Consider the following 57,671-nt stretch of genomic DNA (forward strand, 5'->3'; position numbering starts at 1 on the left):
AAAGCCCCTGTAGCGGTGGAAGAAGCCTGGAAGGCAGCATGGGCTGGGAAATAACGTGTTGTGACAAAGACTGCTTGGGAGGGAGCACATGAGTAATATGCAGATGGAGAACATTCAGAAGTATTATGGTATCGTATTTCCGCACGAGTATCTGGAGTTTCAACGGGAGGCCGGCGATAAAGCATTTGATGTGATTGAGAATGGTGATGTAATCGATTGGGAAATTCGTTTCTCTGCTCTCGATGATCAGTTCATCGCGAATAATATCAATCTGGTAGACGCTGTGAATCCCGATCCACGTCGGATTATTCCATTTGCCTGGAGTGTCAGCAGCGGCAATAACTACTTATTGGATTATCGAAAGAGTTCGGAATCTCCTGCTGTACTGGTTATGGATCATGAAGAGGCGATGGTGCGTGAAGATGCCGAAAGTGAATCGGAGACGCTGGAGGAAGTCCAGCAACTGCTTGAGGAAAATGTACGAGAGATCGCTGCTAATTTCAATGCATTCATAGCCTGTATGAAAGCCAGATCGAGTAATGAAGTAGAGTGATTCACCTTCACCGCTTAAACAACGGGGGTAAAACGACAAAAGGCACGCGCCATGCGCGGGCCTTTGACTCTTCAAACAAATGTTTACGTACTTTATTGAACGACGTAGCTCACATTCTAACTTGCAGCCTATCTAGTCTCGGACATCGTAACCGTAGAAATCGATCGTGCAGCTTTGTTATGCCAGACGACGATCACAAGCGAGACCAGACAGATCATGAGCAGACATCCATATACAACATGATAGGCATCCTCTACCGGAACGCCCGGAATGCCGTGAAGCAGCAACCCGCAGACAGCCACGGATACCGAACCGCCAAAAAACTGGATCAGCTGTAACAAGCCCATGCCGGAGCCGATGTGCGCTTTGGGCAGCATCCGAGATGCCTCGTTATTCAGCGAAGCAATCGAGGCGGAGAGAGCTGGGGAGAAGAAGAGATAACCTCCGGTGATAATCAAGGCTGACTGATTCAGCCCCAGCATAAACAGAGCAAGCACTGCGGCAAGCAAAATGTGCCCGATCATCAGAAAACGCATATTGCCGTAACGATCGATCCAGCGACCTACGAAACGGGTACAGAATGCCGACACGATGGCTCCAGGAGCAATCAGCAAACCAATAGCTAGCGACGAGCGTCCAAACAGGTCAGCGAGCACTAGCGGCATCAGGAACAGATTACCCAGATTCACGACCAGAACGCAGAAGCCGATGATCAATAGCCGGGTAAACCCGGGTGTTCGGAATACATGTGGATTCACAAAGGGCAGGCTCGCCCTGCGAATATACACGATGTGCACAACAATTGAAAGGACACCGATGGCCAACCATAGCCATGACTGCTGGGTGATGGCAACCAGAAGGGTGGTTGCATTAATCACGGTTAGTGCTGCACCGATCATATCAAATGGATTTTCCGGCTTGGCCGTCTCACGCGGGAGAAAATAGAGCAGTACGGGCAGTGCCAGCAGGACAAGCACCGTAATGGCGAAAAGTCCATTCCAGCCCCAGTACTCACTAATGAGTCCACCCACAATGGGGCCAAGCCCAAATGCCATGGCACTGCCTGAAGATATTAGTGCGATGGCAGCTCCGCGGCGCTCCAGCGGGATGTAACGGCTTGCGATGACAAGCCCAAGCCCAGCCATGACTCCTGCCCCCGCAGATTGCAGAATACGTGTCAGCAGAAGGATGGCAAAGCTATGCGCAAATAATCCGAACAATGAAGATAAGCCCAGGATCAGCAATCCAACCGTCAGCAGTTTTCGTACCGGAATACGGTCAGACAAACGACTGTAAATCACCGTCGATAAGGCATAACCAATGGAGTAGCTTGAGATGACCCAGGACCCCAGGTCAGAAGTAATCTGAAGATCATGAATAATAACGGGTAAAGAGACGTTAAACATGGTGGTATTCATCACAACGATGAACAGGCAGCAAGTCCAGAGAGGCATTACAATTTTATCTTTCACGTGACCATTCCTGTCTATTCATTCGATATTTATTGAAATTCAATATTATATTTTACGCCTAATCAATTCATATGGCAATAATGTCATAAAAATAATATCAGCTTATATTGTACATAACACTAGGATCGTGATATGTGTGAAAATGATTTTAACCCATATATTTCAAGCGATAGCCCAAAAACAGACGCCTTTTCAAGGGACGCCTGTCTTGGTATGCTGAACTATTTTTCTTATGAAGCGGTAGCTTGTTTCCCACGATTGCGAATCCATTTAATAACATCCATCAGAAGCACCGCAGCGAGAGCGAGTCCTCCTGCGACCAGGAACTCATTCCAGCCAAACGCAGTCGGAATGGCAAAGATACCGCGAACACCCGGGATCAGCGTGATTGCGTAAAGGCAGAGACAAACCAGGATGGAACCAAGAACTAATTTATTGGTGGTGAAGCCGACCTGGAAAATCGTCTGTGTGTTGGAGCGGGCTGCAAAAGTTTGCAAACTCCGTGCCAGAATCAAGGTTGTAAAGGCCATGGCCACACTTATTTCCTCCGAGATCCCAAGTCCGATATATTGGGACACGATGACCGCTATCCCGATCAGGACACCGCGAGTAATGACGGCCTGTAACGTTCCGCCAGCAAAAATGCCTTCGTTAATATCCCGCGGTTTACGTCGCATGACATCCGGTTCAGCTTTTTCGGTACCGAGTGCAATGGCAGGCAGGGAGTCATTCACCAGATTGATGAAGAGCAGCTGGAGGGCTGTAAAAGGGTTCACCCAACCGACCACAAGTGCAAACAAAATGGCGATAATCGCTCCGAGGTTTCCCGCAAACAGGTACGCAATGGCTTTTTTGATATTATCAAATACCATACGCCCCACACTGACTGCATTCACGATGGACACAAAGTTATCATCCGTGAGAATCATGGCTGCCGCATCTTTCGCGACATCCGTTCCGCTGCCCATTGCTACGCCGATGTCGGCCTGTTTCAATGCGGGTGCGTCGTTGACACCGTCTCCAGTCATCGCTGCAATCTTGCCCTTGCGCTGCCACGCACGCACGATGCGGATTTTATTTTCAGGAGATACGCGTGCATATACCGAAATATGTTCGAGCTGCTGATCGAGTTCTTCATCCGACAGTTTGTCCAGCTCTGCTCCGGTAAGGGCCAGGTCGTTAGGGCCTGCAAGTCCGATATCCATACCGATCGCTTGGGCTGTTGTTTTATGATCGCCGGTAATCATAATGGTACGAATGCCCGCCTTCTTGGACTCTTCGATGGAACCATATACCGCTTCACGCGGCGGATCAATCATGGCGGTCAGACCAACAAGTGTTAGATCATGTTCGTCCTCTACCGTAACCTGATCTTTGTCATCAAACTTTTTGTAGGCGTAAGCCAGAACACGGAAGGCGCGTTTGGAGAACGCTTCGTTTTTCTCTTCAAATTGCGTGCGAATCTCAGGGGTCAATGGCTGAACTTCTCCGTTTATGAAAACATGACTACAGCGACTGAACAGGACGTCAGGGCCCCCTTTGGTCAGCAAAGCAGTCTGTCCCTCAAACGTGTGCACCGTACTCATCAGTTTTCGATCCGAGTCAAAAGGAAGCTCCGCTTCACGTGGAAACTGGTCACGGATTTCATTGTAATCCTTATTCACCCGGTTACTGAAGGCAATGAGTGCCACCTCGGTTGGGTCACCAAGTTCCTTGCCTTCCTGGTTAATATTCGAATCATTGCAGAGTACTGCAATATGTAACAAGCGTCGTTCCTCTTCAGACCACTGTTTGGGATCATCCGGAAATTCGTCTTTGGTGCCATGGGGAATGTAATAGTCCACCACGGTCATCTTGTTTTGGGTAAGGGTCCCTGTTTTGTCGGTACAGATAATACTGGCAGATCCCAGTGCTTCCACGGCAGGAAGACGTCTGATAATGGCGTGCTGCTTGGCCATTTTATTCGTTCCGAGAGATAATACAATCGTTACAATGGATGAAAGGGCTTCAGGTATAGCTGCCACAGCTACAGCAACAGCAAACATTAACGCATTCACAATGGATGGGCCGATATTTTCCGTACCTTCTGTTAACCAGACACGACCTGCTTCAATAGCAAAAATGATAATCGATAGGCCCAGGATAAAGAATCCAAGTTTCTTGCTGAACGATTCCAATTTGCGTTGTAACGGTGTTTCTTTGGCTTCGGCATTTTCAATTAATTCAGCGATTTTGCCGATTTCCGTTTTCAGTGCGGTGCCTGTAATAACGAGCATGCCACGACCATACACGACCAGTGAACCACTAAATGCCATGTTGCGACGGTCCCCGATCGGTGCTTCTTCGGGAATGGCATGCGCATGTTTTTCCGCTGCTTCGGATTCTCCGGTGAGCATGCCTTCATTGATTCGGAGACTTCCTGATTCCAATATGCGTCCATCTGCAGGGACATAATCCCCTGCATCCAGCAAGACAATATCGCCGGGAACGAGTTCCCGCGCGGGAATCGTTTGTTTCTGCCCGTCACGAATGACTTTGGCTTCGGGTGCAGACATTTGCCGCAGTGCATCAAGCGAGCTTTCGGCTTTTTTGGTCTGTACGACACTAATGACGGCATTTAACAGAATGACGAGAAAGATAATCAGCGATTCAATCAGGTGTCCGAGTACAATCTGGACAGCCGCTGCAATGAGAAGCACGATAACCATGGGATCTTTAAAATTTTCAATAAATAGCTTCCAGATGGGGGTTGCAGCTTTTCCTTTTAACTCGTTATAGCCTTCCGTCTCAAGTCTCTTTGCAGCTTCGGAGGTGGTGAGTCCCTTCGGGGAACTATGTACATCCTGAAGCGTCTCCTCCACACTATGTCTGTAATGTTGCAATGGACCAGCTCCCTTGGATCATAGATTTTATTGTTTATATAACCTTGCTGAAACAATAGAATCAATGTAATTTCATCAACTTTATGAACTCCATAGGTAGAATTTCCGTGTGAGGTGAATCTCATTCGTTTTGCAAGGTAATTCAAAATGGGGTATATCCGATTTGAGATTAGACTCACTAGGGTGAATTGCATTCCATTATACTATGAAGGGAATGGAACGAATCCTATACCCATTAAGAAAGGATTACAATATGTCCAACAACATAGATTGGGTGGCACAATGGAAGTCAACCAAGCCACTGACAGACCAATGGATGACTGCGGGCAAGCTGCATCACTTTTCAACTCATGCCCTGCTGCTCATCCTCGACGGGAAAGCCATCTGGAATATTAATAGTCACAGGGTCCAGGTATCTTATGGAGAGTTAATTGCTGTGGAAGAAAACTCGGTGATTGAAGTGATTGAGGGTGGCAATCTGGATTTAGCCGGATGGCAAATTCAGTTTGATACATACGCGATGTTTCCTGAGCGAGGTGAAGTGGAGAAATATGAATGGCATGTACCGTCAGGAGACACGTATCAAAAAGTACAATTAACCGGTGGTACGCTGGCGATTCTCAGTCAGCAATGGAGTGAACACGGTTCTCCTGATTGGAATGCAATCCGGGTTGGAAATCAGCATCTGGTGTATGAATTGCTGCAACATGTATATCGTGAGCAGTCGGAAGAGGAGTCGACCGTGGAACAAGGTATTCTCCGCTCAGTGGATTACATGCAGCAGCATTATGAACAGGTCATCACACGAAAGCAATTGGCTGAGATCGCAGGCATCAGTCCCTGGCATTATTCCCGCAAATTCAGTGAGCGTTATGGAAAGCCGCCTCTGGATTACCTGGCTCATTACCGGATCTATCGTGCCCAAGAGGAGCTGTTGTTAACAACGGCGACATCTCAGGACATTGCCAAGAAGACCGGATTCGAGGATGCTCATTATTTCAGCCGTCGTTTCAAACAGTTAACAGGCGTTTCCCCGAGAAATTATACACCAACGTTGCCCCGGCGTAACATCGTATGTCTTTCCCCGCTTTGTGCGGAAGTGTTGATTCACTTGGGGATTATTCCACATGCCGTTGTGGTGACTCCCTTGCTTTTGCCTGAACATCAACGTGAACTATTTGAATTGCATCAGGTGAAGATGTTGGAAGTCCCGCAATATGAGCTGGATGTGGAACTAATTCGGCAAGTTCAGCCAGAATGGATTATAGGAAACGTTTGGACAGAAGAGATCAAGCAAAGACTGCGTACAATGGCATCTATCATTACTGGTCTGAATAACGATGTGGAGACACTGCTCCATCAATTGGCCGGGCTGTTTCACCGTGAGGATACAGCTCATAAACTTCATTTGCAGCTGCAATTGGAAGTGAACACAGCACAGCGACAACTGCAACATCTTGTCCAATCTTCCTCCACTGTGATGATGCTGAGGGTAGAACCCTTTGGTTATCGATATTTGGGTGCTCACTCTCATGGGGTATCCCATTTACTGTATAAACAGCTCCAATTAGCTCTGCCACAGCCGCTGCAAGCAGGGGAAGCGTGGTTTAATCCTTGTTCGCTCGACTTGTTGACCAAAGCCAATCCCGATTACCTGTTTCTTGAGAAACGGGTCATGCAGCACTTTAGTGCTGAAGATAATATGAAGAAGTTAGTGGAGAGCTCCCAGTGGAATGACCTGAAGGCTGTAAAAAACAACAGGGTGTATCACATTGATACCTGCCTTTGGGTGGATGGCCGCGGAATGATCGGGCATAAAATGATTTTGAACGAAATGGTGAATAGCCTGGTCACCCATACCTGATAGAGCACAATAATCCAACTGAATACGCACCATCACCTATGGAAGGATCTCTTCCTATTTGCTAGTATTTGATAATAATAATCATTATCAATATTACATAAGGGGCGAGTAGATCATGTCACGAAGGTTTAAGAGTTTTGGAATGGTGCTGTTGGTGCTAAGTTTGGTGCTTTCCGCCTGTTCCGGTACTTCCAATAAGGAAGCAGGAGCTTCAACTGAAGATAGAGGGAATAATGAAACGAAGGTTGTTCGGGATCAGTTCGGTGAAGTGACGATTCCTGCACATCCCCAGAATATGCTTGTCTTCGATTCGATCTATGCCGAGTATCTGATTGAGATGGGTGTAATACCGCAAATGGTTATATTCGTTCCGGAGGTTGAACCGGAATATCGTGCTTCTTATTTTGAAGAACATGGCGTGCAAATGATTGAAGCGGAACAATATCAATATAATTATGAACAATTGCTTGCGTTGTCACCGGATATGATTATTACCGTAGGCGAAGGTATGGATAAGGGAGCATATGACGAATTGACCAAAATTGCTCCAACGGTGGCTCTGGAATCCAACAGTGAAATGAAGCAAGCGATGCCGAAGCTGGCTACCCTATTTGACAAAACAGAGGAATCTGTCAAAGTGCTGGCAGAATTTGATGAGAAGGCGAAGCAGGCACAGGAGAAAATTGCTCAGGCCATCGGCGACAAAACTGTACTGGTCCTTCGAGTGGAGCACAATCGATATCGTTTCATGGGCCCCAAAGGAGGAAGCAGCAGTGTCTTTTTCTATGATATTTTGGGTCTAAACAGTCCAGAAGTAATCAAAGACTCTACAGACTGGTTTAGCCAGTTTTCCCTGGAATTTTTGCCTGAAATGAATCCGGATTATATTTTTCTAGAAGACAGAACACTGAAAGGCTATGATACGAAAGAATCTATGGATAATCTGAAAGAAAGCAAAGTATGGGCAAGTCTGAATGCGGTCAAAGACAATCATGTCTTTCCGCTGAAAACGAGTGATTTTGTAACTGGTGTAGGCCCTATCGGATCGGCCAAGTTATTGGATTATGTCGTTGGAAAGTTGGTGCCCTAGATGAATACTGGAGCGAAGCAGCCATTGGATATTTACGATATAACGATCGTTGGTGGTGGACCTGCGGGAATGTATGCTGCATTTTACAGCGGGATGAGAGCAATGCGTACCAAAATTATTGAAGCCAAAGAGGAATTGGGTGGATTTATGCGTACGTACCCGGAGAAGCTGGTCTGGGATGTGGGCGGGGTTGATCCGGTTCGTTGTGAGAAATTGATTGATTCTCTGGAAAGACAGGCAAGAACCTTCGACCCAACAATTGTGTTCGGCCAGGAAATTGCGCAGTTGGAACGAGGTGAGGACGATATATTCGTGCTTATTTCGAAGACGGGTGAGCGTCATTATACACGGACTATCTTATTATGTGCAGGTAGAGGCATGACGCAGGTTCAAAAGCTGGATATCCAGGGTGCCAATCGGTATGAGCTGACGAATCTTCACTATACCATTACCGATCTGTCGAGATTCAAGGATAAGCGTGTGCTGATCTCTGGAGGCGGGGATTCCGCGATAGATTGGGCGAATGAAATGGAGGGATTGGCGCGGGAAGTCATTGTGGTTCACAGACGACATGAATTTACGGCACATGAGCTGCCGGTTGCCCAGATGAAAGCTTTTGCCCAAGTCTTGACCCCTTACAGCATCTCTCGCTTATATGGTTCAGGAGATAAAATAGGCCGTGTTGACCTCGTACATGTAGACAACGGGGAAATCATGCCAATTGAAGTGGATGAGGTGGTAGTCAGTCATGGATACGATCGTGATTTTGGTAACCTGGTCCACTGGGGACTCGAACGTGAAGATTACGGTATCTCGGTTGATCCGCGAATGTGCACGAGTCAGCCAGGTATATTCGGAGCCGGTGATTTCATCACCTATGGCAGTAAGGTTCGTCTGATCGCGGGTGCCTTCAACGATGCCGTACTCGCGGTAAACAGTGCGAAGTTGTACCTGGAACCTACCGCTTCGGATATGGCAGGGGTATCGTCCCATAATGCAAGGTTCTTTGAGAAAAACAAAGCCATTTCTACCTTGTGAATTAATATGTGTAGAACGTGGAAATAAAGGAAGGAGCCCGGCCCATGTCGAGAATTTCTCGAATATGAGTCGGGCTTTTTTTAGTGAAACTTCCATGCTCAACTAACCATAAGTTACCCCTATGCTTTCTGATATAACTCATAAGTTCCTTCACTCCTGCAAATTGCAAGGCCAGTTGACTGTTAAGCTTCTGTAGGGCGAGCTGGAAGGCTTTATTAATCTGTGTGTAATCCTGCGTGCCGACGGTATTTAATAATTCTTTCATATGCTCAATGTAGTAGACTGATTTTCTTAAGCTGCTAATGACTAATATCTTTCTTAATTCAGCTCGGGCATACATTCGGTATCCGTTGAGAGGATCTCTTTCCGAGTCAATTAAGCCTTCTTTTTCCCAATGTCTGATCGCAGAAGTGTTGACCCCGGCAATATCAGCCGCTTTACCAATCGTTATGGCCTCCGTAGATCTAACCTTTGAATCGTCTGCAAAATCCACTTGTTGTACCATCTTCCATATGTCTTCCATTCGCTGCTTCTCCAGTTGGCTGTTGTATAGCTGGTGGTTCATCAGCCAGAGAGCATCAATTGTATCACCCTGGTTTACTTGTCTCATGACCTCATATACCATAGGAATCTCGTATCCTTTCAATAATGAACGAATGGCAACGAACGCCTGAAGATGAACAGGGGTGTAGTACCTGTGATTGCTTAGGGTTCGTGGAACGTCGGGAATCAGGTTTTCCTTTTCATAGCGTCGAAGTGTTGTCGTACTGACCTCCAGCCTAGTGGAAATTTGCCCAGGTGTATACGTAGGGTTCATCTGCTTCTGCTCCTCATACTTCAAGTAAAACCTTCAAGTGCTACACTAACATACAACGCGCCAAAGTCCATATTTTATGCACATTCTATAATGAAAACCGAAAGATTGCATCCATGTTATACACTGAGGGTATCAACCGTAAAGGACTGGTTCAATTGAAGAAAATAATTACATTGTTAAATGGCTCGCAGCTTGAAGCGGGTCTGACGGGAGCGCAAGATCGTCGCGTCATTATGCTGCCCATAGCCAAAAAGTCCGTGACCGGACAAGAAGCAGAAACCCTGAAGTTATGGGGTGTTGATCCTGAATTGGGTGCAAAGTTTATCGCTGGACTTTCGGATGAATTTCAGATTCTGCATTTTGATTATGAAGGCCACTATATGGCACATCCCCATCCGGAGCATTTTACTGCCGATTATATAGCTCAGGATTTGTTGCAAGTTGCAGATCAGATGAATGTGAATCGATTTAGTTATTATGGATACTCCTGGCTGGCTCTCGTCGGGCTGCAGCTCGCCCTTCGGACCGAGCGGATGGAACGTCTCATTATGGGAGGGTACCCGCCTTACGAGGGGCCATATGAGGAAATGCGAGTAGTTACCACAAAGACATATGAGGAAGCATTGAAGCAGCATGAAGAACCGGGAGATATACACTCAGCAGAAGCTCTAAAGAAAGCAGAAGAATTGAGTCTGGATGAAGTGGATTGGTACAACGTGGAGTTAAAGATCAATCCGGCTCAAACAAAACAATTTGTCACCATGTACCAAAGTTTATTGGATTTTGATGACCAACTCATTCAGGATCAGCTGAGTATCCCGAGATTAACTTTTGCTGGTGAGAAAGATACAATTATATACGGTGAGAAATTCGGCAGTGTGACGGTGGATATCGCTGGACGGCTGCAAAAGAATAAATCCATTCTTGAAAACTTGGGTTGGACCGTCGAGATCATTAAGGGAGCGGATATGGATCACACCAAAGCGATGCAGCCCGGTACCGTTCTCCCTATTATCCATCCCTGGTTAAAAGCTCATTTAAGCTGAGGATCGGCAGGAACAAAGTTGGTAAAGGTGGTATTACTGTGTTACATCGTCCAAAGCTCTTTGTTTGCGCTGCTGATAATCCAGAATGGATTCATATAACAACTCTTCGTTGAAATCCGGCCACATCACATCCGTAAACCAGAGCTCGGAATAAGCGGCTTGCCATAATAAAAAATTGCTTAAGCGTTTCTCCCCACTTGTTCGTATCAGTAAATCGGGGGCAGGATTTAGTCCTGTATACAGAAACCTTTCGAATTCCGCCTCGGAGATTTCCGAGGTTTCGTTGTTTTTTTCTTTGTTTTCCTCAATGTACGTTTTGATGGCTTGCACAATATCGTTCTTTCCTCCATAATTCATTGCAAAATAAACAGCCATCCCGCTGTTGGTTTGAGTTAGTTCTACCACTTTGCGCATCGCTTCCTGGGTTTCTTCTGGGAATTTGGAGATATCACCAATAAAATTAACTTTGATATTATTCTGATTCAGCTCCTGGACCGTTGTATCCTGTACAAATTCGACCACCAGACTAATGATGTAATCGATCTCTTCCTTGGGCCTTTTCCAGTTTTCCGTAGAGAAGGCGTACAGCGTGAGAGAGGCGACTCCGTTTTTGTGGCACATGCTTATCGTTTCCCGCATCGTCTGCATTCCTGCATAGTGTCCGGCACTTCGAGGTAACCCTCTTCTTGTCGCCCACCGGCCATTACCATCCATCATAATTGCGATATGTTTAGGTACAAACCCGTTCCAGTCGATGCAATCTTTAACATTTGGTTTTTCTTTAACTACTCGGTGCCACTTCAATGAATGTTCCTCCCGCTCCTCAAGCTAAAATGGGTAAGACATGTATAATGAATTTTATTTGTTTGGGTTGATTTCCAGAATTTATATATATCATATAGGATTGTATAGGAACAGTCATGACTGGCTTATAAACTCACCAATACCAGAATGAGCCTTTCAATGTTTAAAAAAAACACGCTGCGAAGAAATCATACAAATATGTGAATTTATGGTGAATTCCATGCGCTTTCAGTCCATGATGGTTCGTTCTCCATTATAATAAATCAAAACGGACGAGGAGATGAACTCCAGATGAAAAAACAAATGTGGATCATTGGCGGCTTAGTGATTGTAATTGTGTTGGGAGCTTATCTGATTGCAAGCAATATAGGGAAGGAAGAAGCAGGTAATGCCGAAGCACCCAATATCAAGAAATTGGTAGAAGATATCAGTACACGCAAGGAGACACCGGAATCAGCCTCCATTAATGCCACCCAATTAATTGTCACGGATAAAGGCAACCAAACGACAACTTACGACTTGCCTGAAAATGAATTTTTCCTTTCCATTGCGCCCTACGTTGAGCAGACCCATCCATGCGCAATTCATAGCCTGACCGGTTGTCAGGGGGAAATGGAAAATAAGAAGTTCATAGTGACGATCCATGACTCCGAAGGGAATACGCTCATGAAGGATGCTGAGATAAAGTCCGGCTCCAACGGTTTTATGGATTTCTGGTTACCTAGGGATAAGTCATATCTTATTCGTGTGGTCCATGATGGAAAGGTGGCAGAGACACAGCTATCTACATATGAAGAAGATAATACTTGCATCACAACGATGCAGTTGAGTTAAAATGTGAAAGGCGTATTTATGCAGTTGTTTGATGCAGTGGAAAAATAGGCTACGTGTAGTAGCGAACGTATCCATATTTGGGAACAGGATGTTTCCTTTGTTCTGGATGAAGTGATCCACGGCGATTTTGACGAGGTTTATCATCGTAATCAAACCATTCAGAAACCGGGTGCATATACGGCCACTATTCCCAAAACCAATCACGGAAGCTATACCGATCTGGCTGGCGTATCTCCAATCATTAATGAAGCAGGAGCCGATGTATCAGCCAATTTTCAGCTTATTAATGAATTGTCGCTGAGCTTCTTTGATAAGCATCTCAAAGAAATAACCGACCATACTCTGGATGATATTCGGACCGCGCATCCTGAAATTAACTTAATCAAGTATTAGAGTAATAACAGTTAAGAGAGCCCGTCTTAAATGCGGGTTCTTTCATTTTTCAATTGACAAAATTGCTTTCCTACGGGATAATCCATTAGTGATAATGATAATTGTTATCATATAAATACATATAAATAGGGGAGAATTAGGATATGAAAAAAAGCTTAAACGGATTTTTATTGCTGACGGTTCTGGCACTTGCTCTGACAGGTTGCGGTAAGGCCAACAGCACAACAGATACAAATGAAAATGCTTCTTCTGGTAGCACACCGACTGAAGAGACCGCAGGTCCAGTTACAGTTAAGCATAGTGGTGGTGAGCTCAAGCTGGACAAACCAGCTAAGAGAGTTGTTACGCTGGAATGGACATATACGGAAGATGTAGTTGCACTGGGTGTTCAGCCAGTAGGTAGTGCGGACAACGCCAACTATAAAGTCTATGTGACTCCCGAAGCAGCTCTAGATGACACGGTGACGGATGTTGGAACACGTGACGAGCCAAATTTGGAGGCGATTGCAGCTTTGAAGCCAGATCTGATTATCGCCAATTCCAATTCGAATATCTATGATCAGCTCAATGCCATTGCACCAACGATTGAATATGACCTGTATACAGGTGATGGCTATACTTATGACAAAATGACGGAGACGTTCAACAATATCGCGGTTGCTCTAGGAAAAGAAGATCAAGCGAAGAAGGTACTCGATGAACTCGATCAGCATTATGTAGAAGCCAAAGAAAAGCTGGCTGCTGCGGACAAATCGGAGTTCCATTATGTACTGACACAAGCATTTACGTATCAAAATGCAGCAAGTCTTCGCATGTTTACCGATAACGCTGTCGTCATTGGCACGTTGGCGAAGGTTGGCCTGATTAACGACTGGCAGCCGGACAAGATTGAAGGATATGGTTTCTCATCGGTGGGTATTGAATCCTTGCCTGCTGTTCAAGACAGTAACTTCATCTACATCACACAGCCGGATGATGACGTTTTTGGCACAGCGATGAAAGACAATTCCGTATGGAAAGGACTGAATTTTGTCAAAGATAAACGCACCTATCAACTGGATAGTACAACATGGACCTTCGGTGGACCTATCTCGTCCAAAGCTCTGGTTGACGGGGTTGTCGGGGCGATTACCCAATGAGTTCGGTCCAACATTCCCGACCAGTGTTTAACTGGCGCACGATAAGCATCTATGGGGGCGGTCTAGCCGCTCTCATCGTGCTTTTTTTTGTAAGCCTGTGTTATGGGGAAGCATCAATACCACTCCGTACGGTTGTGGATTCGCTTACAGGCAGGCAGGATACACTGGAACATAATATGATCTGGGATCTGCGCATGCCGCGTACGGTAATCGGTATACTCGCCGGAGGGGCACTTGCTGTTGCCGGTTCGCTGCTACAGACCATTACACGCAATCCGCTGGCGGCATCGGATACACTCGGCATCAATGCGGGGGCCTATTTTGTCGTGGTGTTGGGAACGATTTTTTTCCCAGGCTTGATGCACCAATCGCCGTTCCTTTTCGCCGTACTTGGTGGATTACTGGCAGCTGCCGCAGCGTACTTCATGGGCGGGGGAAGAACGTCGAGTCCGGTACGACTTGCATTGTCCGGCATGATTGTATCGATGGTGCTGGGTTCTTTTACAAGCGCGCTGCATATCTTCTTCTCTCAGGAGACTCAGGCATTATTTCTGTGGGGCTCCGGAACGCTCGTTCAGAATGACTGGAGCGGTGTGATTTACGCATGGCCCTGGGTCATTGGAATTACGATTGTTGCCCTGATTTTATCCCGGCAGTGGGATATGTTGGAACTGGATGAATCGACAGCTTCCTCACTTGGGCAAAAAGTAGGCTTGGCCCGTGCCACCGGGTTAATTATTGCGGTGTTGCTGGCTGCGGTAATTGTCAGTGTGATCGGACCCATTGGCTTCGTGGGATTGGTGGCACCTCATCTGGTTCGATTGAGTGGAATTCGTTCTAACCGATTACTGCTGCCTGGTGTTTTCTTATGGGGTGCCGCACTGCTGGTCGGTGCAGATGTACTTGCCAAGATGGTTCATAACTCCAGTATGGAGTTGCCGACAGGAGCCGTGATGGCGATCATTGGTGCACCATGGCTGATCTGGCTTGTACTTACCCGTATGAAGGCCGCGAATGGGTCAGGCATGTCTACCTCAATGAGCACCGGAGCACGTTCACGTCGCTGGGCATTCGGCCCTATCGCTACTATCTTCACTGTACTAACGTTAGCATTGGTTCTGCTCAGTACGATGTTTGGCGGGATGCGCATTCCGATGGCTGATCTTCTGCCAAGTCTGTTTCAATCGGACGGGCTATTTTCGGCCATTATTCAGCTTCGCATTCCGCGTACGCTTGTCGCCGCAGGTGCAGGTGCTGCGCTGGCGATCAGTGGTGTGCTTATTCAGATGGCCGTTCGCAATCCGCTGGCTGACGCGTCCATCGTGGGCGTGTCGTCTGGCGCAGGACTGGGTGCTATGATGGTCATTATCCTGTGGCCTGGTCTGCCGGTGTTCTTGCTGCCTATAGCGGCCATTGTTGGTGCAGGGATCGCTGCTGCAGTCGTATTCTCCTTGTCCTGGAAGAAGGGGCTTAATCCTTCTGCGGTTGTATTGCTGGGTATCGCCATGTCTGCGATTGCAGGCGCAGGTATTCAGGTGCTCATCGTTCGCGGCGCTGTATACGGCAGTAGCGGCTTTATCTGGCTGACAGGGAGTACCTATGCACGCACGTGGGATCAAGTGAAGATCATTGGGGTATTCCTGTTGATTTTGATTCCGCTTGCGTGGTGGCTGGCGCGAAGATTCGAGCTGTTGGTATTCGACGATAATAGTGCTTCAGGTCTTGGCTTGAGTGTTCGCCGGACGCGTCTGTTGGCTATGACGGTTGGTGTTCTGCTCGCCGCAGGTGCAGTGGCCTGTGTGGGAACGGTTGGTTTTATCGGGTTAATCGCCCCACATATGGTCCGCCTGTTGACGGGAAACAAGTTAAGACGGTCGATGTTTCTGTCGGCTTTGGTCGGGGCAGTGATGCTGGTGCTGGCGGATACGATCGGAAGGACCGTTATGGCACCAACCGAGATTCCATCGGGGCTGCTGATTGCGATCATTGGAACGCCGTATTTCCTCTATCTAATGTACCGCTCCAACTGGCGTAAATCGGCCTGAATATTCGATCCTATATAACAAAGTCCCCTCTGGTTTTCAGTGTGGAGTTCATGTCGTCGACATGTTCTCTTTACTCACTGGTCACCTAGAGGGGTTATTTCTGATGGACAGTTTTTTTAGTGTTATAGGTTCGTGTTATAAGTTAGTTGTTTTTTCTTAGAATTCCACTGTCATCTACCGATAGAATCGCTTGCTGCAACGTCTCTTTATCCTGAACCAAAGCAAATCTCACATATCCTTCACCCGATGGGCCGAAAGCACTCCCTGGCGTTACGATTACCCCAGCTTTTATAACCAGATCCATGGCAAACTGTTCTGAGGTATCATAGTGGTCTGGTATCCGATTCCAAATGAACATGGTGGCTTCGGGTTTGGCGATAGGCCAACCGAGGTTGGTGAATCCTTCACACAAAACGTCTCTACGCTCCTCATAGGTATCTCTGACCTGCTCAACTTCGCTCTGATCCCCTGTGATTGCAGCAATGGCTGCCTTCTGAATCGGCAGAAACATGCCATAATCCATGTTGGACTTCAACTTCTTAAGCATGGATACGATATCGGTGTTCCCTACACAAAAGCCAATTCGTGCTCCAGCCAATCCATAGGTTTTGGATAACGAGTTGAATTCAATGCCAACATCCATCGCGCCGGGATAAGAAAGGAAACTTCCGCATGTTTTCTCATCGAACACCAGCTCGCTGTATGCATTGTCATGGAGTATGATAATGTCATATTTCTTGGCGAACTTAATCAAATCCAGATAAAACTGCTCGGGTGCCATTGCTGTCGTGGGATTGTTGGGATAGGAAACAAGCATAAATTTTGCTTTGCGTGCTATATGCTCCGGTATGTCCTGAAGTTGAATGACATATCCATGTTCCTCTTTTTGCGGCATGTAATACAGCTCGGCTCCTGCGAGAAGAGGTCCATCGGCAAAGACCGGATAACAAGGATCAGGTACAAGGACCAGATCTCCCTCATCAACGATTGCCAAGGAAATGTGGGCAAGACCTTCCTGCGATCCAAGCAAGGAGCAGATTTGGGTTTTCGGGTTCAGTTCAACATGGTAACGGCGCTTGTACCATTCACTGACCGCTTGCAGCAATTCGCTCTGATCATTTACGGCATATGTATAGTTTGAAGCATCTGATGCTGCCTCGCATAAAGCCGTCATAATATGTTGGGCCGGGGGAATATTGGGTGTGCCAACACTTAGATCAATGACAGGTTCTCCGTTCGCCAGTCGTTGCCTCTTGATTTCCAGCAAACGGGTAAATATCCCTTCACTGAAGTGTTCCATACGTTTAGCAAACTTCATGATGATTTATCCTCCATCCTGATGACCCCTTGGGGAATAACACTTGGAGGTATTATAGCAGAGAATTCAGTTGATAAGTAAGCGCGAAATGCACCTTAAAGATGTTTGCATCTGTTGTCCGTACTTAAGCCAAAATTCTAATGTAAACAATACACCAACGCCCGCTTCCGAGCAGGCGTTGGTGTATTTACAATCTTCGGTCTTGCCCGTTCACACTTGTCTAGCCATGGCTGGAGGAGACGAATGGCTCATCACTCGCATGACGCTTGCGATATTCTCCGGGGGTCAGCCCGTACCGACGCTTGAACATGCGGATGAACGAGTTTACATTTTGATAACCGACCTGTGTCGCAATGTCCTGAATTCGCAGATCCACATTCACAAGCAGTTCCTTGGCCCGCTCAACCCGCAGATTGTTCAAATATTCGCTGAAGTTGATGTTGGTTTTCTCCTTGAAAATACTGGAGAGGTACCCCGATGTTAAATTCAACTTGTCGGCGACAATATTCAAATTAATATCTTCCCCATAATGATGATCCAAGTAGTCCAGCACAAAGCTAATAACCGGATCACGCGTTTCCAGCCGGCTGCGTACTGCCTCAAGTACCGGCTGAGCCAACGCCTGAAGCCATTCCCTGTACTGCTGCATGGAATGAAAACCAGCAAATGCTTCTCCCGGAGGAGAAGAGCGAAGCTCGGATTCGATGTGCGTCAGATTCAGCTTCATCATCGTCTTGCCAATTTGTTCTACTGCACCGATTGCAAAGGTGCGGAAGTCTTCTGCGGCTGCATCTTTGTGCTGCAGTTGTTCCAGCTGGCGATCCAGCCAAGCGAATACGGCCTCTTCATTGCCAGATTGCAGCAAGTTGTGCAGCTCCTCCCCATAGGTTACCTTCACATGGAAGGCATTCGAAGAAGACGCACGTGGCTCCACAATGACTTGTGTTTCCCCGTTCAGCCTCCGCTCTTTCAACAGTATGGAGAGATTGCTGTACGCATCAGTAAACGGAATTTCTCCGGAATACACCGGACTTACCGCGATGGTCAGATAAAGGTTTTCCTCGACAGCCAGCAGCTCCTTCAGTGTATCCAGCGCATGCAGAATACCGCTCTGTGGACCAGGATCGAACAGCAGCAGGAGCAGTTGGTCCTGCTCGGGCTGAATGGCAACGTTATTGGTTTTGCTGCTGGAGAACAGGCTCTGGATCAGCTTCCACAATAACAGGGTATGCTGCCCGAATTCATCCGGCTGGGATTTGAAGCCCACCTTAAACAGAATGGAGACATAGGGCTGCTCGGATTGCTGGGCATCCTCAAGCTCCGCCAGATAGGAGCTGAGCGGGATATTCTTTACTTTATGGATATAAGCGTACTGGCGTACGAGAGAGTTCTTCTGTGCAAGGTCACTTTGAATGAAACGGTTATTCTCCAGAATGGAGCTCAGGCGGTCGCCGATCATGGCGAATTCCTTTACACTGCTCCATTTGTCTGGCCCGCTATCCGGATTTCGGTCCAGAGCGGCAATAAGGCGCTGAAGCGGCTGGTTTAATCGCAAACTGAAAAACAGAGAGGAGAGTATGCTAATCAGTACAGCAGCGCCAAGCAGGACAGCCAACAGCATCTGCATACCTCGCATTTCCGCGGCAATCACCGCGGCCTGGGTAACCCGGACATAGGTGAACCCGGTTTGCTTACCTTTTTCATAGAAGTAATACTGATCCCCAAATCGTTCATGTTTGCTTCCATCTGCGGGTAGCCGCGTATTCAGCATCTCCCCCTCCATCGTGGTGAACAGGAGGCGCCCCTCATTGTCCAAAATGTAGAACGGATTATTGCCGGCATCGCCATACGTGTCCTGCATACGCTGCGGGTTCAGCATAACAATGCCGTACACATCCTCGTAAGGAATGGCTTTCATCATAATAGGCATCAGTTGACCGAGGGAGCGGGAGGAATGAAGAGTATTTTCCGTGAAAGCTGCTGCAGGCATCACTTTCAGGAACTGGTTGTTCATCGTTTGAGTTTTCCAATAATCCGGGGGATATTCTTTACTATAATAATATTTCCCGAACATATCACTCGCACTGCTAAGACCTTCCTTTTCCAATACGTAGTCTTCTTGCTTGAAATATAAAATGAAATTGTCGATATGCAAAAAAGGATTGGCATACAGCGTGGAGAGGTCTGACTTGACCTCAGCGGGAATATCGTAACGACGGTTTTCCTTAATGTGACTCAAAATGCCCAGGTTGGCTGTCCAGGTATCCGATTGAGTGAGGGCGAGAATCATATTTTGGGTCAGTCGAAAGTGATTTTCATACCCTTCAACGGTCTGAGCAAGGCCCAGTTCATTTTGTCTGACCATCTCCTGATAGACTTTGTTGCTTAAGTACAGATGGGAGAACAGGTTAAATGAAGCCAAAATCAGGATGACACTGAGGAAGCTCAGCATTAGCTTGACAAACAGTCCATTCAGCGCAAATTTGCTTGTAAGCAGTCCCTTCATTATGACATTCCCCCTTGAGTACAGCCCCGAATCGAGTGATTTAATCCTATCATAGCGGCATAAAGCTGACACAAACAATATACACTTTTACTGAATTATACGCTGATATCTGGAAAAAAGGAGTAAAGGCGAAAAGTTATATAACATGTAGATAGCGCTTTCCTTCTAAAAATGGTATAATATGGAGATGAGTACCGGATTTAGAGGAGAAGTAACCTCACATTCAGTTACAATCATCTGAACAAAGAGGGGAGGAGCACCACTCCAATCGTTTGTTGAGGTGTTGTGCATCAAAGAGGACTTCCCCCTTGTTTAATTTGTGGAGTTGAAGAATATACTCACTGGAGGAAATGCAATGAAACGTGCGTACCTGTTTTTATTGATTTTATTTACCCTTAGTGCATGCGATCAGACTAATACTAGTACCAACGAAGATAACATTTCTGTTGTTGTAGGAGATATGAATGCGAAGGATGTTAATAACACTGAAATATCGCCGAGTACGAAAGGGGATTTATCAAAAGTAGCCTCAGAATTTTTAGCTCAGAACGAAAGTGATCTATCTGCTTGGGATTTTGAAACGGCTTATAAAATGTGTGCAGCAGCTCTGTCTGAATATTACAAAGCGATTTGGAACGGCTCGGACATTGATTTGGATACGTATATTGCTAACGAAAACCTTAAACAATATACGCAAAAAAAAGTGGCATCTCAATATGATTTATTCCTTAAGAACAAGCTCACTTATAATCAGGTGACAAGCGTTGATATTGGTGCTAGTCAAGTAGATTATGTTGGAGGAGATAAGAGTTTTTTCTATTTGAAATTAAATGCACGTGTTCATAAGGATATAGGTAACTTTGCTGAACCTACTGAATTTCTTGTGCAAAGTTCGAATGGGAAATTAGTTATTGTTGATTGGTATACTAGTAGTAAGGATAGCTATGATTCCACTGTACGTGGAGAAATTCAGACTATTAACAATCCAGATATTTGGAATAACGGTGAATGGGTTAAAAAAATCAACTGATTGAATTTTACATACAAGAGACCCTTGTGTCTTCTTTGATTCTGTTTTTTGTAGTGTAAGGAAAAACCATTGAGCCTTTTGAGGCTTATTTAAAGTCAAAAGAGGGCTGTAACAAACCTCGAACCCCTTCCAACACGGCATTATCACTCCAACTATCCCCCTGTAGCAATTGGATTCTTGTCCTCAATGGTTTAAACGGGCCCATATTTTAATATACCTCAACGGGCATTACTCGTTTTACAAGTGGTATCCACTGCCCTATATCCCGTTATTAGTGCGAAACCAACCTCCGGCTCTTTATCCGGTAAAGGTACGGCGGCCTATTTACACCGTTTTTTTAGCGGACAATCCGTCAGACTGAGTACTTGTAGGACAAAGATTAATTGTATGACCGATTTCGGTGGTTTGTTTGCTTTCAAATCGGAACGTTCATGACCTTTCGGGCATTGCCACGTATCGCCACCTTCCTCGCAGGTCCAGGTAATTGTTGTTCTTGCTGATGTCATTCGTCCAATTTCTTTGAATTTTCGTTGTAATGGTACTGTGTATGATCCCGCCTTGATCTTGTTCTCTTCCACATATCTGTAATTCTCTTCACTGCTATGGCCGACGTTAGCGGTTCTGGTGTATTCGATGAAGCGAAGGCCAGAATCATGTTTTGAGACAGTCCCTTCATTATGACATTCCCCCTTGAGTACAGCCCCGGATCGAGTGGTTATTCCTATCATAGCGGCATAAAGCTGACACAAACAATATACACTTTTACTGAATTATACGCGGATATCTGGAAAAAAGGTGTAAAGGCGAAAAGTTATATAACATGTAGATAGCGCTTTCTAAAGAATTATCGCTATAATTCGGAGACCAACCCGGAAATATCAGGGTAAGTTATCTGACATGTGAATCGATTACAATCATTTAAGCAAGAGGGGGCATGCCGATGGCTGATGCTGGCTTAACGCAACGTACACTGCAAAAGAAAGCGCACCGGCCGCCTCGGCGAAAATCGCGTTTGATCAGAACCTGGAACAGGAACAAGGCGCTATGGCTGCTCTTCCTGCCATGCCTCCTGTATTATTTGATCTTCCGCTATGCGCCGATGTTTGGTCTGGTCATCACGTTCAAGGATTACAATCTCTTTAAAGGAATATGGGCCAGTGATTGGGTGGGATTCAAATATTATCGGATGTTTCTGGAGAATCCCGATTTTTGGCCGCTGATGAAGAATACGTTTCTACTGGGACTGTATAAACTGGTGTTTGGCTTCCCGGCCCCAATCCTGCTGGCCATTCTGCTCAATGAGGTACGCAGGGCGGCATTCAAACGTTTTGTACAGACGGTCAGCTATCTGCCGCATTTCATCTCGAATGTAATCGTGGCGAGTATGGTGATTATGTTTCTCTCCCCAACCGGAGGGCTGATTAACAATCTGCTGGCAGGGATCGGCATCGGACCGATCAATTTCATGAATGAGCCCGGGCTGTTCCGAGGCATCTATGTCCTGTCGGAGATCTGGCAGCATATCGGCTGGGAGACCATTATTTATCTAGCTGCGCTGACGGCCATCGATCCTCAGTTGTACGAAGCGGCGGATATGGACGGAGCAAGCCGATTACGCAAAATCTGGCATGTCACGCTGCCCGGTATATCTCCCGCCATCGTCATCACGCTGATACTGAATATCGGCAAAGTGCTGGAGATTGGCTTCGAGAAGGTCTTCCTGATGCAGAATCCGGCGATCTACGATACGGCGGATATTATCAGCACGTATGTTTACAGGGTGGGCATGGTACAGGGGAATTTCAGCTATGGTGCGTCCATTGATTTGTTCATGGGAGTCATCAGTCTGATCTTCATCTACACGGCCAACTGGCTCAGCCGCCGATTAAGTGAGACCAGTCTATGGTAGAAAGAGGTGTGGCGTGAAATCACTCCGATTTTCCTGGTTTAACGTTGTGGCATCCCTGATTCTGCTATTTGTTGTGGTGGTCACACTTTATCCGTTCCTTCATATGCTGGCGGTTTCCCTCAGCAGCAATGTGAATGTCATGCAAAACAATATTTCCTTCTGGCCCAAGGGCTTCAATCTGAGCATGTACAAACTGGTACTGGGCGATCCGCAAATCTGGACGGCTTACCGCAATACAATCATTTACACCGTGCTTGGTACACTAATCTCACTGGTGGTTACCTCGACCGGAGCCTATGCATTGTCCAGAAAAGATATGGCACTGCGCAATAGCTTCACCGTCCTGATTGTCATTACGATGTTCTTCAGCGGCGGGATGATTCCGACCTTCCTGGTGGTCCGTTCCCTGAATCTGGTGGACACCGTATGGGGCATGGTTCTCCCGGGGGCAGTCAGCACCTGGAACCTGATTCTAATGCGTACGTTCTTCTCAGGCATCCCCAAAGAGCTGGAGGAATCGGGTCGCATGGACGGCCTGAACGATATTGGCATCTTCATCCGTATTATCGTGCCGCTGTCCAAAGCTTCCTTTGCCACGATTGCCCTTTTCTATGCCGTGGGTATGTGGAACAACTTTATCTTCCCGCTGCTCTATTTAAGATCTCCCGATTTATATCCGCTCCAGGTGCTGCTGCGTAATCTGGTGCTGGCTGGCAGTGCAAGTTCAGGCGACGTAACATCCATTGGAGGAGATAACCTGGTGGTGGAGGAATCCCTCAAATATGCGACCATCATGGTCTCAACGCTGCCGATTCTGGTCATTTATCCGTTCGTACAGAAGTATTTTGTCAAGGGAGCCATGGTTGGGGCGGTCAAAGGCTGAATTTTATAGGCAAACAAGGAATGCACCGCAAATTCAGATTAAGGGAGAGAAGCTTATGGGCAAATGGAAATCGGTAATACTTCCCCTGCTGATCGCAGTAACGATGGTGGCAGGGTGCAGTGGCGGCAATGGTGCCGACCCGCAAACGAATACCAAGGGGAACCCTACCGGGGGAAGCGATAACTCCGCCGGGGCAGGGAAAACCTTTACGGCGCTGCTGGACAATAATGCCACGTTCCCTTATTCCAAGAGCTGGCCCATCTGGAGCTGGTTAAAAGAAAAGACTGGCGTCACGCTGGAAGTGCAGACACCTTCGGGCAAGCTGGATGAGAGCCTGAACCTGGCGATTGCCTCCAAAACGCTGCCTGATCTGATGTATATGCCCAATCGCAAGGATTCGAATAAGTTCGGTCAGCAGGGCGCGCTGGTGGATTTGATGGAGCATATGGATAGTATGCCGAATCTGAAGGCATGGATGAAGGAATATCCTGAGGAGGCGAAGGCTGCCCTGTCCGCTGACGGCAAAATGTATATGTTCCCCAACCAGGGCTTCGGCGAGACGAATCGTATGATCTGGATGTACCGTAAGGATGTTTTTGACAAGGAAGGCATTCAGACTCCAACAAACTATGAAGAATTACATGCGGCTCTGAAGACGCTGAAGGAGAAATACCCGGACAGTTACCCGCTCTCGATCCGCTACGGACAGATTCCGGATGAGATGAATGCGAATATGACGGTGAACTACGAAACCGGTGAGGGTGCCTACTATGATTTTGACCAAAAGGAATGGCGTTATGGACCGACGGAAGATAACTACAAGAGCATGGTGGGGATGTGGAAAAGTTTTTACGATGAAGGGTTGGTTCCACCCGATTTCTTATCCCTGCAAACCAAGCAGTGGCAGGACATGGTCTCTACTGGCAAATCGTTCGTGACCATTGATTATATCAGCCGGATTGATTTTTTCAATAATGCTATGCAGCAGGAGAATCCAGAGTTCAACATGCAGTTTATGGCCCCTCCGGCAGGTATTTCAGGCGGCAAACAGCTGAATCCGTATTTTCATTATATGGAAGGCGGACTGACGGTGGCTTCCACCTCCAAGAATATTGATGATGTGATGAAGTATATGGACTTTTTCTATTCCGAGGAAGGGCGTACGCTCAGCAGCTGGGGTGTAGAGGGTGAGACCTTTATAAAAGAAGGCGATACGATCAAGTTCAAGCCGGAGTATAACGATGTCATTGAGATGCGCAAGCAGACAGGGCTTCAGACCAGCGGGACCTATACATGGATTGATTTCAACGCGCATTTGTCGCTGTTCTCGGACGATCTGAAGCATGCCTATGAAGAAGCGGTCAAATATGATCCTCCCGCAATGCAGCCAAAACCTGCCTTTACAGAAGTGGAAAATGAAGTCATATCCATTACCGGTCAGGCGATCAAGAAGCACCGGGACGAGAGCTTTGCCAAATTTGTTACGGGTTCCCGGAGTCTGGCGGATTGGGAGAAATATGTGGAGGAGATCAACAATCTCGGGGTAGATAAGCTGCTGAACACTTATAAGGAAGCGTATGATCGTGTTCAGAATGTTCAGCTGAGCGCGAAATGAGCGAATGTACGTAAGGTACGGCACGGGAATCCTAGACCATTACAGAATGGCAAAAGGAGGCTTCGCTTATGAAAAAGCAGCATCTGCGTGTGTACTCCGGATTCAAACTGGGATTGTTTCTGTTGATCTGTATGGTGACGATTGGAATAGCTGTCCCTGGCAAGGCATCAGCGGCGGGTTCAATTTCAATAGATGCGCCTGCGGGTGGTTATGTATCGGATGGAGGGCTGGTGGAAATTGGGGGTAGTTATACCGACCTGTATGACATTCGGCTGTATGTGGACGGAACGGCTCAATTCGAAGTGGTCTTAAATGATCCGGATGGAGATGACAGCGGCACCTGGTCTTACATCCTGGATACCTCAGCCTATAACGGGACTGTGGAACTGGTGGTCCGTGGACTGGATACGTCCACCCGTTACGGGGTATGGGGCGTGCCTGCCACCCTTACCGTTAATAACCCGGCAGGTGCTGTTCCCGAAGTAACTATTATGGGGCCATCTGAAGGTGTGTCTCTTAGCGGTCAGGTGGAGATTTCTGTCGAGACCAGCTCGCCTCTGCCGATCTTACAGGTAGAGGTTCGGGTGAACCGCGGGCCATGGGAAGAGGCTGTTCAGCAAGGCCTTGCATATGTATACACCTGGGACACGGCGGGACTTGGCGATCGCACGGTCAGTCTGGAGGCCAGAGCGGCCAGTGCACCGGAGCGTTACGGTTATAGTCCAACAGTGTATGCTCAGGTTGGAACCGGGACGCATGAGACTGCCGTACCTCTTCCTTTACAGGAGCGGGCCATGTGGATCTGGGAACCGGAGAGTTATAAGCTGCTGCTGAACCCTGGATCGCGCCAGGTGCTGGAGTCATTCATTACTGATACGCAGACATTCGGCCAAACACCTGTCCAGACGCTTTATCTCGCAGTGGGTGGTTATGCCGGATACGATGCACTGGAAGCGCAGGAAGTGGAGTTACGTTCTTTCGTGAGTTGGGCGCACAGCAAAAATTTGCAGGTACATGCGTTAATTGCAGGCGGCACTACGCCGGCCTATATGGGCGCTTACGAGAAATATCACCATCATGCCGTGCAGGAAATGGAGCAGGTGATCAATTACAATCTTGCAGCAGGGGATACGGAGAAATTTGACGGAATCAATGTGGATATTGAGCCGTATATCTCTCCCGACTTTAAAGATCCGAGCCATTTCCTGCAAAAGGAATACCTGGATGGCCTGCAAAAGATGATTGGTCGCCGGGACACCGCAGGCATTCGTCTTCCATTCGGCCCAGCGGTGCCCAAGTGGTATGACACATCGGACCAGGCGGCAAATATTGTGTGGAACGGCTCCAGCAAATGGCTCTCCGAGCATGTTCAGGATATCTCCGACTATATCTCCATTATGGATTACCGGGATACGGCGGATGGCTCCGCTGGCATTATTGCCGGGGCTGCTGGAGAACTGGCCTATGCGGATCAGATTGGCAAGCTGCATTCTGTGGTCATTGGTGTGGAAACGCTGGATATTGCCAATAGCGGCGACCCGGAGACCATTACTTTCTGGGAGGAGGGCCGCATCCACATGGAAGCAGAGCTGGATAAGGTGTATACAGCTTACGGGCAGAGCAGCAGCTTCGGCGGTATTGCTGTCCATCACTATGACTCCTACCGGGCACTTCCTTCTTATTGGGGACCAGGCGGTGTAGTGTGGACAGCGCCGGATGACCAGGAAGCCCCTTCAGCCCTTCCAGGGGTCCCGTCTATTCAGGCCACTGATTATCAGACTGTACATCTGAATTATGGAATGGCTTCGGATAACATGGAAGTGGAACGCTATGTGATATATCGGAGTGCCGTGCAGGGGTTCACGCCTGTCGCTGCGGATATCGTTGGACTCGCCCGCGCCCTGAATTACCAGGACAAGGGACTGCTGCCGGATATGACATATTACTACCGTATTGCGGCCCGCGATCTACGCGGCAATATTGGGCCACTCACCGATGAAGTGTCGGCGACCACCGGTAGTACCACAATGAAGCCTATGATTGTAACGGATATGAATCTGGTCTATAGCGGATCAGGGGTATCCGTCACTCTGAAGGTCAGAGATTATGCTACAGGCGTGGTACTTCCAGGGGCGAAAGTCGAGGGGAGATTTACTTATGCGGCGGGGCGTTACACCAGCGGGACAACCGGAGTGAATGGAAGTGTGACGCTTGTCTCGGAAGCGGTGGGAACGGGCAGACAGGTTGGTTTTGAACCTCGCAGAATCCGTTACAACGGCTATTACTACGCAGTAGGTCATGATTCGCCGCATACAACGCTGCTTATGCTGAATGCCGGCAATTGAACAAGCAGGAGAGAAATGGCTTGAAGGAGGAGGAAGCACATGAATGTGAATGACTTGGTGGAACCGCTTAAGACTCATAGCGTTGAGCACATGTCTGTACAGGTTTATGCCGATCGGAATCAGATGGGGGCAGCCGCTGCGGCTGCGGTTGGGACCAGATTAAGACAGCTGCTTCAGGATTCGGAGCGTCAGGTACGCATGGTGTTCGCTGCTGCTCCTTCACAAAACGAATTATATGAGGGACTGGTACGGGAGGAAGGTATCGACTGGTCAAGGGTCTGTGTCTTTCATATGGATGAATATATGGGCCTGGCGGACACGGCTCCTCAGCGATTTGGCCGATATTTAACGGACCGGTTGTTCAATCGGGTGCAGCCTGGGCGGGTGGAGCTATTGGAAGGGCTACACGATGTGGAGCAGGAGTGTCAAAGATATGGAGACCTGTTGTGTGAAGCTCCTATTGATATCGTCTGCCTAGGGATCGGAGAAAATGGGCACATTGCCTTCAATGATCCGCCAGTTGCCGATTTTGAAGATCCGAGAGTCGTCAAAGCGGTGAAACTGGACGAAGCCTGTCGCCGTCAGCAGGTGAACGATGGGTGCTTTGCCCAACTCGATGATGTGCCTGCGGAGGCGTTGACCCTGACTGTGCCAACACTGATGGCTGGTAGGGAGCTGTTCGCGATTGTGCCAGGAGCATCCAAGCGGCGTGCGCTTGCGGCAGCTTTACATGATCCGATTAGCACGGCATGTCCTGCCACCATCCTGCGTACACATCCCGGAATCACGATGTTCACAGACCGGGAAGCCTACGGCCTGTGAGCGTGCCAATAATCGGGAAGCACTACAGAACAGGGATGCCCATTGAGGTGAAAGTCAGAGATGGACGTATCACGGCCGTTACTGAGCTTGAAGTGTCTCCTCCTGTAGACTGCCTGCCCTGGCTGGCGCCAGGACTGGTGGATTTGCAGGTGAATGGCGGCTGGGGGCTGGATCTGAACACAGCCCCGCTGTGTACGGATACGGTATTGCAGCTGACCCGGAAGTTGCAAAGCCAAGGTGTTACAAGCTATTGCCCGACGTTGATTACAAATAGTTCCGTACGGCTTGCTGAGGCGGCTTCTGTCATTGCAAAAGCCGTTCGGCTGAACCGGGATGCTGCCGAGGGAATTGTGGGCATTCATCTGGAAGGCCCATTCCTCTCGCCGGAGAATGGCCCACGCGGCGCCCACCCAAAGCAGCATATTGTTCCGCCTGATTGGGAGGCGCTTCGCCGTTGGCAGGATGCCGCCGATGGGTTAATTCGTATCATTACCCTTTCCCCGGAGTGGCCTGGTGCGGCTTCATTTATCGCCCGGTGCAGCGAATCCGGCATTCTGGTCTCCATTGGACATACAGCAGCAACGCCAGAGCAGATCAGGGAGGCTGTCTCCGCAGGAGCGGTGATGTCTACACATCTTGGCAACGGCGCGCATCTGATGCTTCCTCGTCATCCCAACTATTTGTGGGAACAGCTGGCGGCCGATGAGCTGTATGGAAGTATGATAGCGGATGGTCACCATCTTCCGCTGTCCGTGCTGGCCGTGATTCTACGGATGAAACGAAACCGTGCCATTCTGGTCAGTGATGCCGTCTCACTGAGCGGTATGCCGCCAGGTTCCTACCACCTGCATATTGGCGGAGATGTAGTATTGACGGCGGAAGGGCGGCTGCACCTTGCCGGCCAGCCGGAGCTGTTGGCTGGCTCGGCGATGATGCTGCCGGATCAGGTGGGCTATCTCGTGGAATCGGGGCTGTCTAGGCTTGCCGATGCCTGGGATTGTGGATCGGTGCATCCGGCCCGACTGCTTGGGCTTGAACAGGCCGCAGGACTTGCGATCGGAGCCCCAGCGGATATCGTTAGCTTCAAGATGGACGGTGGAAAGTTGAGTGTTTTGCAGTGCTGGAAGAATGGCCGAATCAGTCCAGTGAGCCAAGAATAGGGGGAGAGCGATGCAGAGCTTGATACCGCAACCGAAACAGATTGCAGTGAACGAGGGAGGTGCCTTGCTACTGAATGGTGAGGAACAAATAAGCATTTTCATGGAGGAGGAGGATCCCCGATTGGAAATTCATTGCCGCCGGGCATTTCCGGGGATGGATTATACATGCTCCAGAATAGATAGAGGGTATTTGTTAGTAATCGAACGTCTGCCAGGGAAGGAAATGCAGCAGATAGTCGATGAGGTCCATGTAGCTCAAGAAGCCCAAGAAGCCCCTAAAGCTCAAGGAGTCCAATCAGTTCATGAATCTCCTGAAGCTATGGGAGTACAACAGAAGGGCCTGGTCATCGCTGATGTTAGTTCATTCATCGGAAATGACGAGACAGACCCAGCCGGGCTTGCCGGGCGGGCACAAGGATATCGGCTGGAGGTAACTTCCCGAAGGGCGGAGGTCTACGCGCTGGATGCGGCGGGGCTATTTTACGGATTGCAGACATTGGTGCAATTGCGCGGATCGGATGGAGACATCCCGGCAGTGTCCATAACCGACTGGCCGGATACAGCGGTTCGGGCAATGAACTTGGACCTGCGCCAGACGTTCTCAAAGCCGGAACTGCTGACGGGGTATTTGGCGGAATTTGCCCGTTATAAGACAAACGCGATTTTGATTGAATACGAGGATAAATTTCCATTCAGGACACATCCCGAGTTTGCACATCCGCGGCATGCGTTAAGTTTTTCACAGCTGGAAGAATTGAAGCGCAGCGCCCATGAGCATTTTATAGAGATTATTCCGCTCCAGCAGAGCTTTGGACATCTGGAATATGTATTGCGCCACGAAGGTTGGCGGCATCTTCGCGAGACAGAGCAGTCCATCGGAGAGATCTGCCCATCGCATCCGGAAACCTTTAGTTTGATAACCACCTTACTTGAGGAGATGATTGACGCCCACCCGGATTCGCGTTATATCCACCTCGGGTGTGACGAGGTCTACAGCCTATGCGAATGTGAACGCTGCAAAATCGAGTATGGATGCGTGCGGGAACGAGCTTTTATCGCCTTTTTGAACCGTCTGATTGCATTTACGTCAGAACGGGGGAAACAGCCGATTTTCTGGCATGACATGCTGGACAAATGTCCGCCAGAGGAACTGGCTAAGCTGGATCAGCGAAGTATCGCCATGATCTGGATCTACAACGGGCGCAATATCGAAGCAGAGGTTACTTCGCATGCGGATAAATTCAGGTCGCTCGGTATCGAGGTTATGGGAGCGCCTGCCGTCCGTAGCTTTGACTGGGCTGAGCATCAGAATTATCCGGTACTGCTGAACCGGACAGACAACTTGCTTCAGTGGGCAGAGACGGCCGACAAGCTGGATTTAAGCTGCGTGGTTGCGACCAACTGGACGGGGCCTTTCAGCCTCGGTGTTCCGTATGGTATTTTCGAAACCACCTGGTACCCGATGCTGCTGCATGCGGATTTGGCCTGGAACCGCAAGGCAGATGCCTCAACCTTCATTGACAAGTTTTTGGAACGATTTCATGGCATTGAACCTGTTACCGGACACAACCTTCTTGGCAATTACAGGGTAGAGGATTATTATGATGTGATCTGGAAGCTGATGGACGAAGTGCGTGAGCATAAGGAAGAAGCGGAACTGATTGCGATCATGCATGATTTTGAGGTGGCAACAGATCGTTCGCGGGCCATTCACAAATATGCCTACCGCTGGGAGCTCTATCCCGGCGACGATGCGGAGTGGCGCTCACTCCATAACAATTATACGAGAAACCGTCGCAAACGTGATGGTGTCCTCCCTCGGATGAAGGCTGCGCTGGAGCGTTACCAGCCCTCTGAAATGGCGGAGCATTTTGTGAAATCCAGGTTCTATCTGCATGATTATCTGGAGCGCACGCTCTACCATGAACTGGGTCTGAACGCAATTCATCCGCAATCTGATCTAACGGCAATGAGCCTGGAAGACAAAATAGCCATGATGTGCGTAGTAGGCACTCCATCGACTCGGGCCGAGCCGGATTTTCGTGGCAGAATGGCAGAGCACCGATTCGGGGGCATCGGCATCTTTCCCCATAATATTGAGAGTGAGCAGCAGACATATGCACTGCTTGCAGAAGTAAAGAACATAGCCCAAGATAACGGCAGCCTTTTGCCTTATTATGTTTCGGTAGATGAAGAGGGCGGCACTTTGTCCAAGTTTAAGTCCTTTTTCCCCTATATCCCTGGCAACCGGGCAGTTGGGTTAAGTGAAGACCCGGAAGCCGCCCGGTTGCTTGGTAAACTCATCGGCAGTGAGCTGTACTCCCTGGGCATTCCCATGAACTGGGCACCGGTGCTGGATGTGAACACGAATATAGATAATCCGGTTGTGGGTGTTCGCTCCTTCGGAGAGGACCCGCAGCTGGTAGCCCGGTTCGGCCGAGCCTTTATACAGGGAATGCATGAAGCGGGTGTGGCGGTGACGGCAAAGCATTTTCCCGGCCACGGGCAAGTGAGCGGAGACTCGCATATCGTTCTGCCTGAATGTGAACTCTCGCTTGAGCAGTTAATGGAGGGGCCGCTACTTCCCTTTGTTGAAGCCATTGAAGCCGGGGCGGATTCAATTATGATGGGGCATCTGGTGTTTCCTAACATTCCGGAATCCGGTGGACTTCCAGCCTCCCTAAGTCCTTTCTTTGCCACGGAACTGCTGCGGAAGAAGTTGGGCTTTGCAGGGGTGATCTGCACTGATGATATCGAAATGGGGGCAATTCGCAAAAAATTCGGCCCGGAAGACGTGGGTGTGCTGGCCGTTCAGGCAGGGAACGATATGATCCTGATGTGCCATACGCCAGAGTTTCAGAGTCAGGTGATCGCAGGTATTCTGGCCGCTGTACGGGATGGGCGCATCAACGAGGCGCAAATCGACGAGTCGGTTCTTCGTATCCGGCAGCTTTATGCCCAATTCCAGCAGTACCAGGCGGCTGCACAGCCGATTGCCAGACAGCAGTGGGCGGATGAGGCACTGAAACTGGCCCGTATGACTGTAAAAGTTAGCCGGGACCCGGACAGCTTGCTTCCACTCAAGGATTCACTGAAATATTTGCTGATTTTGCCGCAGCAGGAGCAGCTGACCCGAGCCGATAATAGTGGGTCTGCCGAGATTGGGATGGCCTCCTTGTTAAAGGCGAAAGGCATGGCTGTGGAGACGCGCTACTGTGCGATGAAGCCTGATGCGGAGGAGATAGAATTCCTGGTACAGCAAGCTGCTGATGCGGATGTCGTTATCCAGGGCACTCTTAATGCTCATCTGTTCACGGGTCAGCTGGCACTGTCCGAGGGCTTGGCTGCGGTTAAACCACTGCTGAATCTGGTGCTGCGCAATCCCTATGATGACGCCGTACTGCCGCAAGCAGCTGGAAGCATATTGCTGTGCTCAACCTCCGATTATTCACTGCAGGCACTGGTGGAATGTATGACAGACCCAACTTGACATGTCAGTAATGAGCTGCTCAACAGGGCAATGAAACATATATATATCCAAAAAGCACAAAAGCACAAAAGCACAAAAGCACAAAAGCACAAAAGCACAAAAGCTCATATGCACTTGTGCTGATCTAGCCTGAAATCACAGGGTCCAAGAGGGGAATCCCAAAAGCCCGCTACTGTTCGGGCTTTTGGTCAATCTTTAGACTTTGGTTTTCTTCCCAAGGCAACCGTTTTCATCTTAGCTCTGAATTCCGTCAACCACGTCTGTTTCAAAGACGTTATTGGGCCATTGGGTTATACCCAGTGGCTAACTAGACTGAAATACAACAACATCGTCTTCTAAAAAAAGTTTTATACATCCTTACCTATAGCAATAGCATTTGTTTAAAGCTGTCTCATGACAAGTGGCTTTCTCGACATCACCCATGCTGCAATGAGCAAGGCGAAAGCCACTAATATTCCCGATTCTCCAGTCCATAGCAGAACGTTCTTGCCACTGGAAGATATATCGAAGGCATCCTGAATCACGGCATTCCAACATGCATGAAGGAGAATCGCAGGCCATATGCTGCCCGTTGTTAAGCGCAATCGGCTGATCAAATAACTGAAAGAGGTCACTGAAACCATAAATAGGACAACCGATAAGGCTGGATATGGACCGGAATAATAAAATCCTAAAAGCATTACAGGAAGATGCCATACACCCCAAATAATTCCGCTCGTCAGCACGGGTCTAGGTACACGGGCATTAATTAGTCGAGTGAGCATGTAGCCCCTCCAGCCGAGCTCTTCTCCTGAACTGCTGATCACACCAATTGCAGTACCCGCAAACATCTGAAAAAGTATCGTTCCTGCAAGGATAACGCCAGATGGGCCTTGAATGAATGAATCCGGTGTGACGTACTGGACCAGTCCCGTAATCCAGGCAATTCCATAAGTAAACAAACCAATGACGACTGGAAAAAGCAGAATGAAGGGGAACGACTTCAGTGTTTGCTTCCCTCCAATCCGCAGGGAAATGTCTGAGATGCCTTCACGCAGCACGATACGTGCGAAGATGGAGGACAAGCCCGGTGTCCACATAAGCAGCAGGCCAAAAATCGGTGCTTTCGTGATCAGTACATAACTGAGGATGGAGAGCGGGATGAGCATGGCAAAGTATATATACAACCCTCGTCTGGCCTTTTGAATAAGGACCTTTTCCTCGTCTGAATTCGTGCTGGGCATGGTGCTAAAATTTGTTCGCATTGGGATAGCTCCTTTAATCAAAATATGTATATCGCTTTGCAGTATAACAGTGGATCTATACTGATCAGAACAAACTCCAGCCCAGTTTTTGATCAAGACTCTAGCCCAGTAGGGACAGGACTAAAGTATAGCAACGAGGTTTGAAAAATGAGGTGAACCGAGGCAATCCCTAAACAGTATAAATTCGCACAACACCTTGTTGCCAGCACAAAGAGCACGTTTCAAACGCGCTCTTTGTGTGCTTATTTTTCTCTGGCTGCCATATTTTTTATAATCGCGCTGGCAATTCGATTCGATTATGCGTTTATATCCGTGATTGCCGGAATATTGATCTCTTTTACACAGGCTGCATTGGACAGGCTGACGATACATTTTACGATAGAAACCATATCCTGAAGAGGGATGCGTGTACTATTATATTCGGAAAGAGCGCGGTCAATGCCATCTTTATATGGTACCTCGGCTGCGAGTTCACCTGGGTTGATACACGTAACCGCGATTCGGTCTTCTCTTGTATGTTCTCTCAAGGCTTCTGTAACCCCACGAATGGCAAATTTGGAGGCTACAAAAGAAACCTGGCTACTGTTTGCATTGCTTAGACCTGCAGTCGAGCCAATAAGAATGATTTTGCCTGCTGTTGATTTCCTAAGGTGGGGCAATAATGCCTGAATGCTTACAATAGCAGATGTTACATTCACATGAATCAAATTACTGATGTCGGCGGGGGTGTCCTTATCGAACGTATAATGGTCCTCGAAACCCTCTTTTTCCCAAATGCCCACATTGTAAATGAGAACATCCAAAGTCTCGTTCTGAAGCGCATCGCAGATCTGTTCGGATGCATGGAGCTCAGACAGATCTGCCTGTATCCATATGCGTTCTACCCCATCGTCTAGTTTCAAGTTATCAGGTTTCGTGCGAGACACGACCCAGACTTTATCGCCTTGCTCGGGCACACCCCTCACAAATGCATCTCCTAATCCTTTGCTAGCACCAAATACAAGATAGTTTTTCAATTAAAATGCTCCTTCTTTTTAAAGTGTCAGTCTATGGGTACCCGCTCAAAAAGCAGGCTCTTTATTTTCCAGCAGTATAATTTCTTCTCCTTGTTGTTGCCTTAATGCTATATTTTCGCGCCCCCATGTACACATTACATCCACAATCTTATTGGCGGTAACTCCATACTCCGTAAGGCTGTATTCGACTTTAGCGGGCATCTGTTGGTACACATGTCTTCTGACAAGACCATCCCTCTCAAGCTCGCGTAATTGCTGGATCAGGACCTTTTGCGAGATACCGTCTATACTGCGCTGTAATTCGCCTGTCCTTTTCACGCCGGACATTAATAAACATATAATTAGCGCTTTCCATTTGCCGCCAATAATTTCGAGTGTCGCTTCGATTCCCAGGTTATATTGTTTCATGATATATCCCCTCGTTCAGGTTACCTCGTGTTGATGTGGTATAAATATTCATTTTCTCACAACATGGCTGATGAAGTCCATACACACTTTGAAGTAACTACCTTACTTTCGAGTGTGTATTTTCTTTTACCTGTCGGTTTGAACAGAAAATGACCTGGATCGCGTTTGCTGTTATTCGGGGGCAGGGACCCGACGCTTCCTCCCCGGGTAGGACATGCTTCTAATCCCAATTCGCATATTGTGCTTCAACCACATCGCTTGCAGATGGCAGCTCCATGCCTTCTTTCCAGAGTAGCGTAGGATTGTCCCTGGGCCCGTAATAAATGGCCTTAATGGTGATCTTAGGGTCCTTTCGGTTGGCATTTAATTGACCGAGATCCACGAAGTTGTAGATATTGCCAAGACTGATCTCAGCGAATTTTTTGGATTGGATCACAGGCCGGACCGGTGTCATATAGAAATTCCCGTCATCCTCCAAGGTGTAATTCACCTGATTCACCCGATAACCGTCGTTCATCTTCACATGATACGCGATTCTGCCGTCTCGGAGCCGGCTAACTTGCGTGACTTCAATGACACTGGCCGGAACCTCGTTAATATTCCATTGGAATAATCCGACATAGCCGAGATATAAGGCTCCGATCACGGCTGTCGCGAGCAGCAGGCCTTTTACAAACGAGACTTTTTTTGAGCGCCGCCAATACGCCTTGAAGTTGGCCAGACCCGTGCTCTCCAATTTATTTTTCGCTATCAGCTCAAAAGGCAGGCTGCTGCTCAGTTGGAGCTTGTGCAAGGCTGCTTTACACATTTCACAGGTACCCAGGTGAGCTTCAACGGCTTCTTTGGTGTTAGCACTGCATACCTCATCGTAATACAGCGGCAGCAAATCCCGAACGACCTCGCAGGATAGTTTGTTCATGGCTTTTCCTCCAGTAATAAGTCTTGAATGATGTTCCTTGCACGGTGAAAGGTCACTCTGGCCCAGCTTTCCGTTCTTCCGAAGATCTGGCTGATGTGGTCAAAAGACAGCTCGCCAAACACCCGCAGCGTAAACACTTCCTTGTATGGCTCCTTAAGGTCGTGCAATAGCTTATGGATGCACAAAGCTTCGGTTTTGTCGATCAACTGTTGTTCCATCGTGAGGTTGGTGCCAGGTCTGGTGTCAGGCGGTGGTCCCGGTTCGAAACGTTTTTGTTTGTCCATGTATGTGAAATAAGTATTTTTGGCGATTTGACATAGCCAAACGCTGATTTTACAGTTACCTTTGAACTGGTCGATATTCTTCAAGGCTTTTACAAACGTTTCTTGAGTGATTTCTTCCGCAATCTGCTGATTTCTGCTTAAAGACAACGCAAATAAATATACCTCCTGAAAATATTGTTCGTAGATTTGTTCCACATCGGCCACTTGTTCACCACCTTACGTATATAAGACCCGTTCAAGGGGATTTCGTTACAAACAAATTAGAGAGGCATAAGAAGCATAAGTTTGCCGTGAGTCCCCAATAGAACTCTGAACGATAACTCAAGTAGACAGCCGGCTAATTAGTCGGCTGTCTTTACAAACTCAATACCAGGTTGGTGAAATTAAACAAATGCAATGATGAGAAGAGTAGGTAAGGTGTATGTTTACAGAGAGCTCCGGTAGTTGAAAAGGAGTAAGTGGAACCTTATTGAATCAAATCTCTGAGCATCACATCGGAACCAGAGCCTGTTAAGGGGGTGGTGTGACAGGAGCTCCTGTTACAGAGCTAGAGTATAAGCATGAATGTCATGCCGTACTCGATACTGATGACAGATTAGTAAACTGGGGTGGCACCACGACGAATCTCGTCCCCAAGACATTGTTCTTGAGAGGAGGTTTTATTCAATGCTAAAAGCTTGCTGGAATTATTTTTTGTATATCCTTAATCATAAACTGAATGTACTGATTGAATGTTGGAAAGAAGGCCTCTATATTCAGGGGATTATTCATGATTGGTCGAAATTTTTACCGGCTGAATTCTTTCCATACGCTAAAAAGTTTTACTCTGGAATACCGTTAACCTTAGAAGACGAGTTGAAATGGAAATACGCATGGCTTCATCACCAGCATAAAAATAAGCACCATTGGGAGTACTGGGTTATTAACCCCAATACAAAAGAGGCATTACCCATGCCTAAGAAGTATGTCATCGAAATGGTATGTGATTGGCGCTCCTTTTCAAGAAAATGGGGGAAAAGAGTAAAAGATACTACTCTAAACCTAACGGATAGCATAGTGGTTCATCCTGAAACGAAAAGAGAGCTTGACCTTCTGACGTCCAACCAAAGCACAAAGGCCCGTTAAGCTAACGGGAAACGATAGCGCGGCGATGGAACTCGCCCAACAAATGGGGCAGACGCATGGGAAACTTCATCGTTATGGCTCCATTTATAAAGTGCGGAATGGCGATCAATGGCCTAACCTCTGAAAGAGAACGGTCTGCAGGTGGATGAAGTGGGGCTCGCATCGAAATACAGGTTCATACGTCAAGGGACGGGAGTCAACATTAGCAGAAAAAAACCGAATAATAAAATAACGCTCCTGACATACTGTTGTCAGGAGCGTTATTTTATTATGGATTAAGTAAACATATAGGGTGAGAGCTTTTCTGGCCCAAAAAATGATATGGTATTGTATTGTATCATTTATTATAGGAAGGATGGTATTTTATGAATTTTGCTTCTGTACGTATCATTACCGACGACGTGGATCGTCTTGTCGAGTTCTATGAGAAAGTCTTGGGTGTTTCGGCGGAACGTCCTGCGCCTGTCTTTGCCGAACTCGTTGTGCCATCGTGCACCCTGGCGATCGGTCACTCCCAAACGGTGCCACTCTTCGGCATTGGTTCCGCAGTGGCGGCCGACAATCGCACTGTCATCCTCGAGTTCCGCGTCCACGATGTCGATGCCGAATACGAGCGCTTGAAGCCGTTTGTCGACGAGTGGGTAAAGGAACCGTCCACGATGCCGTGGGGGAACCGTGCTGTGTTGTTCCGTGATCCCGATGGAAATCTCATTAACCTCTTCCAGCCCGTGACCGAGGAAGCGATCAAACGGTTCAGCGGTAGGGGTTGACTCTTGGGAAAACAGCTTGCCTCTAGTTGTAGCCTCACCCAGTGTGAAATTAAGATTCTCGCCCTGATAGCGCGGTACGTAGAAAAGTTATCTATTTAGAGGGTGGATAGGCTCCTTTTATTCACTAAACTAATCGGCTGATTAGTTGAAAAGAAACCTTCCTTCTTAACTATGACATGATTTGTCGTAATTTAGATTTAAAATGAGGGTATCTTAATGAAAGGAGATGTAAGTTATGAACCGAAGAATAATTTTAGACTTAGCAGTTACTTTAGATGGCTATATTGAAGGGAAGAATGGGGAAATTGATTGGTGCATCATGGATCCTGATATGGAGTTTAATACGTTTCTGAATCAAATTGATACTATTTTATACGGAAGAAAAAGCTATGATTTATGGGGAGAATTTATACCGGATAGTGAACATACTGATGAGAAAGAGTTTTGGGATAAGGTCCATACTAAAGAGAAATATGTGTTTTCCAAGACTAAAAAAGAGACTGATAATAAAGCGATCTACATTAATGACAATATTACTGAAGAAGTAATTAAATTAAAGAATAAGCCGGGTAAAGATATTTGGTTATATGGTGGAGCAAATCTTATTACTACTTTTATTAGCTTAGGGCTAGTTGATGAATTCAGATTATCCATTCACCCTGTTATCTTGGGAGAAGGGAAACCGTTATTTATGGATGTGAAACAGAGAATAAATTTGAAAACGGTTGATACAAGAACGTTTAATTCCGGTGTTGTGCAAGTAATCTACCATCTGGATAGAAAATAACTGTCAGGATTACCGCAGTGGCTTCAGCCAGGTCGGAATGGTTGGTCCATTTCTGTGCACGATATCATGAATCAAGCAACCATAAATCGAACAACGTTTTATGCACATTTTCAGGATAAATATGACTTTCTTGAATATTGGATGACGGAAAAGTTCCAAATGACTATAAGGGATAGACTGCCGGAAAAAACAAGATGAATGCGGACAATTTGCGAATCCTTATTCAAACCATATTCGATTTTCTTTTGTGTTTTCAACAATGTAGTACGCCAGGAGACAAGCAGTTTGAAGCGATGTTTGAAAATACCATGCATCAGGATCTTCATCGACTCCTGCTTAAGCGGATAAATGAAGTGGACACACAGGGCATTTCGCAAGAAAAATTGGAAGCTATGGCACTCGTTATCAGTTGGAGCATATTCGGATCGGCTTTGCAGTTGAGCCGGAACCCTCAAGATCGCTCAGTAGAAACGATGTTTGAAGAAGTCATTGAGGTTATATCGGTCAATTTGGCCCCTTTTTGGGAGAAAATAACCAGCTAAAGATGAGGCCACTGAAAAAGTCTGACACATAAAAAAGGTGTTGTTCCTCAAACTCATTGAGGGGACAATGCCTTTTTTGCTGCATAATTAGTATAGCGAAAGGCGTGAAGCCCCTTGTTCCAGCCTCAAATCTCATTTGCGTTCAGCCCTTACACGGCACGATATGATACCTCATTGTGCCCAAAGATAATATGCTTCGACAGATCAACGAGATGCTGTACTTCTCCTTTGTATATGACGAATGGAAAGCATCCTCGGTAGCCACCGGGTTCACCTCATAACTAATCGAAACGCTCCATCTTCTCTCATATGTTATAACGCCTGAGAATCATAGCGCTTATGCTACAATAAGGGTGATAAAGGGGGAGTAATATTGAATAAACAAAAAATCGTGATTATTGGTGCAGGGATTGTCGGGGCGTCGATAGCCTATCATCTGGCCAAACGAAATCAAGATGTAACCGTTATTGAACGCCACCCCGCCGCGGCGCGTGAAGTCACAGAAAAATCTTTTGCCTGGATACATACGACTCATAGAGTGGCTCCCGAATACTGGCATTTGTACGATGCAGCTTTGGAAGAATATCATGCGCTTCAGCAAGAGTTGTCCGAATTGAAAATTGATTGGCATGGAGCGCTGACTTGGGACACTCCGCCCCTAAGGGAGCAGTGCCATTTACAAAAATTAAACCGGGAGCAGCTTGAGGCATTGGAGCCGAATCTGAAGGAATATCCGGATGAAGCGATGTTTGTGAGCGAAGAAGGTGCGGTGGACCCTATAGTGGTAACGGAGCTGTTGCTCAGCAAAGCGCGGGAGTACGGGGCTAAGGTTCAGTTTGATACCCAAGTTACACAACTGCAGCAAGAAGATTCCCGCCTGGTTGGCGTCCATACGACCAAGGGTCTTCGGGAGGCGGATGTCGTGGTACTAGCCGCAGGTACAGGCATACCCGAACTTTGCAACCCATTAGGTTGTCTCGTGCCGGTAACATCTTCGCCTTCCATTCTGATTCGGATGAAAACTGCGAATAAACAGATACACACACTAATCTCAAATGCACAATTTGAAGCGCGTCAACTTACAGATTATACGCTGCTGGCTGCGGAGGATTATATCGACGAGTCGGAGGAAAACGGACCAGAGGCTGTTGGTAAGCGAGCGTTCGACACGTTGCGTCGCAGTCTGAAGGACGGGAATCAACTGGAACTGGAAAGCATAAAGGTCGGGATGAGACCCATGCCTGAAGACGGCTATCCGATTGTGGGCTTCCAAGATCACATAAAGGGACTTTATCTGTCGGTGATGCATTCTGCGATTACGCTGGCGCCGCTAATTGCACGTCTGGCTGCAAGTGAAATCATCGATCGGGAATCGAGAAGTGAATTAGCCCCATGTCGTCTCTCCCGATTTTAGGAACACTCAAAAAAATGCAAAAGAGTACATCCCTTCATGAGCGATGTACTCCATGTTACATACTGTATATCTACTTAAGTCTTTTACTCTTCCTCAATAGCAATAGAATTCTCACTGTAAGAAATCCATTCACTCCAGCTTTTAAATTTCTCTGGAAACCATCTGTATTGCACATCTGGAATGATACTCCGCGAGACTCTTAGCAAATTGCTGATCGGGAAATTGTCTATGAAGCAGTTTCAATCCCCCTGATATTAATGATAAATGATGGCAAAACCGATAAAATGTCATTCGCTTAGGGTCGAGGTTATTATTTTGGAAGTAACGATAATATTCTCCGAATCGAAACTCTAAGAAGCTATGTTCGTGTTCGAGATCGAAGAACCCTGCACCCTCTATATCAATAAGGTGCGGCTGCATATGTTTATCTATTAATATATGATCAGGACCAAGTTCCCCATGTATGAAACTATATCGATTTCTGGGTTTAATTTCAGCTTCTAGCTCACATAGCTTATCAAGCAGGCTGCCGTAATTTCCCCTTATATTTACCATGTGCTCGGATGCATACGATAAGGCCATTTCTGCATTCATCCGCTGAGCTTTAAAGCATGGCTCATTGTTATTTTCGTCATAAACCGCATTTCCATAATAATTCCTTTGGATTGCGTGCATGTTAGACAACATACCCCCAATCCGATGAAACAACTCATTCCGGGCTTTGGGATCTTCATATTGGAAATAGGCTTCGGCTTTCTGTCCCTCTATATATTCGACAAGAGCAAAGTCATAAGAGTGTCTGTTTCTATCATTATTTAGATCATATAAGGCCGGCGTTTGAATTCCATGTTGTCTGAGATAGCGGTTATTCAGAGAGAAAAGTCCGCTGCCGTAGGAACTTTGGAATGTGGGCTCATTCAAGATCTCCTCCTGGAAATAGTTGCGGGAGATATCCCAAACATACAGCATACAAGTAAAACCATTCTTGCAGACAACCTTGTAAATTACTTTTTGCGCGCCACCATAAGTTCTTACACTTTCAGCCACGAGATAACCGGCACCAAATACGTTTTGCACATACTCCTGTAATTCTTCAGGAGTAAGATGACTGTCAAATTTCATCGATTAGCGCTCCATTTCATTTGTAATTGCCGGCCAGCAACATAAATATATAGAAATTCCCAAAAAAAATATAGACTGTTTCTTTTCTGTCTGTTAAGCTGTTGCTTGAGGTCTATATATTTTACGAAAACGGTGATTCTTTTGATGACCAGCGACTTCAGTCGTTTGATTTGTTGATTCAAGACTATTGCTAAACGGAATAAAAATAGCAAGGGGCCGGGAACTCACGTATGGTGAGTTGACCCGGCCCCTATTTTTCTATACAAGTTGTCTCTGTGTTGACCTCAAGATGTTTACAATACATAGCCAAGGTATTTGCCTCGGTTGCCGCAGGCATCAAAGTTCTACATGGCTTTAAGCCCTACTATTCCTCTCCCGTAGCCACCGGATTCCCCTCATAACTGATCCAGTCACTCCAGCTTCCGGAATATAACTTCACGTTCGGAAATCCCGCTTCTTCCAGCGCAATCACATTTGGGCAGGCGGAGACGCCGGAGCCACAATACACGATGATCGTACCATTTTTGTCCAGTTTACTGAAACGTTCCTCTAACGCTCCAACTCCCGTCCAACGTCCTTCCGAATCCAACGCATCTTTCCAAAAATAATTCACCGCCCCTGGAATATGACCAGCCTTGGCATCGATTGGTTCCTCCAGTCCCGCGTAGCGGCGGGCATCCCGGGAGTCGATCAACACAGCTGAGCCGTCTGCAGACGCTTGCTGTACATCCTCAACACTTGCCAGCAGCCCTGGCTGCACATTTACTTCAAACGAAGCCGGAATCTGAACAGGCACATCCGTCGTTACTGGAAACTTGGCGTTCTGCCAAGCAGAGAAGCCTTCATCCATGACATACACCTGTTCATGCCCCAGATAACGAAGCAACCACCACAGTCGTGATGCGTTCATACCCCCTTGGTCATCGTAGGCGATAATTCGTGCATTCGAGCCGATGCCAACTTTGGAGAGGTGATTTGCGAGAACAGCCGGATCTGGAAGCGGGTGACGTCCTCCGTGCGTAGATACAGGAGCGGACAGATCTTTCTCCAAATCGAGATAAACGGCACCTGGAATATGTCCAGCCTCGTAAGCTTGTCGTCCAGCGTCCGGTTGACCGAGCAGGAATCGGCAATCCGCGATGACGACATCCGGTTCATACATTCTGGCGAGCAGCCAGCGCATGGATACAATATTTTTCATGAAAACACACCGCCTTCATTTGTAGTTGGGTTAGTACAGGATTCAACCGGAATCTGCTGCAAATAGGCTCCGGTTTGTCTAGGGTTTAATTACCTACAGCTTCAATGATAACAGGATTAAGTTAAGCAATTACACAATCTTGGGTTCAATCGGTCCAGGGCAAGCTATAGGAGCATCTGAGGGAATAGGCTGCGGTTTGGTTTTGCCATACCGAATGAAGATCCATACCCCGAAAATAATGACAACCCCGGCAGACATCTGTAGTCCATTGAGGGATTCACCTAGCAGCATCCAGGCCAAAAGTGAAGAAAATACAGGTTCCCCCAGTACTCCCATGGATACTGTCGTAGCATTCATATATTGAAGCAGCCAGTTGAAGAGATAATGACCAAAGATCGTTGGCACAATCGCGAGCAACAGGAAAATTCCCCACTCGGAAGCCGCATAACCGCCAAACGGGAGACCATTAACCAGATTATATACCGCAAGTGTACAGGCAGCTACGAAAAATACCCAGAAGTTATAGGAGAAGGCACTGAGTCCCGCACGCAAAAACTGTCCAAGCAGCATATGTACCGCCACAGCGATCGTCCCGAGCAAAGAAAGAATATCCCCGCGCAGCGCTGTACCTGCCAACTGGAAATCTCCAGCTCCAATGGCGATGGATCCAAGCAGGGCGATGCCCATGCCGATGATCATCATGCGGTTAATTTTGGCTTTGAACAGCCAGACGGAACCGGCCAGAATCAATATAGGCTCTAATGCGAGAATGACCGTCGAACTGGCTACACTCGTGAGCCGAAGCGATCCCATCCAGAGCAGAAAATGCAGGGCTAGCATCACACCGGATGCGAGCAGCAGAGCCCATTGTCTGAAGTTCAAACGCGTCATCTCGTGCCGGTATTTCCAGACAAAAGGCAGCATCAGCAGATTGGTGAGGAACAGTCGGTACATCGCAATGACAGCGACGTCCGCTGTGGACCAACGTACAAAGATGGAAGAAAACGAAATGGCAATAATGCCGACAAAGAATAGCAGAAAGATCGATCTGCCGGCACGGTTCAAGCTAGTCATGGATGTAGCTCCTTCTTGAAGTCAAATGGCGTAAATCAATTTATTATACAGGAGAATGCATCCGCAGGAAAAGTATAAGAGAAGAAATAGATAAGTAGATTGTAACCGGGCTTGTAACTATTCTGTCATTCTCCAGGACCATTTTTCTATTAATCTTCTATATAGAGACATGAAACGATATAATGTACCAATAATCGGGAAAAAATGAAAGTAAGGAAGTGGCCTGGAAGTGAGAGTTCAACAACAGAGAGCGGGAGAGAGTGGCGGCATTCCGCATAGAACAAGCCGAACCAAGACGCATGGACGAAGAAGAATCCGGTATGGGAGACTGAGTGCTGCGCTGGCGCTTCTGGCACTGCTCATTATCGGTTTAACATATGCATTCATTGGCATGACGCACTGGATCAAGGATTATGTAGCACCCCCTCCAGTAGCTGCAATTGAACAGCCAACCAAGCTTGGCATGATTGAAATGACTCCGGAGTCCAAAGAGGAGCCTGCTCGGTTCCAGGGTCAGGTGCGCAAGCTGGCATACATAACGTTTGATGATGGACCAAGTGTATATACCGATCAACTGCTGGATATTTTGAAGCAGCATGAGGCAAAGGCAACCTTTTTCATGATTGGACGCCAGTTGAATCAACACAAAGAAGCGGTGAAGCGGCTCGTCAAAGAGGGCAGTTATCCGGGGCTTCACAGCATGACACATAACTATAACAAATTATATAAGAGCGGAAACTCCGCTAATTTTGTGAAGGAGTTCAAAAAGGAACAGAAGATGGTCCATGACCTCATTGGCTTCACGCCACACCTGATCCGTGCTCCATATGGCAGCAGCCCACAGATCGGAGAAGACTTCAGGGGGGATATTGCTGCTGCCGGATTTAAAATGTGGGATTGGACCACCGATTCGCTCGATTGGAATTTACCGGGTCAGCCGGACAAAATCGTGGAACGTGTCAGCAGCAGTGTGCACCGGGATAAGGAAGTAATCCTGATGCATGAGCGGGAACAGACCGTAGAGGCGCTGCCACGCATTTTGAAACTGCTTGAGGATCGGGGATATGAGTTCGAGGTGTACGACCCGAGCGCCCATTGGGTGGCTAACTTTAGCGGGGATACCCGGTTATAAGCAAAGCAGGCATTTTGCATAAATACCGAAATAAGCGATAAGTCATCGAGCGATAGATGCAAGAGAGGAGGCACCCCGAGGTGCTTAGAAGAAAAAAGATAGCTCTGGCCGGGGTCAGCATATTGTTGGCTCTGCTTGTCAGTGCTTGCGGTCAGCCGCAGGAACCGGCGGCAAATCAAGTCAATCAACTGATTCTTACTGATCAGGAGATAAATCAGAGCCTGAAGGAGATTGCCCGTCATGAACGGGAAGACATGGAGTTGTACGGATCTATTTTGAGTAAAGGAAAGAATAGAAACAGTAACCTGGAGGCTCTGCTGGATCAGGCGGACGGACATATTGCAGAGCGAAGAACTCTGCTTGAACAGGCTGAAGCGGTAATGAGCAGGACAAAAGAACAGATGGAAGAGCTGCGAATTTCGCTCGATCAGTTATCCTTTGAGAAAGAAGAGAACCTCGCTCAGGCCCACACGGTATTGGATCAATATGAGCAAAGAGCTGCGTCGTTTGCAGCATTTGTTGCTTCCTACAGACAGAGTCTGGATGCGGACGAGCAATTATATTCATTGATGAGAGGCAGCGTGGAGCCCAATCTGGTCAAGATCAAACGTGCGATTCGGGAACGGAACAGCCAATATGCCAAAGTGGCCGAGTTAAGACAACAGTTCAACAAACAGACGAAAGCTTTCAACGGAGCCAACGCCAAGCTTGTGCAGATGGAGCAAGCCGGCTGATGATTCATAATATCAACGGGCTGTTGAACATTTGCATGATTGAGCGTCTTGTCAGCCGTGTAAGTAATACTAAGCTGTCAAGTTAACAAGTCAGGCAACATGGACAAGCATCATTGCGTATAAGCTAACGGAGGTGTTCATATGCGAAATACTATGAATATTAGTGCATCATTACTTGTTTTGGTTATGGGATTCTCGCTTGTGGCCTGCGGCAACAGTAGCCCTACTGCTCAGCCACCCGCGAATAATACAGCAGAACAGACGACAGCACCAGGGAAGCAGCCTGAGGAAACTGCTGTGATTGAAGCTGAAGGCATTTTGACCGGATGGGCAGACCCGCACACGGTTGAAATTCGTGTGAATGAGGAACCAATGTCTTTCCAGGTAGGTGAGGATGTGCAGAAGTCTTTGGATGACATTGACGATGAAGATTCCGTTCAATTCCAATATGTAGAGAAGGCCATTGAAGGCGACACGACGGTCAAACAATTGGTGCTTACGGAAATTGCCAAGATCAAGTCCGATGATGACAATAACGGTTTGAATGCAGGCGGTAATGTTACCTCGGATCGTCCAAAGACGTCTGAGTTGGAAGTGTCTGTAGAAGGCATGACCGAAAAGCGCCCGGTTACATTGGGTCAAGCCAAAGGATACTCGTTATATGTCTTTGAACCAATGACATTTGATGCGGGCGATCATGAATTGACCATGAAGATTGATCCGGATTACGAGGTGGAGATTGAAAGACTGCCTTCGGATTATAACCTGAATGAACTGAAGGTGGATGCGAAGAAAGAACTGTCAGAAACCGGAGCGGTCGAGCAATTAAGTGAGGAAAAGCTTAGCAATGGCCCGATGAAAGAGGCAAAATTGTTCATGATGTCTCAAAATAATAAGAAAACAGAGTATTTCATCGTAAAAGAGCTGGATGGTACTAGCTTTGCTTTCCATATCCATGCACCGGTTGGCGAACCATCAGAAGGCTTCCTGCCAATGGTGTATGCCTCCGTCAATTCCATCATGAACGAGTAAGCGTGTTTGGATAAGTTCCTAGCCCAATTGTATTTTTCTTGTCAAACGATGCAAAAATGAATTACCATTTAATTCAGCTGTATCAGATCCTGGGGCGAATGAGGGGCTATTGAATGCGAGAAAGAAAAATAAGGGATATCCGCGTGACAGATGTTCATGATATTTATTTGCTGAATCAGGAATTTAACCCGAATTTGCAAGCATTCTCCGAGCAGCAGGTTAAGGCAAAGATTGAAGTCATTACAACGAAAACCCATGATAAGATTTTGGTGTGTGAGCAGGATAACGAGGTCATTGGCTACATCCATGGAAGTCCATATGAGTTGCTTTTTGCCGACTCTCTACTGAATATTTTGGGCTTTGTTGTGAAGGAAAAGGCTAGAAATCAGGGTACATGCAGCCTGTTGATCGAGTCTCTGGAGCAATGGGGAAAGAATAACGGCTACTCCGGAATTAAACTACTATCACATCCAAGTCGAATCCCGGCTCACCAATTTTACGAACATCGTGGATATGTATTTACAAAGGATCAGAAAAATTTTATTAAAACATTTCAATAGATCATCTTTTTTAAAGAGCTGGGAGGAACGATGCGATAGGCATCGTCCCTCCCGGCTTTCTTGCCGTATGTCTATTCAGTTTGCTGGGCCAAACCCATTTGGCCTATTCTGTGTCAGGTTAAATTTGCAATCGACTTACGTATTAAACTTCTTTACGCCATATTAGGCCATGTGGGAAAATGGAGGAAGTTATTTGAGTCGTTGAATCGCAGAGGAGGATCGAGGATGCTGCTAAAGGATCGTTTCCAAGGTTGTTTCATTGGACTTGCCGCGGGAGATGCACTGGGAACTACAGTGGAATTCAGCAGTCCTGGTACGTTTGAGCCTGTTACCGATATTGTGGGCGGAGGTGTATTTGATCTGGTTCCGGGACAATGGACGGATGATACGTCGATGGCCCTCTGTCTGGCCGAAAGCCTGGTGAGAAAAGAGAGCTTCGATCCCGCGGACCAGATGCGCAGATATACGAATTGGTACCAGGTCGGTTATATGAGCAGTACGGGAACCTGCTTTGATATTGGCGGTGCTACTCGCAATGCACTTGAGCGGTTTGCGGCAACCGGTGAAGCGTATAGTGGCTCAACCGACCCGATGACCGCGGGCAATGGTTCGATCATGAGGCTTGCACCTGTAGCCATGGCCTATGCCAACGAGCCGGAGCAGGCAGTGCGGTATGCTCGGTTGAGTTCCAAAACGACACATGCCGCTGTTGAAAGTATGGAAGCATGCGAAGTGCTGACGGCGATATTGGTTGCAGGACTGCGCGGAGCGGACAAGGACGTCATGCTGCAGCCTCAAACCTGTCGTCAGTGGAGGGACGGGAAATCTTTTTCACCCGCGATTGAAGAAGTTGTCCAAGGATCATACCGCCATAAAGCACCGCCTGAAATTCAGGGGAGCGGTTATGTTGTTCGTTCACTTGAAGCAGCGTTATGGGCATTCCACCAATCCTCGACCTTCGAGAAAGGTGCGCTGCTGGCAGTGAACCTGGGTGATGATGCGGACACCACGGGAGCGGTGTATGGGCAAATTGCCGGAGCCTATTATGGTTTGAGCGGTATTCCGGCACACTGGCAAGAGAAGCTGGCCATGCGAAATACGCTGATTGAATTGACGGAGGCATTGTGGTCAAAGGCGGAAACAAGATAGAAGAGACAGGAGAAGAGAACATCATATGCGTAAGTCAGAATCATCACAAACGGAATTGGGAATTTCGAAATCCGCTAAGCGAGGGGCGTTTCCCTTATCCCTTTTATGCCTGACGGTAGGGGCTTTTGCTATTGGCATGACGGAATTTATTATTATGGGGCTACTGCCCAATGTAGCAACGGATTTGAATGTGAGCATTCCGCAGGCTGGACAACTGATTACGGGCTATGCGCTTGGCGTGGCAGTTGGTGCGCCTATACTGACTGTGTTCACCCACAAGATTCCGCAGAAAAAACTGCTGGTGCTGCTGATGTGTATTTTTATCATCGGTAACGCGTTGTCTGTTATTGCTCCAACTTATGGGCTGCTTATCTCGGCACGTATTCTGACGGCATTTGCCCATGGTACGTTTCTGGGAGTAGGCTCGCTGATGGCAACACGGCTGGTTGCACCAGAGAGAAGGGCAGGGGCGGTATCCGTTGTACTGGCTGGATTAACGATTGCCAACATTATTGGTGTGCCTTTTGGAACATTTATCGGGCAACAGCTCGGGTGGCGTTCATCGTTTGGGGCCATTACCATTCTAGGTATCATCTCATTGATTGGCATCATTCGTTTCATTCCGGTGATCCAGCAGGGACCCCCAGCAAATCTGGGCCAGCAATTCCGGAATCTGGTTCGACCACAGGTGTTATTGATACTACTTATTGGTGCGCTGGGTTGTGGAAGTCTGTTCGCTGTGTTCACCTATATTACACCGATGCTAGTCGATATTAGTGGTTTTGCTGAGCAAAGCGTGACCTGGATTCTGGTGCTGTTCGGTGTCGGGGTTACTTTGGGCAATATGCTTGGGGGTCGTCTGGCGGACTGGAAGCTGATGCCTTCCCTGATGGTTAACTTCGGTATACTGGCAGTTCTGTTAGCAGCATTAACGCTGACGCTGGACAATCCGTATCTGGCGGTAATCACCATATTTTGTTGGGGCGTTGCGGCTTTTGGTATTATGCCAGGGCTGCAAATTCGAATTATGAATATGACCCGTGAAGCACCACTGCTGGCGACAACGTCGAGTCACTCGGCCTTTAATCTGGGGAACGCAGGCGGTGCCTATTTGGGCGGGTTTGCAATTACGCATACGGGGCTGATCTCGGTACCGTTATATGCAGCAGTTATTGCGGCATGTGGATTGCTGGGACTACTCATCAGTGTGATGATAGAACGTAAAACTCGTTTGCCAGAAATCGTAGAGGTCGCTGAGGCAGCGCCGGTAAACTGAAAAGACAGTCAGAAAGCTTCAATTCTCCTGCTGAACACGGAGAGTTGAGGCTTTTATTTGGTTTTACACATACTCCTGTTTCCGTTCTCCACTTTCAGTTTTTTAGAATAACCTCGAAAAGAGATATACTTTTTAAAGGAAATACAATGGAAATTTAAGTATTTATATACTTTATAAGTTATTTAATGCGGTATAATGGAATTGATTGGGAAATAAAAATTCATGTTCTCATTTTCGTTCAAGAGGCAGTTAAGGAAACAGACCAATATCTGCGGAAAGGGGGTGAAGTTCACGTTATTTATGTAAGGGCTTTCAAATTATAAGTTCTATGAAAGGCCTGCTTTAAAGTTTGTTCGACATACCCAAATTTAAGTTGGAACAGGAGAAGTGATGATATGAAAAAACGCTTGTCTGTCATTTTAAATCTTTCCATAGCTGCTGCATTACTCGTGCCAACGATGGCTTTCGCCACTGAATCGAAGGAAGGTGTGACCGCCGCCGCTTTGCAGGAAATTGGAAATGGAACTGCGAGTGTCTCGAACTACGAAAATGAAAATAGCTTGGCTGCAAGTGCGGTGGTACCCGCACCGCCCGGTTATGATTCATACCGCAACAACATCCCACACGGAAATTTGAATCTGATCTCATATTATTCCACAACGGTTGGCAATGCACGCAAAGCAATGGTGTATACACCGCCAGGTTATTCTCTGAATAAAAAGTATAACGTCCTGTATCTCCTGCACGGCATCGGCGGGGATGAGTATGAGTGGGTTAACGCCATGAAACCGAAGAACATTCTGGACAACCTGTATTCCGAAGGCAAGCTGTCAGACATGATCGTAGTCTTCCCGAATGGCCGCGCCATGAAGGATGATCGCCCGATCGGTGACATTTATGCCCCGGATAAAGTGGCTGCATTTGAAAGATTTGAACAAGACTTGCTCAAGGATCTGATTCCTCATATCGAAGCCAATTATCCAGTGTACAAAGACCGCAATAGTCGTGCGTTGGCCGGTCTGTCCATGGGTGGTGGACAATCCCTCAATTTTGGGTTGAAGAATCTGAATACTTTCGCCTGGGTGGGCGCCTTCTCAGCAGCTCCAAATACAAAGTCGGTTTCCGAACTGGTTTCCAATCCGGGACAAGTCGCAAGCCAACTTAAATTGCTGTGGTTATCCTGTGGATCGAGTGATGGTCTGTTATGGGTCAGCCAGAACTTCAAAAACGGCTTGAGCAGTATGAACATTCCACACACCTGGTATCTGGATGTAGGCGGACACGAACCGTCTGTCTGGAACAGCGGGTTGTACCAGTTCTCTCAACGCATCTTTAAGTAATCACAGCCTTCAAGTAGTAAATGACTTGTCAGCCTCAGTTCTGTAATATACAGAGCTGAGGCTTTTGGTGCGTGAGTTAAGCCATCGGCTTGGTTCTCCCATCCTCGAATGATGGGCTCTAATGCTGCTAACATGTATAGTAAACTGATATTTTCACAAAGGGTTGAGCGCTACCGAATCTGAGACACGTTATCTAAGGGTTTGAAGCGCCTGCAGGAGGTTAAGGAACCCGAGACACGTTATTTCGCAATTTGAGGCCGTTTGTAGCGTTTTTTTAGAGGATTTCAGGAAATAACGTGTCTGGTGTTCCTTACGTTTGAAAAAGAGGGCTTATTGTCCAAATAAGGCGTCCTCAGTTCCTTAGCCTAGAAAAAGAGCACGCAAACCCACAAGCCTCGGTTCAGGGCAAGGAGCTGCGTGGGGCCATGAAACGGACGATAAGCAAGAGCATTGGTTAAGTGGCATGCCAGAGTTTGAAGACACGCTCCAGTTCTTTCTCTTCAACATTTGAGTATTCGGTCGTATAGGCGAGTGTTCATGTTATAAGCGTTTGTTGATTGTTTTATATAGGTTATCTCTAAGAGGGAGTCGATGACATGTTTTACTACAAAGGTGCGTTCAGAGAAACGGACAATTTTATCTATTTCAAAAGTGATGTTCAATTAGTCGAGAATGATGTCGTTATATTCGGTGAGAAAAAATATTTTATCGAAAGTGTCGAGAAAGAATTCCTTCTCCTTCAAAAGGTGGGCTCCATCGTTTCAGTGAGTCTGTGAAATCACTGCGGAAACATTTCCTTTTTCAAGTGTACGTGCACTTCTGGGCTGCCGCCTACATACAATAAATCGACCCTGTTCCCATATGTGCTCAGGCCAGATCGTTGTAAAACTGCAGGAGGTGTCATCTGTGCCCGGATTGTTTACCGCAATTGCCCTGTTCATCAAAGAGTTAACGTTACTCGTCTCGTATGTCAAAAATAATGCATTTCCCCAGCCACTGGCTGAGGATGATGAAGCCAAACATTTACGCCTTATGGCTGAAGGCAACGCACATTCACGTAATTTGCTTATCGAACACAATCTGCGCCTCGTCGCGCATATCGTTAAGAAATTTGACAATACTGGCGAAGACCAGGAAGACCTGATTTCGATCGGAACCATCGGTTTAATCAAAGCCATTGAAAGTTTTCAGCAAGGAAAAGGAACCAAACTCGCTACGTTTGCAGCCCGTTGTATTGAAAACGAAATACTTATGCATCTTCGTTCCCTGAAGAAAACCCGCAAAGACGTATCTCTTCACGATCCGATTGGAACGGACAAAGAGGGAAATGAGATCACCCTTATCGATATCCTCGGAACAGAAGCCGACGACGTGGTAGACAAGGTGCAACTGAAAATTGAAAAAAGCAAAATTTATCGCAATCTGGATATCCTTGACGATCGGGAGAAGGAAGTCGTGATTGGCCGATTCGGCCTTGAAGCTGGCGGCGAGGAACGTACACAGCGCGAAATTGCCAAAGAACTCGGTATCTCCCGCTCTTATGTGTCACGGATTGAGAAACGTGCACTCATGAAGCTGTACCATGAATTTTATAAGCAAAAGAGCTAGAAATCCAAGAACTCTCATTAACCCCGAAATGTAGCCAGCTTTATTCCATAATAGAGCCATTTAAGAATAAGAAGCTTTCCTGGACGTCTTGTCCAAGGGAAGCTTCTTTGGTTAAAGACCAGCTAAACGCAAGGCCCTTTCTTTATGTTTTTTACATTGACAAAGAGAATCATTCTCAATTATAATCCGAGAAAAAGCTTTGTAAATAGCTATATTTTTATGATTCAAATTCAAGTGGAATTGATGGGGGAAGAGATGGCACAGACGGCTCAGATTCAGAAGCAGCGTATAACGAAAAGGGAGTCCTTAATTCACAGCAAATCCGGTTTTGCTGTATTAATTGCCGCTTTAATGATCGTAATGGTTATTTCGGTTGGAATTGCGGTATCCATTGGACAAGTGAGCATTCCTCTCGCCGAGTCCTATCGTATTTTGTTGTACAAATTAACGGGATATCAGTTCGGCTCGGCGCCGATTGAGGCGGGGCCGTTTACGAATATCATCTGGGAGATTCGCTTTCCGCGTGTACTGATGGCCATGTTTATTGGAGCCGGGCTTGCTTTGTGTGGTGCAGTCATGCAGGCTGCCGTGCAGAATCCGCTCGCAGACCCGTATATACTGGGTATCTCCTCAGGAGCTTCGCTCGGAGCTACGTTTGCCATTCTGATCGGATTCGGGGCCATTGGCTGGCTTGGCCAGACCGGGGTGGCTTTCTGGGCATTTGCCGGTGCAATGGGTGCTTCATTGCTGGTGCTGGCGCTGGCAGGTATTCGGGGGAAAATGACGTCGGTCAAGCTGGTTCTTGCCGGGATGGTCATTAATGCACTGTGCAGTGCCTTTTCGAACTTTATCATTTATTTTGCCAACAATGCCGAAGGTATCAAGACGGTAACATTCTGGACCATGGGCAGTCTTGCTTCATCAGGGTGGAACAAGCTGCCGCTGATCAGCATCGTTGTGCTCGTAGCCATTCTGTTCTTCCTGTTGCAGTCCCGGGTTCTTAATACCATGTTGCTGGGTGACGAAGCAGCGGTTACGCTGGGCATTAATCTTAGTGTATATCGTAGGTTATATATGCTATTAACGGCTCTCGTAACCGGCGTAATGGTGGCAAGCTGCGGCATGATCGGTTTTGTCGGGTTAATTATTCCGCATATCGTTAGAGGTCTGGTTGGTTCTGACCATCGAAAAGTAATGCCTGTATCCGTATTGTTCGGTGCCATCTTCCTGATCTGGACGGATGTTATTGCACGATCACTGATTTCCAGCGTTGAACTTCCAATCGGGATCATAACAGCGATGATTGGTGCGCCGATGTTTATGTATATGTTAGTCAAAAAAGGCTACGGTTTTGGAGGAAATTAAACATGAAACTGAATGTAGAAAATGTATCCATATCGGTGCTGAGTACGGATATTATCCGGGACATCTCATTACAGGTCAATGGCAAGCAATTCGTCGGCCTGATTGGCCCGAATGGTTGTGGCAAATCAACGCTGCTCAAGAGCATCTATAAAGTGATCAAACCTCAGCAAGGCAAGGTATTTCTCGATGATACAGACATTCTGAAATCCAGTCCCAAGGTCGTGTCCCGGCATATGGGCGTTGTGGGTCAGTTTAACGAATTGAGCTTTGATTTTACAGTGCGTGAAATGGTGATGATGGGTCGAACTCCCCACAAGAAGCTGCTGGAAACAGATAATGTACGGGATCATGAAATCGTGGAGCAGGCGTTGGCAAAGGTACATCTGACCGGACATGCGGACCGTAATTACGTATCTTTGTCCGGCGGGGAGAAGCAGCGTGTGGTCCTCGCCCGAGTGCTGGCGCAACAGCCCGAATTTCTGATTTTGGACGAGCCTACCAACCATTTGGATATCAAATATCAGCTTCAGATCCTCAACATTGTGCGGAGTTTGGACATTGGCATATTGGCTGCGCTCCATGATCTCGAACTCGCCGCAGCGTATTGCGATTATCTCTATGTCGTGAAAAAGGGTCAGATTGTGGTTCATGGCAAACCTGCCGATATCCTGACCCGCGAGATGATTGGTGAAGTATTCGATGTGGAGTGTGAGATCTACGAGAATCCGGTTACCGGCGGCTTGGGCATTGCCTACCTGAGTACCCGATGAGACAAGGAACTGTCTAGTGAATGAAGGTACACTCCCCCATTTGGAGAAATCATTGCCAATACCAACATTCCAGATCGTTTGGTCAAAACGGAAGTTACCTCCAAATCCTAATATCATGCCGGATTGCCGAATTAGACGATCAAAAGACACCTGAAGGCATTCGGGTGTCTTTTTACATGATAAGTTTTACATGTGCTTGATAGGAGGCCCCTGCAGCCTGCCCAGCCTATATTTATTTAACTATTTCATTTACTGTATCTTGGAATCAATCGGACGTGAATGTCCATCCTGGATGACCTCTTGAAACAGTTCTTTGGATTCCGTAGGCCATGTACCCTGCTTCAAAAGTGCTTCCAAATCGCCTATGGTTACCGGGCGTGCGTGTCGTTTGAGCACGTATCCGAGCTGCCCGTTTGGTTCCATCGTGGCTGTTTCCAGATCGGCAATACTTGTAATTCCTTTTTCCCGCAACTGCATCTCCAATTGGTCTACCGAAAAGCGCATGCGTTTCAAATTCGGCAGATTTAACTTCCCGTCCTCCACGACAACCTTCGATTTTCCACTCATCAGTTTTTCAAACCAATTAAACTTCACTTGCAATTGTTCAACGATCAGGAGCATGAGGATAAATACCGCAGCTGACCCGATTGCTTTGCCAAGCTCATGGTTCGCGATAGGCTGCACAATCGTGGTCCCGATCGAGATAATGATAACGGTGGTGGCGACACTCATCTGCGTGATTGATTTGCGTCCAGCAATCCGCAGTAAAATCATGCCAATCAGTACAAGTAAGATGGATTTCCAGATCCAGTCCATTGGTTGTATTCCTTTCTGCACCAAATCATCTGTTTATTTCTTAGCCTGTTCTTGATTTGGTTGAAATATACAATTGATTAGGAGGAGAGATATAGATAAGGAAAATAGTCCCGATATTATAAGGACCATTATACTACATCCTAAAATAAGGAAATGACCGATATTATGATGGAGAGCTTTTTTCTAGCAAAATGAGGAGTGATACAGCGTACAATGTATACGAACCTAATACAAAAACACCTTTCCCAAGGAGATATTGAAGGAGCAATGAAGCAAGTAGCAACGATTGGTCAAAAAAAGGATACATCACAATTGTCTTCCCTGATTGATCTACTGAAATCTACGGAAAACAAAGTGCTTCGCAACGAAATTGCGATTGCTTTATCTGACATTGGAGATGATCGAGCAGTCGAACCTTTAATTGAAGTCATCACAGACCCCAAGACATCAGGAAGCAGAGGCACGTTGCTGTCCGCTCTTGAAAACCTGAATTACATAGTACATATAGAGAACATTATTCCATTTATCGGCGATTCCAGTCTGGAAGTGAGTGCGCAGTCTTTCATGCTGCTGGAGCAAACGATGGATAGCTTATCAGATTCACAAAACCTTAGTTGTCAACAACGAATTGAAATCCAAATCTCAAATAACCAAAGCAAGCTTTTGGAAGTTGCATTGGACATGTTGAAGAAATGGAGGGAATCCGCTGTAGGAACAATAGGAACAAGATGAATCCACTCCTTTCAATCTCACCTCCCTATCGTTTACAATAAGGAATTGAATGCAGCAGATGAAGGAGCGGGTCATATTGGCAAAGCAGAAATACTATGTCGTCTGGGCAGGTAAGCAGCCTGGCGTATACAACACCTGGGCAGAATGCAAGGCACAGACAGATCATTTTACCGGAGCAAAATATAAATCGTATGAA

52 protein-coding genes and 1 other annotated feature (2 of these 53 running past the window's edge) are annotated in these 57,671 nt (G+C 47.2%); of the genes, 36 read left to right on the forward strand and 16 right to left on the reverse strand.

The window, feature by feature from the left end:
• On the forward strand, window positions 1-54 hold the 3' portion of the coding sequence (locus P5G61_RS00735; RefSeq protein WP_301243402.1) for a DUF2625 domain-containing protein. It extends 603 nt beyond the left edge of the window; only the last 54 of its 657 coding nucleotides appear in the window; its start codon lies beyond the left edge, outside the window; its stop codon occupies window positions 52-54.
• Window positions 55-88: 34 nt separating this feature from the next.
• Entirely contained in the window at window positions 89-553 is a 465-nt protein-coding gene (locus tag P5G61_RS00740) for an SMI1/KNR4 family protein (protein ID WP_301243404.1), read from the forward strand.
• 128 nt (window positions 554-681) lie between these two features.
• Here the strand turns inward: P5G61_RS00740 and P5G61_RS00745 are convergent, their stop codons facing one another.
• Window positions 682-2,025 (reverse strand): MFS transporter, encoded by a 1,344-nt coding sequence (locus P5G61_RS00745; protein WP_301243406.1) that lies wholly within the window; start codon window positions 2,023-2,025, stop codon window positions 682-684.
• Window positions 2,026-2,255: 230 nt separating this feature from the next.
• Window positions 2,256-4,907 carry a cation-translocating P-type ATPase gene (locus P5G61_RS00750; RefSeq protein ID WP_301243408.1) on the reverse strand — a complete coding sequence of 884 codons (2,652 nt, stop codon included), beginning with the start codon at window positions 4,905-4,907 and terminating at the stop codon, window positions 2,256-2,258.
• Between the two features lie 253 nt (window positions 4,908-5,160).
• On the opposite strand from P5G61_RS00750, the gene P5G61_RS00755 reads away from it, so the two are divergent.
• The 3 genes from P5G61_RS00755 to P5G61_RS00765 all read left to right on the forward strand — a co-directional run bounded on the left by P5G61_RS00755 (window position 5,161) and on the right by P5G61_RS00765 (window position 8,899).
• The gene (locus tag P5G61_RS00755; RefSeq protein ID WP_301243410.1) at window positions 5,161-6,771 is read left to right on the forward strand and encodes a helix-turn-helix domain-containing protein; all 1,611 of its coding nucleotides are present in this window, start codon (window positions 5,161-5,163) and stop codon (window positions 6,769-6,771) included.
• 115 nt (window positions 6,772-6,886) lie between these two features.
• Window positions 6,887-7,861 carry an ABC transporter substrate-binding protein gene (locus P5G61_RS00760; protein ID WP_301243412.1) on the forward strand — a complete coding sequence of 325 codons (975 nt, stop codon included), beginning with the start codon at window positions 6,887-6,889 and terminating at the stop codon, window positions 7,859-7,861.
• The gene (locus P5G61_RS00765; RefSeq protein ID WP_301243414.1) at window positions 7,862-8,899 is read left to right on the forward strand and encodes an NAD(P)/FAD-dependent oxidoreductase; all 1,038 of its coding nucleotides are present in this window, start codon (window positions 7,862-7,864) and stop codon (window positions 8,897-8,899) included. It abuts the gene before it with no gap.
• A gap of 1 nt (window position 8,900) precedes the next feature.
• Here the strand turns inward: P5G61_RS00765 and P5G61_RS00770 are convergent, their stop codons facing one another.
• The gene (locus P5G61_RS00770) at window positions 8,901-9,716 is read right to left on the reverse strand and encodes a MerR family DNA-binding transcriptional regulator (RefSeq protein ID WP_363325720.1); all 816 of its coding nucleotides are present in this window, start codon (window positions 9,714-9,716) and stop codon (window positions 8,901-8,903) included.
• A 113-nt stretch (window positions 9,717-9,829) separates the two neighbouring features.
• Between P5G61_RS00770 and P5G61_RS00775 the strand changes: the two genes are divergently transcribed.
• On the forward strand, window positions 9,830-10,762 hold the full coding sequence (locus P5G61_RS00775; RefSeq protein WP_301243416.1) for an alpha/beta fold hydrolase: 933 nt from the start codon (window positions 9,830-9,832) through the stop codon (window positions 10,760-10,762).
• 33 nt (window positions 10,763-10,795) lie between these two features.
• Here the strand turns inward: P5G61_RS00775 and uppS are convergent, their stop codons facing one another.
• Complete coding sequence (uppS, locus tag P5G61_RS00780; RefSeq protein WP_301243418.1) at window positions 10,796-11,566, reverse strand: undecaprenyl pyrophosphate synthase; 771 nt, start codon at window positions 11,564-11,566, stop codon at window positions 10,796-10,798.
• Between the two features lie 291 nt (window positions 11,567-11,857).
• Between uppS and P5G61_RS00785 the strand changes: the two genes are divergently transcribed.
• The 4 genes from P5G61_RS00785 (at window position 11,858) to P5G61_RS00800 (ending at window position 15,977) form a co-directional block, all read left to right on the forward strand.
• Window positions 11,858-12,400: a CueP family metal-binding protein gene (locus P5G61_RS00785; protein WP_301243420.1), complete on the forward strand. Its 543-nt coding sequence runs from the start codon at window positions 11,858-11,860 to the stop codon at window positions 12,398-12,400.
• A gap of 111 nt (window positions 12,401-12,511) precedes the next feature.
• A complete protein-coding gene (locus P5G61_RS00790; protein ID WP_301243422.1) occupies window positions 12,512-12,793 on the forward strand; it encodes a hypothetical protein in 282 nt (93 codons plus the stop codon).
• A gap of 143 nt (window positions 12,794-12,936) precedes the next feature.
• Window positions 12,937-13,932 (forward strand): ABC transporter substrate-binding protein, encoded by a 996-nt coding sequence (locus P5G61_RS00795; protein WP_301243424.1) that lies wholly within the window; start codon window positions 12,937-12,939, stop codon window positions 13,930-13,932.
• Window positions 13,929-15,977, forward strand: a complete 2,049-nt coding sequence (locus P5G61_RS00800) for an iron ABC transporter permease (protein ID WP_301243426.1) — start codon at window positions 13,929-13,931, stop codon at window positions 15,975-15,977. The genes P5G61_RS00795 and P5G61_RS00800 overlap by 4 nt, the downstream gene beginning before the upstream one ends.
• A 142-nt stretch (window positions 15,978-16,119) precedes the next feature.
• Here P5G61_RS00800 and P5G61_RS00805 read toward each other — a convergent pair whose 3' ends face one another.
• Both P5G61_RS00805 and P5G61_RS00810 read right to left on the reverse strand, forming a co-directional pair.
• Window positions 16,120-17,295: an aminotransferase class I/II-fold pyridoxal phosphate-dependent enzyme gene (locus tag P5G61_RS00805; RefSeq protein WP_301243428.1), complete on the reverse strand. Its 1,176-nt coding sequence runs from the start codon at window positions 17,293-17,295 to the stop codon at window positions 16,120-16,122.
• Between the two features lie 220 nt (window positions 17,296-17,515).
• The gene (locus tag P5G61_RS00810) at window positions 17,516-19,801 is read right to left on the reverse strand and encodes a helix-turn-helix domain-containing protein (RefSeq protein ID WP_301243430.1); all 2,286 of its coding nucleotides are present in this window, start codon (window positions 19,799-19,801) and stop codon (window positions 17,516-17,518) included.
• 355 nt (window positions 19,802-20,156) lie between these two features.
• Between P5G61_RS00810 and P5G61_RS00815 the strand changes: the two genes are divergently transcribed.
• Window positions 20,157-20,831: a hypothetical protein gene (locus P5G61_RS00815; protein WP_301243432.1), complete on the forward strand. Its 675-nt coding sequence runs from the start codon at window positions 20,157-20,159 to the stop codon at window positions 20,829-20,831.
• A 502-nt stretch (window positions 20,832-21,333) separates the two neighbouring features.
• On the opposite strand, the gene P5G61_RS00820 is transcribed toward P5G61_RS00815, so the two are convergent.
• Window positions 21,334-21,507, reverse strand: coding sequence for a hypothetical protein (locus tag P5G61_RS00820; RefSeq protein ID WP_301243434.1), 174 nt, complete (start codon window positions 21,505-21,507; stop codon window positions 21,334-21,336).
• A gap of 264 nt (window positions 21,508-21,771) precedes the next feature.
• Here P5G61_RS00820 and P5G61_RS00825 point away from each other — a divergent pair, with 264 nt between their 5' ends.
• From P5G61_RS00825 to nagZ, 7 genes are all read left to right on the forward strand, one after another.
• Window positions 21,772-22,740: an ABC transporter permease gene (locus P5G61_RS00825; RefSeq protein WP_301243436.1), complete on the forward strand. Its 969-nt coding sequence runs from the start codon at window positions 21,772-21,774 to the stop codon at window positions 22,738-22,740.
• A 13-nt stretch (window positions 22,741-22,753) separates the two neighbouring features.
• Window positions 22,754-23,623 (forward strand): carbohydrate ABC transporter permease, encoded by an 870-nt coding sequence (locus P5G61_RS00830; protein WP_301243438.1) that lies wholly within the window; start codon window positions 22,754-22,756, stop codon window positions 23,621-23,623.
• 55 nt (window positions 23,624-23,678) lie between these two features.
• On the forward strand, window positions 23,679-25,238 hold the full coding sequence (locus P5G61_RS00835) for an extracellular solute-binding protein (protein ID WP_301243440.1): 1,560 nt from the start codon (window positions 23,679-23,681) through the stop codon (window positions 25,236-25,238).
• 68 nt (window positions 25,239-25,306) lie between these two features.
• Window positions 25,307-27,583: an Ig-like domain-containing protein gene (locus P5G61_RS00840; RefSeq protein ID WP_301243442.1), complete on the forward strand. Its 2,277-nt coding sequence runs from the start codon at window positions 25,307-25,309 to the stop codon at window positions 27,581-27,583.
• A gap of 39 nt (window positions 27,584-27,622) precedes the next feature.
• Window positions 27,623-28,405, forward strand: a complete 783-nt coding sequence (locus tag P5G61_RS00845) for a glucosamine-6-phosphate deaminase (protein ID WP_301243444.1) — start codon at window positions 27,623-27,625, stop codon at window positions 28,403-28,405.
• On the forward strand, window positions 28,402-29,565 hold the full coding sequence (locus tag P5G61_RS00850; RefSeq protein ID WP_301243446.1) for an N-acetylglucosamine-6-phosphate deacetylase: 1,164 nt from the start codon (window positions 28,402-28,404) through the stop codon (window positions 29,563-29,565). The genes P5G61_RS00845 and P5G61_RS00850 overlap by 4 nt, the downstream gene beginning before the upstream one ends.
• 10 nt (window positions 29,566-29,575) lie before the next feature.
• Window positions 29,576-33,055: a beta-N-acetylhexosaminidase gene (gene nagZ, locus P5G61_RS00855; RefSeq protein WP_301243448.1), complete on the forward strand. Its 3,480-nt coding sequence runs from the start codon at window positions 29,576-29,578 to the stop codon at window positions 33,053-33,055.
• 380 nt (window positions 33,056-33,435) lie between these two features.
• Here the strand turns inward: nagZ and P5G61_RS00860 are convergent, their stop codons facing one another.
• The 5 genes from P5G61_RS00860 to P5G61_RS00880 all read right to left on the reverse strand — a co-directional run bounded on the left by P5G61_RS00860 (window position 33,436) and on the right by P5G61_RS00880 (window position 37,130).
• Window positions 33,436-34,299, reverse strand: coding sequence for a type II CAAX endopeptidase family protein (locus P5G61_RS00860; RefSeq protein ID WP_301243450.1), 864 nt, complete (start codon window positions 34,297-34,299; stop codon window positions 33,436-33,438).
• A gap of 296 nt (window positions 34,300-34,595) precedes the next feature.
• The gene (locus P5G61_RS00865) at window positions 34,596-35,315 is read right to left on the reverse strand and encodes an SDR family NAD(P)-dependent oxidoreductase (protein ID WP_301243452.1); all 720 of its coding nucleotides are present in this window, start codon (window positions 35,313-35,315) and stop codon (window positions 34,596-34,598) included.
• A 45-nt stretch (window positions 35,316-35,360) separates the two neighbouring features.
• Window positions 35,361-35,723 (reverse strand): winged helix-turn-helix transcriptional regulator, encoded by a 363-nt coding sequence (locus P5G61_RS00870; RefSeq protein ID WP_301243454.1) that lies wholly within the window; start codon window positions 35,721-35,723, stop codon window positions 35,361-35,363.
• A gap of 220 nt (window positions 35,724-35,943) precedes the next feature.
• Window positions 35,944-36,642, reverse strand: a complete 699-nt coding sequence (locus P5G61_RS00875; RefSeq protein ID WP_301243456.1) for a zf-HC2 domain-containing protein — start codon at window positions 36,640-36,642, stop codon at window positions 35,944-35,946.
• Window positions 36,639-37,130, reverse strand: coding sequence for an RNA polymerase sigma factor (locus P5G61_RS00880; RefSeq protein ID WP_301243458.1), 492 nt, complete (start codon window positions 37,128-37,130; stop codon window positions 36,639-36,641). The genes P5G61_RS00875 and P5G61_RS00880 overlap by 4 nt, the downstream gene beginning before the upstream one ends.
• A gap of 183 nt (window positions 37,131-37,313) precedes the next feature.
• Window positions 37,314-37,563 (forward strand) — a binding site (T-box leader).
• A 29-nt stretch (window positions 37,564-37,592) separates the two neighbouring features.
• Here P5G61_RS00880 and P5G61_RS00885 point away from each other — a divergent pair.
• From P5G61_RS00885 to P5G61_RS00905, 5 genes are all read left to right on the forward strand, one after another.
• A complete protein-coding gene (locus P5G61_RS00885) occupies window positions 37,593-38,051 on the forward strand; it encodes a DUF5662 family protein (protein WP_301243460.1) in 459 nt (152 codons plus the stop codon).
• Between the two features lie 365 nt (window positions 38,052-38,416).
• Entirely contained in the window at window positions 38,417-38,821 is a 405-nt protein-coding gene (locus P5G61_RS00890; protein WP_301243462.1) for a VOC family protein, read from the forward strand.
• A 235-nt stretch (window positions 38,822-39,056) separates the two neighbouring features.
• Window positions 39,057-39,608 (forward strand): dihydrofolate reductase family protein, encoded by a 552-nt coding sequence (locus tag P5G61_RS00895; protein ID WP_301243463.1) that lies wholly within the window; start codon window positions 39,057-39,059, stop codon window positions 39,606-39,608.
• Between the two features lie 194 nt (window positions 39,609-39,802).
• Window positions 39,803-40,150 (forward strand): hypothetical protein, encoded by a 348-nt coding sequence (locus P5G61_RS00900; RefSeq protein ID WP_301243464.1) that lies wholly within the window; start codon window positions 39,803-39,805, stop codon window positions 40,148-40,150.
• Window positions 40,151-40,523: 373 nt separating this feature from the next.
• Window positions 40,524-41,564: an NAD(P)/FAD-dependent oxidoreductase gene (locus tag P5G61_RS00905; RefSeq protein ID WP_301243465.1), complete on the forward strand. Its 1,041-nt coding sequence runs from the start codon at window positions 40,524-40,526 to the stop codon at window positions 41,562-41,564.
• 141 nt (window positions 41,565-41,705) lie between these two features.
• On the opposite strand, the gene P5G61_RS00910 is transcribed toward P5G61_RS00905, so the two are convergent.
• The 3 genes from P5G61_RS00910 to P5G61_RS00920 all read right to left on the reverse strand — a co-directional run bounded on the left by P5G61_RS00910 (window position 41,706) and on the right by P5G61_RS00920 (window position 44,961).
• Window positions 41,706-42,686, reverse strand: coding sequence for an aminoglycoside phosphotransferase family protein (locus P5G61_RS00910; protein ID WP_301243466.1), 981 nt, complete (start codon window positions 42,684-42,686; stop codon window positions 41,706-41,708).
• Between the two features lie 364 nt (window positions 42,687-43,050).
• On the reverse strand, window positions 43,051-43,887 hold the full coding sequence (locus P5G61_RS00915) for a sulfurtransferase (RefSeq protein WP_301243467.1): 837 nt from the start codon (window positions 43,885-43,887) through the stop codon (window positions 43,051-43,053).
• Window positions 43,888-44,016: 129 nt separating this feature from the next.
• Window positions 44,017-44,961: a DMT family transporter gene (locus tag P5G61_RS00920; protein WP_301243468.1), complete on the reverse strand. Its 945-nt coding sequence runs from the start codon at window positions 44,959-44,961 to the stop codon at window positions 44,017-44,019.
• Window positions 44,962-45,190: 229 nt separating this feature from the next.
• On the opposite strand from P5G61_RS00920, the gene P5G61_RS00925 reads away from it, so the two are divergent.
• From P5G61_RS00925 to P5G61_RS00975, 11 genes are all read left to right on the forward strand, one after another.
• Window positions 45,191-46,093, forward strand: a complete 903-nt coding sequence (locus P5G61_RS00925; RefSeq protein WP_301243469.1) for a polysaccharide deacetylase family protein — start codon at window positions 45,191-45,193, stop codon at window positions 46,091-46,093.
• 80 nt (window positions 46,094-46,173) lie between these two features.
• On the forward strand, window positions 46,174-46,827 hold the full coding sequence (locus P5G61_RS00930; protein WP_301243470.1) for a YkyA family protein: 654 nt from the start codon (window positions 46,174-46,176) through the stop codon (window positions 46,825-46,827).
• A gap of 141 nt (window positions 46,828-46,968) precedes the next feature.
• The gene (locus P5G61_RS00935; RefSeq protein WP_301243471.1) at window positions 46,969-47,859 is read left to right on the forward strand and encodes a hypothetical protein; all 891 of its coding nucleotides are present in this window, start codon (window positions 46,969-46,971) and stop codon (window positions 47,857-47,859) included.
• A gap of 113 nt (window positions 47,860-47,972) precedes the next feature.
• Window positions 47,973-48,419, forward strand: a complete 447-nt coding sequence (locus tag P5G61_RS00940) for a GNAT family N-acetyltransferase (protein WP_301243472.1) — start codon at window positions 47,973-47,975, stop codon at window positions 48,417-48,419.
• Between the two features lie 225 nt (window positions 48,420-48,644).
• A complete protein-coding gene (locus P5G61_RS00945) occupies window positions 48,645-49,568 on the forward strand; it encodes an ADP-ribosylglycohydrolase family protein (RefSeq protein ID WP_301243473.1) in 924 nt (307 codons plus the stop codon).
• A 25-nt stretch (window positions 49,569-49,593) separates the two neighbouring features.
• Window positions 49,594-50,844, forward strand: coding sequence for an MFS transporter (locus P5G61_RS00950; protein ID WP_301243474.1), 1,251 nt, complete (start codon window positions 49,594-49,596; stop codon window positions 50,842-50,844).
• 395 nt (window positions 50,845-51,239) lie between these two features.
• Window positions 51,240-52,184 (forward strand): alpha/beta hydrolase, encoded by a 945-nt coding sequence (locus P5G61_RS00955; RefSeq protein WP_301243475.1) that lies wholly within the window; start codon window positions 51,240-51,242, stop codon window positions 52,182-52,184.
• A 596-nt stretch (window positions 52,185-52,780) separates the two neighbouring features.
• Window positions 52,781-52,960, forward strand: a complete 180-nt coding sequence (locus P5G61_RS00960) for a hypothetical protein (RefSeq protein ID WP_301243476.1) — start codon at window positions 52,781-52,783, stop codon at window positions 52,958-52,960.
• A gap of 130 nt (window positions 52,961-53,090) precedes the next feature.
• Window positions 53,091-53,792, forward strand: coding sequence for an RNA polymerase sporulation sigma factor SigK (gene sigK / locus P5G61_RS00965; protein WP_024628561.1), 702 nt, complete (start codon window positions 53,091-53,093; stop codon window positions 53,790-53,792).
• A 255-nt stretch (window positions 53,793-54,047) separates the two neighbouring features.
• On the forward strand, window positions 54,048-55,157 hold the full coding sequence (locus P5G61_RS00970; protein WP_301244284.1) for a FecCD family ABC transporter permease: 1,110 nt from the start codon (window positions 54,048-54,050) through the stop codon (window positions 55,155-55,157).
• A gap of 2 nt (window positions 55,158-55,159) precedes the next feature.
• Complete coding sequence (locus P5G61_RS00975) at window positions 55,160-55,927, forward strand: ABC transporter ATP-binding protein (RefSeq protein WP_301243477.1); 768 nt, start codon at window positions 55,160-55,162, stop codon at window positions 55,925-55,927.
• A gap of 249 nt (window positions 55,928-56,176) precedes the next feature.
• Here the strand turns inward: P5G61_RS00975 and P5G61_RS00980 are convergent, their stop codons facing one another.
• Window positions 56,177-56,743 carry a DUF421 domain-containing protein gene (locus P5G61_RS00980; RefSeq protein WP_301243478.1) on the reverse strand — a complete coding sequence of 189 codons (567 nt, stop codon included), beginning with the start codon at window positions 56,741-56,743 and terminating at the stop codon, window positions 56,177-56,179.
• Window positions 56,744-56,956: 213 nt separating this feature from the next.
• Between P5G61_RS00980 and P5G61_RS00985 the strand changes: the two genes are divergently transcribed.
• Together P5G61_RS00985 and rnhA are read left to right on the forward strand one after the other, a co-directional pair.
• Window positions 56,957-57,475 (forward strand): HEAT repeat domain-containing protein, encoded by a 519-nt coding sequence (locus P5G61_RS00985; protein ID WP_363325721.1) that lies wholly within the window; start codon window positions 56,957-56,959, stop codon window positions 57,473-57,475.
• A gap of 76 nt (window positions 57,476-57,551) precedes the next feature.
• Window positions 57,552-57,671, forward strand: the beginning of a protein-coding gene (gene rnhA, locus P5G61_RS00990; RefSeq protein WP_301243480.1) for a ribonuclease H. Its footprint extends 543 nt past the window's final position; only the first 120 of its 663 coding nucleotides appear in the window; it begins with the start codon at window positions 57,552-57,554; its stop codon lies off the right edge, out of view.

This window comes from Paenibacillus vandeheii (assembly GCF_030433635.1).
Lineage (GTDB): Bacteria > Bacillota > Bacilli > Paenibacillales > Paenibacillaceae > Paenibacillus > Paenibacillus vandeheii.

Bases quoted from the DNA above. Each gene is read 5' to 3' on its own strand.
- P5G61_RS00740 (WP_301243404.1), top strand. From the start codon at position 89: ATGAGTAATATGCAGATGGAGAACATTCAGAAGTATTATGGTATCGTA.
- P5G61_RS00755 (WP_301243410.1), top strand. From the start codon at position 5,161: ATGTCCAACAACATAGATTGGGTGGCACAATGGAAGTCAACCAAGCCA.
- P5G61_RS00760 (WP_301243412.1), top strand. From the start codon at position 6,887: ATGTCACGAAGGTTTAAGAGTTTTGGAATGGTGCTGTTGGTGCTAAGT.
- P5G61_RS00765 (WP_301243414.1), top strand. From the start codon at position 7,862: ATGAATACTGGAGCGAAGCAGCCATTGGATATTTACGATATAACGATC.
- P5G61_RS00770 (WP_363325720.1), bottom strand. From the start codon at position 9,716: ATGAACCCTACGTATACACCTGGGCAAATTTCCACTAGGCTGGAGGTC.
- P5G61_RS00775 (WP_301243416.1), top strand. From the start codon at position 9,830: ATGTTATACACTGAGGGTATCAACCGTAAAGGACTGGTTCAATTGAAG.
- P5G61_RS00785 (WP_301243420.1), top strand. From the start codon at position 11,858: ATGAAAAAACAAATGTGGATCATTGGCGGCTTAGTGATTGTAATTGTG.
- P5G61_RS00795 (WP_301243424.1), top strand. From the start codon at position 12,937: ATGAAAAAAAGCTTAAACGGATTTTTATTGCTGACGGTTCTGGCACTT.
- P5G61_RS00800 (WP_301243426.1), top strand. From the start codon at position 13,929: ATGAGTTCGGTCCAACATTCCCGACCAGTGTTTAACTGGCGCACGATA.
- P5G61_RS00805 (WP_301243428.1), bottom strand. From the start codon at position 17,295: ATGAAGTTTGCTAAACGTATGGAACACTTCAGTGAAGGGATATTTACC.
- P5G61_RS00810 (WP_301243430.1), bottom strand. From the start codon at position 19,801: ATGAAGGGACTGCTTACAAGCAAATTTGCGCTGAATGGACTGTTTGTC.
- P5G61_RS00815 (WP_301243432.1), top strand. From the start codon at position 20,157: ATGAAACGTGCGTACCTGTTTTTATTGATTTTATTTACCCTTAGTGCA.
- P5G61_RS00820 (WP_301243434.1), bottom strand. From the start codon at position 21,507: ATGAAGGGACTGTCTCAAAACATGATTCTGGCCTTCGCTTCATCGAAT.
- P5G61_RS00825 (WP_301243436.1), top strand. From the start codon at position 21,772: ATGGCTGATGCTGGCTTAACGCAACGTACACTGCAAAAGAAAGCGCAC.
- P5G61_RS00835 (WP_301243440.1), top strand. From the start codon at position 23,679: ATGGGCAAATGGAAATCGGTAATACTTCCCCTGCTGATCGCAGTAACG.
- P5G61_RS00840 (WP_301243442.1), top strand. From the start codon at position 25,307: ATGAAAAAGCAGCATCTGCGTGTGTACTCCGGATTCAAACTGGGATTG.
- P5G61_RS00845 (WP_301243444.1), top strand. From the start codon at position 27,623: ATGAATGTGAATGACTTGGTGGAACCGCTTAAGACTCATAGCGTTGAG.
- nagZ (WP_301243448.1), top strand. From the start codon at position 29,576: ATGCAGAGCTTGATACCGCAACCGAAACAGATTGCAGTGAACGAGGGA.
- P5G61_RS00860 (WP_301243450.1), bottom strand. From the start codon at position 34,299: ATGCGAACAAATTTTAGCACCATGCCCAGCACGAATTCAGACGAGGAA.
- P5G61_RS00870 (WP_301243454.1), bottom strand. From the start codon at position 35,723: ATGAAACAATATAACCTGGGAATCGAAGCGACACTCGAAATTATTGGC.
- P5G61_RS00875 (WP_301243456.1), bottom strand. From the start codon at position 36,642: ATGAACAAACTATCCTGCGAGGTCGTTCGGGATTTGCTGCCGCTGTAT.
- P5G61_RS00885 (WP_301243460.1), top strand. From the start codon at position 37,593: ATGCTAAAAGCTTGCTGGAATTATTTTTTGTATATCCTTAATCATAAA.
- P5G61_RS00890 (WP_301243462.1), top strand. From the start codon at position 38,417: ATGAATTTTGCTTCTGTACGTATCATTACCGACGACGTGGATCGTCTT.
- P5G61_RS00895 (WP_301243463.1), top strand. From the start codon at position 39,057: ATGAACCGAAGAATAATTTTAGACTTAGCAGTTACTTTAGATGGCTAT.
- P5G61_RS00900 (WP_301243464.1), top strand. From the start codon at position 39,803: ATGAATGCGGACAATTTGCGAATCCTTATTCAAACCATATTCGATTTT.
- P5G61_RS00910 (WP_301243466.1), bottom strand. From the start codon at position 42,686: ATGAAATTTGACAGTCATCTTACTCCTGAAGAATTACAGGAGTATGTG.
- P5G61_RS00915 (WP_301243467.1), bottom strand. From the start codon at position 43,887: ATGAAAAATATTGTATCCATGCGCTGGCTGCTCGCCAGAATGTATGAA.
- P5G61_RS00920 (WP_301243468.1), bottom strand. From the start codon at position 44,961: ATGACTAGCTTGAACCGTGCCGGCAGATCGATCTTTCTGCTATTCTTT.
- P5G61_RS00935 (WP_301243471.1), top strand. From the start codon at position 46,969: ATGCGAAATACTATGAATATTAGTGCATCATTACTTGTTTTGGTTATG.
- P5G61_RS00940 (WP_301243472.1), top strand. From the start codon at position 47,973: ATGCGAGAAAGAAAAATAAGGGATATCCGCGTGACAGATGTTCATGAT.
- P5G61_RS00945 (WP_301243473.1), top strand. From the start codon at position 48,645: ATGCTGCTAAAGGATCGTTTCCAAGGTTGTTTCATTGGACTTGCCGCG.
- P5G61_RS00950 (WP_301243474.1), top strand. From the start codon at position 49,594: ATGCGTAAGTCAGAATCATCACAAACGGAATTGGGAATTTCGAAATCC.
- P5G61_RS00955 (WP_301243475.1), top strand. From the start codon at position 51,240: ATGAAAAAACGCTTGTCTGTCATTTTAAATCTTTCCATAGCTGCTGCA.
- P5G61_RS00960 (WP_301243476.1), top strand. From the start codon at position 52,781: ATGTTTTACTACAAAGGTGCGTTCAGAGAAACGGACAATTTTATCTAT.
- P5G61_RS00970 (WP_301244284.1), top strand. From the start codon at position 54,048: ATGGCACAGACGGCTCAGATTCAGAAGCAGCGTATAACGAAAAGGGAG.
- P5G61_RS00975 (WP_301243477.1), top strand. From the start codon at position 55,160: ATGAAACTGAATGTAGAAAATGTATCCATATCGGTGCTGAGTACGGAT.
- P5G61_RS00980 (WP_301243478.1), bottom strand. From the start codon at position 56,743: ATGGACTGGATCTGGAAATCCATCTTACTTGTACTGATTGGCATGATT.
- P5G61_RS00985 (WP_363325721.1), top strand. From the start codon at position 56,957: ATGTATACGAACCTAATACAAAAACACCTTTCCCAAGGAGATATTGAA.